Origin of the sequence: Niveispirillum lacus (assembly GCF_002251795.1) — a bacterium.
Taxonomy (GTDB): Bacteria; Pseudomonadota; Alphaproteobacteria; order Azospirillales; family Azospirillaceae; genus Niveispirillum; species Niveispirillum lacus.
The window spans coordinates 115,344-173,014 of sequence record NZ_NOXU01000023.1; the positions used below are offsets into that span (position 1 = coordinate 115,344).

Below are 57,671 nucleotides of genomic sequence, written 5' to 3' on the forward strand. Positions count from 1 at the left end.
TGTTTCCTCCGCTTACGCCAAACGTTTTCGGCAGTTTTTCGTTCCGATATTTTGTTAGCGTTATCATGTGGAAACCGAGCTGCGCTGTCCAGGGTTTTGACAAGGCTGTCAGGTCCCTGCCACAACCGGACCGGCACAGGGTCAATCGTAGCGGTACAGCGTCACCTTCTGCACACCATAGGCGTTGGGCGGCAGGCGCACATGCCGGCCCTGATGGGTCTGGTCACCATTCATCAGGCGTCCGGGCACCCATCGTCCCTTTTCGAACCGCCCTTCCCAGGCACTGTCGATCCCGGCCACGGCGGGGCCGGGCGTGGCGGTGTCAAAGGTGACGGTGATGCCGGACCCGGCGATATAGAATTCTTCACGACCGGTCTGGATGATGATGCCGCCATGGCTGCGGGTATTCTGTTCGGCCTTGGGCGTCCAGGGATCGACATAGCTGACCGTGAATTTATAATCGCCCAGCACCACGGTTTCCGGCGCCTCCAGCACCGTGTTGTCAAACAGGATATTGGGGCGGAACCCCGCCATCCGCCCGGTGCCGCGGGCCGACAGGATCAGGGGGCTGATCTGGCGCAGCAGACCATAAAGCCCCGCCAATTGTTCCTTCTGTGCGCCCGTGATGCTTTCAATGGCAAAGGGGCTGAAGCCGATGGCCTGCAACGCGCCAAAAGAATGAAAGGCATCGCCCGCCGTTTCCGGCCGCCCGGCATTATTGGCCTCCGGTATGAACAGCACATTGTCGGGCCGCACAAAGCGGCTGGTCAGTTCCCGGAAATTCGGGAAATAGAGATCGGGCGACAGCATGTCGATCGACGGCGCCCCCACTTTCCATACATCAAGCAGATGCGGTACCGGCCCGCCGCTGGGATACTCCCCCGGCTCCCGGCCCGGCCGGTTCAGGGCGGCGTTGACAAACATGGGCAGCGTGTATTGTGCCTTGCCCGCCGCCGTCACCGCCTCGGCATATTGGGCAAAATGCCAGGCGGTGAAGACTTCCTGTCCCCAGGTGCTGGTGCCAAACACCTCGGCCCAGGTGCCGGACATCCGGGCCCCGTTCACCTCCCACAAGCGCCGCAGTTCCGGTTCCAGCCGGTCGCGGTGGGCCGCCAGATGCTGCATCAACCGGTCCGGCACCGGCCCGGCATAGGCGGCATTGGCAAGGGGTGAATGATCGCGGGCCAGCGGCAGCATGCCGATCTCATTTTCCACCTGCACCATGATCACCGTGTGCTGGTCACCATCCAGCTTTTTCAGATGCGCCATCATGGCGGCAAAGGCCTTGGCGTCGGCATCGCGGTTGGCCGGGCTGAACGGCGACAGGATTTCCACCCCCCGGCCCGACGGCAGGGCCACCCGCGGAAACCGCTGCTGATCCCGCTTCACCCAGGACGGTACATAAGAGGACATGGAGTTTTTCCACGCCCCGAACCACAGCAGCACCAGCCGTTGGTTGGCCGCCCGCGCATCGCGGATCAAACCGTCCAGGATGGCAAAGTCAAACCGGCCCTCCACCGGCTCCACCATCTCCCAGGAGACCGGGGCCAGCACGGTGTTCATGTTCAATTCATTGAACAATTTCCAATGGGGGCGCAGATAATCCAGGCTGGACGCCGTGGAATTGCCCAGTTCCCCGCCAATGATCAAAAAGGGCTGATCATCGACAATCAATTGCTGCGTCGTGCCCTGCGGCACCAGATGCGGCAGGGATTTGGCCGCCGCCGAAACAGGCGCGGTCAGATGCAGAGATGTGACCGCTAACAATGGCGCCAACAGGGTTTTGAACCGCACTGCCATGGCATTTCCTCATTCTGCTGCTTATTTTGATTAGTAATACTATTTGCCCCATTCATCGGGACTGTCAAACAAAAGAAGCGGCCCGCCGAAACGGGCCGCAAGGAGGGTCGGCGTCGGGGAGACAGGCCGACCCGTCACAAGGCAACCTTAGAACCGCCCGCGCAGCCCGACCATAAAGGTCCGACCGGGAGTGTAGGAGGAAAAGGTTGCATTCTCGAACTGGAAATAGCTGCGCTGCTTGGCGTTGGTCAGGTTCGTCACGTCGAACGTGATCTGCGGCAGGCCCTTGTAACCGGTCAGCTCATCCAGGTCATAGCTGGAGGCAAAATCCCACTGCCGGTAATCGTCACTGAACAGGGCAGCGGCGGCGATGCCATTCTGGTTCGCCCCGCTGGATTGCGAGCCCTTGGTGAAGGTCTGGGAGATGCGGGCCGAGATACCGTGCTGTTCATAATAGGCGGTGAAGTTATAGGTATATTCCGCCACACCGATGGCCACGGCGGGGGCCGCACCCTTGCCCTTCTGGTCGATGATGGTGGCATTGGCGATGAAGCCCAGGCCGGGGACATAATCTTCCAGCAGGAAGTCCAGCGGCTGCACCCAGTTCAGCTCCAGACCATTGACGGTCAGCCGGCCTTCGGCATTGACCTGCTGGGTCAGTACCACGGTGGCCGCACTGGCCCCGCCACGGGCATTGATGGCGGCCTGCTGGGTCGGTGTCAGGCTGTCAAACGTCACGCCATAGGCCGCCAGGGCGCTGAACGGCACGGTGTTGGAGCCATTGACGGTGAAGCCGGTGATCGCCTTGCGGAACACGGCCACCCCGACATAACCCTCACGCCCCGTGTAATATTCAAAGCCGAGGTCGATATTGTCGGCGATATAGGGGGCCAGGGCGGAATTGCCCACCGACCCGATATCGGCGGACGGGTTGGAGAAGTTGAGACCCGGCAACTGGGCATTGGGATCGGGCCGTGTCATGGTCCGGGACAGCGATGCCCGGACCACGGCATCATCCGCCACGCTGTAAGCGGCCGATGCCGATGGCAGCCAATTGTCATACTGGTTCTTGATATAGACAAAGTTGGTGACGTTGGGATAGCGCCCGCCATCCGCCGGGGCGGCACCCGTGGCCGGTGTGTTGCGCGGGTCGGGCAGGCTGACGCGGCCGCCCACCTTCTGGTCCGTCTGGACCCAGCGCAGGCCGACATTAAAGCGCAGATCGCGGCCACCAACCTGTTGATTGCCATTCACCTGGGCATAGGCACCCAAGGTTTCTTCCCCGATGAAGCCGCCGGACGCGCCGGTGTTGGATGATCCGGCCTCGGGCGACGCATCGTGGAACTGCGCATATTTGCTGTCGACCCGGAACTTGTCCCAATCGGCGATGACATACCCGTTGGAACTGGGACGCAGATAATTGACCACGCTGCTGTTGGGGATCAGAGACCCGGCATAGGTGACAGGGCCGGTCCTGCCCGCCGTAAAGCCGGTGCCATAGCCCGGATAGGTAGGATAGCCCGCAGGTGCCGCCCCCGGCTGGTTCAGCCCGGCGCAGGGCGGCTGGGTGTTCGGGGAGGGCACGAACACCGACGGGTTGTTGCCGCAGACGGCATTCTGCCAGGCCTGGGTATTGTCATAGGCGCGGATACGCCGGGTCACATCATCCCAGGCGCCGCCAACCTTCAGGTTCAATTGATCATCACCCCAGGTGATATTGCCCCGCGCGCCCATGGTTTCGGTCCAGCGGCGTTCATCCTGCATATTGACGCGGCCACCGGGCCAACCAAACTTGGTCGGGTCGTTCAGGTCGATATTGGGGGTGATGCTGGGGATCCCCCCCTCATTCTTATAGGTGACGGTCACGCCGGAACTGGCAGGCGTGATCACCAGGAAGGTCGGCGATTCACGATGGAACACCGACTTGGTGTAATTGGCCTGGACATCGACCTTCAGATTGTCGGTGATCTGGTAATCCAAGCCGGGATTGACGCCGTAGAAATCCAGATCTTCAATGAACGGGCGATGTTCCATGAAGAATTGGGCATTGGCAAAGGTACCCTCTGTTACCACACAGCCCGCCGAACAATCGGTGCGGTCGACCTTCATATTGATGGGAATGGCGGCGCCATTACGGCCAACCCAATTCATATCAATATACTGAAGATTGTTTTCCTTCCGGCCATACATGCCATCCAGATAGAAATGCAGATCGTCGGTGGCCTGCAGCTCAAACGAGGCGATGGCGTTATAGCGGTCGCGGGTGCCGAAAATCTCCGCCGGGCGGCCCAGGCGCGGGATGATGGCATTGTCCAGTTGCTGGATCGTCAGGCCGGGGTTCAGCGCCAGCAGGGCGGCGCGGTCCAGCGTCGCGCCCGTGGTCAGGCCATTACCGGCATTGGCCGGCACGGTGCCAGGGATGGTCCAGTTGCCGCCACCCGTGGTGTTACAGCCAGTCGTGGCACCGCATTGTGCCGCCGTCAGGTTGGCATTGGTCCAGCCCACGGTTTCAAAGCCGGGGGTGCTGACCTGATTGCGCACAGCGGCCACGCCGAACAGGGCCCCGAAATCACCCCAGGTGTTGCTGGCCAGGACCGACCCGCGACCGCCCCATTTGTCGGTATTGCTGTTCTTCGTCGTCTGCGCGGAATAGCTGACGCGGGCACCGCTGCTGTCAAAGGGGCGGGCGCTGCGCATATCGACCGTACCGGCGGCCCCCCCCTCCACCATGTCCGATGTCGGGCTTTTCGACACGGTCAGCTTGGTAAACAGCTCGGTCGGGAAAATGTCCAGATCGACCTCGCGGTTGGTGTTCTGCGAGCCGGTGCGGCCCGTTGAGGCCACGGCCACCGGGGCCCCGTTCAACAGCACGCGGGTGAAATTGGTGCCCAGGCCCCGGATGGCGACATTGATCCCCTCGCCCGACACTTCACGGCTGATGGTGACGCCGGGGACACGGTTGAAGCTTTCAGCGATGTTGGTGTCGGGGAACTTGCCAATATCCTCGGCAAAGATGCTGTCCTGAAAGCCCGTCGCGGCCCGCTTGGCATTGGTGGAATTGGCCAGGCTGGACCGAAAGCCGGTCACCACAATCTCTTCCAGCGTGTCACCGGCACCGCCACCGGTGACGGTCTGCGCATGGGCCGGCAGAAAGGCACCCGCCGTCAGGCAGGTGGCCATCAACAGCAGGGCTTTGTTGGATAGAACGGCAAAACGCGATGGGCGTGAACGCATGATACTTCCCTCCCTCAGGGTTGGCCGCTCCTTGGCGGCATTGGTTGACAGAGAGGCGCGGCATCATCCGGTTGATACCGCTACCATTTCCGGTCACAGCCGCACCCGCTGGGGGTGATGGCGTGCAACCGGTAAAACCGGACGGGTTACGGCCCGTCGCTGGTCTGGATTGCCGCCGGCGCCAGCCGGGGTGACAAGAGATGCAAGAACAGCAGCGCCAGCGGATAGGCCCCCGCCGCGACCAGCAGGATCGGCGTGTAGCTGCCGGTACTGTCCAAAATCCAGCCGGTGAATTTCGACATCAGCATGCCGCCCACGGCCCCGGCCATGCCGCCAATGCCCACAACCGAAGCCACGGCAGCGCGGGGGAAAAGATCGGATGGCAGGGTCAGCAGATTGGCGGAAAAACCCTGATGCCCGGCCGTGGCCAGCCCCAGGATCAGCACTGCCACCCACAGGTCGGCGGCGGCGGTGGCAAACACCACCGGCAGGACACAGGCCGCACAGGCCAGCATGGCCAGCTTGCGCGACCGGTTCAGGGACGTGCCGCCCCGTATCAGGCGCGATGACAGCCAGCCGCCGGCCACCGACCCGACATCCGACAGGATATAGATGGCCACCAGCGGCGGCCCGAACCCTTTCAGGTCGAGCCCATAGGTGCGGTGCAGGAAGTCGGGCAGCCAGAACAGGAACAGCCACCAGACCGGATCGGTCAGGAACTTGGCCAGGGCATAGGCCCAGGTTTCCCGCCGCGCCATCAATTGGCCCCAACCGATCCGGCCCGTCACCGGCGGTTCCGCATCGGACCGGATATGGGCCAGTTCTTCCGCCGTGACGGTCGGGTGGGTCTCCGGCGTGCGGTAAAAGGCCAGCCAGGCCGCCAGCCAGGCAAAGGATAGCACGCCCGTGACCACAAACGCCGCCTGCCATCCCCAGGCCAGGGTGATGACCGGGACGATCAAGGGGGTGATGATGGCGCCGATATTGGCCCCGGCATTAAACACACCCACCGCCAGCGCCCGTTCTTTCTTGGGGAACCAGTCGGCAACGGCCTTCAGACCCGCCGGAAAATTGCCGGCCTCACCAGCGCCGAGGAACAGCCGTGCCAGCATGAACTGGGTCAAGGTGGAGGCCGCCGCATGGGCGATATGGGCGAGGTTCCACACCGTGAACGCCAGCGCATAGCCCCAGCGGGCGCCGATAATGTCGATGAAGCGGCCAAACAGCAGGTAACAGACCGCATAGGCCGCCTGAAACACAAAAACGATGTCGGCGTAATCGGTCTCCGTCCAGCCAAACTCCACCGACAGGGTCGGCTTCAACAGGCCCAGCATCTGCCGGTCGACATAATTGATCACCGTGGCCGTGAACAGCAGCGCCACAACGATCCAACGTCGGCCAAGGCGGGAAGGGGCGGGCATCGCAGACGGGTTCCTTCAGGCAAAGACGGGGTGTTCACCGGCGCCGGGCGCGCGCGGTGGGGAAAACGGATACGGCTCTCAGAAGCCCCAAATCCTCGGCTGATGTTCGTCATCCCGGCGAAAGCCGGGCGGACAGAAGATAAACGAAGGGGGCGGTCCTAACTCACCAGTTCCACATGCTGCCATCCCGCAGTCTTGCGACCGGCAGATAGGCTTGCGTGTAGGGGTATTTCTTCGCCAGTTCCTCGTCGATATCCACCCCATGGCCGGGGGCTTCGCCGGGATGCAGATAGCCATCCTTGAAGCTGTAGGCATGGGGGAACACCGCGTCGGTTTCCGCGTTGTGCATCATGTATTCCTGAACACCGAAATTCGGCACCCAGCTATCAAAGTGCAGGGCCGCCCCCATGCAGACCGGCGACAGGTCGGTGGCGCCATGACAGCCGGTACGCACCTGATACAGTTCCGCCAGGGCTGCGATGCGGCGCAGATGGGTGATGCCGCCGGCATGCACAAGGGTGGCGCGGATATAGTCGATCAACTGGTTCTGGATCAGTTCGCGGCAATCATGGATGGAATTGAACACTTCCCCCACGGCCAGCGGCGTCACGGTATGCTGGCGGATCAGGCGGAACGCCTCCTGATTTTCCGCCGGTGTCGGGTCCTCCATCCAGAACAGGCGATAGGGTTCCAGCGACTTGCCCAGACGCGCCGCCTCAATCGGGGTCAGGCGGTGATGCACATCATGCAGCAGGTGCAGGTCCCAGCCGAACCGGTCGCGCACCGCCTCGAACAGTTTGGGGGCATAGTCCAGATAGGGTTCGGTGGCCCACAGCGTCTCCTCCGGCACCGGGGCGCGGATCGCCGGCTCATAGGCTTCACCCGACTGGACACCATAGACCTTGTCCAGACCGGGGACGCCGGTCTGCACCCGGATGGCCTTGAACCCCAGCGCCTGATAATGGGCCACACGGTCCAGCGCTTCGGGAATGTCGCGGCCATTGGCATGGGCATAGACCATGACACCGTCACGGCTTTTCCCGCCCAGAAGCTGGTACAGCGGCATGTTCGCCGCCTTGGCCTTGATATCCCACAGCGCCATGTCCACGGCGGCGATGGCCGACATGGTGACCGGTCCCCGACGCCAATAGGCACCCTTGTACAGATACTGCCAGATATCCTCGATCCGGTGCGGGTCGCGGCCGATCAGGCAGGGAATGACATGATCGGTCAGATAGGATTCCACCGCCAGTTCGCGCCCGTTCAGGGTCGCGTCACCGATGCCATAGACACCTTCATCCGTGACGATCTTCAGCGTCACGAAGTTGCGTCCCGGCGAGGTGACGATGCAATAGGCGTTGGTTATGCGCATCAGCGGCGGCTCCCCCGGCCCCCCACCCTCAGGGCGGGTCCGGAATGTCATGGTTAAACAGGGCGGGAAACCGTTTCTCCAGCTCGGGCAGCGAAGACAGGATTTCCCGCAGATGCAGGCTCATCGCGGCCTGCGCCGCAGCGGCATCATGGGCGGCGATGGCATCCACGATGGATGTATGTTGTGTCACCAGCCGCGGCAGCGGCGTGGCATCGGGCATGGACAGATACCGCGCCCGGTCCATCTGGGCCTTGGTTTCTTCCACCACCCGCCAGGCATAATCACAGCCCACCGACAGGGCGATGGATCGGTGGAATGCCTCGTCCAGTTCCATAAAGCGGCCATGGTCACGCGCGTCGATGGCGTGGGCCTGCTGCTTCAGGTTGGCGCGGAATTCCTCGATCTGGGCCGCCGTGGCTTCGGCCGCCGCGCGGGCAACCACCGCCACCTCTACCGCCTCGCGCACGAACCGGGCGTCGAACACCTGGCGGACCGAGATTTTGACAATAAAGGACCCGCGCTGCGGCTTGATCTGCAACAGACCGGCATCCGCCAGCTTGATGAAGGCCTCGCGCACCGGCTGCCGGCTGACGCCAAGCTGGTCGGCAATATCCTGTTCCGACAGGGCCTGTCCCGGCAGGAACACCATGCGGACAATGGCACGGCGCAATTCCCGGAAGACGCGGCGCGCCACCGGCTCATTGCTGTCCATATCAATCGGCCGTAGGCCGGGCCTTTCCTGGTCCCGTTCCACCCGTTTCACTCCCTGACATTTATCCCGACCCCCGGTCCCTGTATCCAGGCGGGGTATCGGCGGCAATCATAACAACACCGTTGCCGTTACCATTCATGTATACTACCATACCAGTTAGGGTCAAGCAGGAATGTTAGCGGTAAAATCAATCAAACACCGCGCCCTGCCCCGGCGGTCAGGCTGGCTCGCCGGGTGTTTGTGTATCGAAAGTCGGGATTTTTGATACACAAGCTGTCTTGCCTATCGTTTTCGATAGAGAAGATTGTTTGTCTATCATATTCTATCATTTTTGATAGACAAGCCGCGCGACCTGTCGGTCAGTCTGCGATTGAGCAGACGGATGGCGCGGCATGGATGGACCGGATGACTGGAATGAAGACCCCGAACGGATATGATCTGGGTGAAGCGGTTCAGTATCATTACGGCAAGTTTCCACCGGTGATCGGCGACTATGCGCGGATCGTGAAGCCACTGACGCGCGCAACAGCAGCACTGGCGCGGTATGACCAGATGCTCAAAAGCCTGCATAACAATGATATCCTGCTGGCACCGTTACGGAGCCAGGAAGCCGTCATCTCGTCACGCATGGAAGGGACAGTCAGTACGCTGGACGAGGTCCTGCGCATCGAAGCTGAATTTGACGAGGCGGCGGACGAAGCCCATGGCAATGCGCGAAGTGAAGCGGTCGAGGTCTATCTCTACAGCCGTGCCATGGCCTTGGCGCAAAAAAGCATCCAGGAAGGCGCGCCGATCTCCAACTGGCTGATCCGGTCGGCACATCGGGTGTTGCTGGGCTTCGGTCGGGGGGCCCATCAATCGCCGGGAGAATTCAAGACGGAACAGAATTATCTGGCTGACCGGTTGCACAGACAGATCCTGTTCGTACCGATCAGCCCGGAATTCCTCAATGATGGAATGGAGGCATTGTTCCGGTATATGGCCGATGACGATCAGGAAATCCTGATCCGAACCGCGCTTGCCCATCTGGAATTTGAAGCCCTGCACCCGTTCAAGGATGGTAATGGGCGTATCGGCCGCATGCTGATTCCCTTGATGCTCTGGAAGGCCGGAACCATCAGCGAGCCTTATTTCTACGTCAGCGACTATTTCGAACGGAACAAGGACGAATATATCGACCGGATGCGGGCAGCATCGGCATCGGGCGCCTGGGATGACTGGGTGCTGTTCTTTCTTTCTGCCCTTGAGGCCCAGGCACGGCAAAATCTCGAAACGGCGGAGAAGATCGCCAGCCTTTACGAGGAGATGAAGGAACGGTTCCGGGACATCCTGTACTCCAAATGGACCATCAGCGCCCTGGACTTCATCTTCACCCGTCCCGTGTTTCGCAACAGCAGTTTCACCAGCCGGTCTGGAATACCGGGTCCGACCGCACACAAATTTACCCGCAGCCTCGTCGACGCCGGCCTGCTGAGAACGCTGGAGGCTGCTTCAGGCCGCCGTCCCGCCCTCTACGCCTTCGAACCGCTTCTGGAACTGGTCCGGTCATAGGTCGCAACAAGGCCGTTGCCGTTTCTCAGCATCCATACTACCATACCAGTTAAGGTCAAGCGCCCTCTTATGGATTTTTGATAGCGCTACCAAAGTCTCTTGAAAGGCGGGCGCGGTTCCCTCACCCTCCCAAACGCTGGTGCGTTCGGGCCCCTCCCTCTCCCACTATGTGGGCGAGGGGCGGAGCGGCGCTGTTGAATAGAATACCATCGCGTGTCTGCCAGGCGGGAGGATGGGGGCGCCACCCCGGAGAACAGAGAAAACGACCGGTTCCGCTCATGAAAGGGCCGGCGGCAGGGAGGAAAAATGCGCGTATTTGTACGCCTGCTGGCGGGGCTGCTGCTGGCCGCCGGCCTGCTGGGGTCCGCCCATGCGGAAGACGGCTATGATCTGTGGCTGCGGTTCCGGCCGCTGACGGGTGCCGCGCTTGCCCAGACGGAAACCCGCCTGGGCAGTATTGCGGCGGCGGATACCAAGGATATTGCCGTGGCGGAGCTGTCGCGGGGTCTGTCGGGCCTGTTGGGCAAACCGGTCCCGGTCCTGCCCGATGGCAAGGTGGTGCTGGGTACCGCCGACGATCCCGCCATCCAGGCCCTGGGCCTGGACCTGCGCGGGCTTGGCCCCGACGGTTATGTCATCCGCAGCGTCGGTGACCGTACCATCGTGGCCGGCGGGTCACGCACGGGTCTGCTTTATGGTGTGTTCCACCTGCTGCGTCTGGCGCAGGAAACGGCCCCCCTGACCGCACTGAACCTGCGGGAAGTGCCAAAGATCGACCGTCGCATCCTGAACCATTGGGACAATCTGGACCGTTATGTCGAACGCGGCTATGCGGGCCAGTCCATCTGGGACTGGCACAAGCTGCCGGACTGGCAGGACCCGCGTTACACCGACTATGCCCGCGCCAATGCCTCGATCGGCATCAATGGCACTGTCCTGAACAATGTGAATGCCAATGCCACCATCCTGACCCGGCCCTATCTGGAAAAGGTGGCGGCCCTGGCAGCGGTGTTTCGGCCCTATGGCATCCGTGTCTATCTGACCGCCCGGTTCTCCGCGCCGAAAGAAATCGGCGGCCTGCCCCATGCCGATCCGGCCGACCCGGCTGTGGCCGCCTGGTGGAAGGCCAAGGCGGATGAGATTTACAGCATCATCCCCGATTTCGGCGGTTTCCTGGTCAAGGCCAATTCGGAAGGCCAGCCGGGCCCGCAGGATTATGGCCGCACCCATGCCGACGGGGCCAATATGCTGGCCGATGCCCTGGCGCCCCATGGCGGCATCGTCATGTGGCGGGCCTTTGTCTATAGCCATGAGACCCCCGACGACCGCGCCAAACAGGCCTATACGGAGTTTGTGCCCCTGGACGGAAAGTTCCGCGACAATGTCCTGGTGCAGGTGAAGAACGGCGCCATTGATTTCCAGCCGCGCGAACCGTTCCATCCGTTGTTTGGCGCCATGCCAAAGACGCCACTGGTGATGGAATTCCAGATCACCAAGGAATATCTGGGCTTTGCGACCCATCTCGTCTATCTGGCGCCCATGTGGAAAGAGGTGCTGGACGCCGACACTTTCCGCCCGAAACAGGGATCAACGGTCGCCAAGGTGGTGGATGGCAGCCTGGATGGGCACAGGCTGTCGGCCATGGCCGGTGTGGCCAATATCGGTGTCGACCGCACCTGGTCCGGCTCCCATTTCGATCAGGCCAACTGGTATGCCTATGGCAGGCTGGCCTGGAACCATGGGCTGTCGTCAGAGGTCATCGCACGCGAATGGGCCGCCGCCACCTTTGGCGCTGACCCGGCCCTGGTGAACCCGATCCTGTCCATGATGCTGCCCTCGCATCAGGCGGTGGTCGATTATATGACGCCCCTGGGCCTGCACCATCTGATGGGCCGCGGACATCATTACGGCCCGGCCCCCTGGCTTGAAGGCGGCCCGCGCGCCGACTGGACCTCGGTCTATTACCATCGCGCCACCCGGACCGGCATCGGCTTTGACCGCACCCGCCGGGGCAGCGGCGCCGTCGATCAATATGCCCCAATCTGGGCCGACCGGTTCGACAAGGTGAAGACCACGCCGCCGGAATTCCTACTCTGGTTCCACCATGTCGGCTGGCAGGAAAAACTGGCCACCGGCCGCACGCTCTGGGCCGAACTGCTGCACCGCTATGGCCAGGGTATTGAGACGGTGGCCGGCATGCGCCGCACCTGGGACGGGTTGAAGGGCAAGGTCGATGATGCCCGCTGGCAGCAGACCGCCACCTTCCTGTCGATCCAGCACAAAGAAGCCCAATGGTGGCGCGATGCCAGTGTGGCCTATTGGCAATCGATCCATGGCCTGCCCCTGCCGCCGGGCGAACAGCCGCCACCGCAGCCGCTTTCCTACTACCAGTCCCTATCATTCCCATTCGCGCCGGGAGATGGCAAATGAGCATTGTTCGGCCAAAAAATTCCTGCCTCCCCCGCGAAAGCGGACATCCAGGGGGGGGCCTCACACAGCGTCGTCTCCACGGCCCCTGGGTCCCCGCTTACGCAGGGAAGGCCGCTTATATCGCCGCCACGACCGTCGCGCTGCTCTCCCCCCTGCCCGTCCTGGCCGCCGATACGCCGCTGCTGCACCCGATGTTCCAGGATCATGGCGTGTTGCAGCGGGACCGGCCCATCCCCGTCTGGGGCACGGCCAAGCCCGGCGAACCCGTCACGGTCAGCCTGGGCACCGCTCAGGCCACCGCCAAGGCCGGCAAGGACGGTCGCTGGCAGGCCACCTTGCCGGCACAGACGGCCGGTGGTCCCTTCACGCTCACGGCCAAAAGCCCCAGCGCCGAACAGACGGCAAGCGATGTGCTGGTCGGTGATGTCTATCTCTGTTCCGGCCAGTCCAACATGGAGATGCAGGTCCGCCGTTCGCTCGACTCCTGGGTGGAGATGGGAACCCGCGCCAACCAGCCACAGATACGCTACCTGAATGTGCAGCGTGACACCGCCACCCGCGCCCGGCCGCATTTCGGCAAGCCGGTTTCCTGGCAGGTGACCTCCCCCCAGACTGTCGGCGACATGTCGGCGGTCTGCTATTTCTTCGGGCGCGAGATGCGCAAGCTGGACGAGGTGCCCGTCGGCCTGATCAATACTGCCTGGGGTGGGTCCAGCATTGAAAGCTGGATGCCGGTGGAGGAGCTGCGCAAGCAGCCGGACTACAAGGATGCTCTGTCCTTCCTGGCCACCTATGACCGCAACCCGGCCGACGGGGTGCGCGCCTTTGTCGAAGGCTGGCAACGCTGGTGGACCCAGGCCGGGCAGAAGGCGATCTGGCAGGATGCCTATGGCACCGGTGAGGGCTGGCGCGATGCACCCGCCACCTTCCGCCCCTGGGAAACCTGGGGCATGCCCGACATGGCGGCCTATAACAATATCGTCTGGATGCGCGCCAGTATCCATCTGACGGCAGAGCAGGCGGCGCAGGGTGTGGCCCTGCATCTGGGCCCCGCCGATGATCTGGATGTCACCTGGGTGAACGGCACCCCGGTGGGCAGCCAATATGGCCCCGGCGACCCGCGCCGGTACACCCTGCCGCCCGGCACCCTGAAAGCTGGTGCCAACACCATTACCGTGGCGATCCTGGATGCCTATGGCGATGGCGGCCTGTATGGCACGGCAGAGGCGCAGGCCATCGAACTGACCGGCGGCGGCAAACTGCCCCTGCCCACGCCCTGGCAGTTCAAACCCACCCCGGTCGATACGTCGGTCGTGCCGCAGGCGCCCTGGGGCACGGTCAATGGCCTGTCGACGATCCATAATGCCATGCTGGCCCCCATCGGCCCCTATGGTCTGCGCGCCGCCCTCTGGTACCAGGGGGAAAGCAATGCCGGGCGGCCGGTCCAGTATCAATCGCTGCTGACCGGTCTGATGGCCGGCTGGCGGCGGCAATTCGGGCCGGACCTGCCCTTCCTGGTGGTACAACTGCCGGAATGGGGCTATCCGCAGGATAAGCCGATGGAAAGCGGCTGGGCCGCCTTGCGCGAAAGCCAGCGCGCGGCCGTGGCCGCCGATCCCAAGGCGGGGCTGGCCGTGGCCCTGGGCGTGGGTGACTGGTACGACATCCACCCCGCCAATAAGCAGGTCGTGGCCAAGCGGCTGGTGCGGGCGGCGCGCAAGGTGGTGCGGGGCGAGGATGTCGCCCCCTCCGGCGCCGTGCCGGCCAGTGTCACCCGCAGCGGCGACACTGTGTCCATCCGGTTCACCGACATTGATGGCGCCCTGAAGGCCCTGTCCTATCACCGCCCGCTGGGGTTTGAACTGTGCGGCGAAGGGCCGGGCACTTGCCGCTATGTCGATGCCACCTTGGCGGGCGACACCGTCACCCTGCCGGTTGGCGGCGGCCCGGCGGTGCGGGTGCGCTATTGCTGGGCCGACAGCCCCATCTGCAACCTTCAGGACAGCGCGCGGCAGCCGCCCGGCCCGTTCGAAGCGGTCGTGCGGTGATCGCGAACACCCGCATTGACAACCAGATCAATGTACCTCAATGATAGCGCTACCATCGCTCCGACAGAGGGCGAGGTTAGAGCAAAGACACCGGGAGGAAAATTCAGTGACGACACCAAAGCTGTCACGCCGACTGTTCGGCGCCAGCCTGCTGGCGCTTACCTCCGCTGCGGCCGTGCCCGCCGGCATCGCCTTTGCGCGCGGCAAGGAACCCTACCGCAACCCCGCCCTGCCCATCGACCAGCGGGTCGAAGACCTTCTTTCGCGCATGACGCTGGAAGAGAAGGTGGCCCAGATGATCGGCATCTGGCAGGACAAGAAGCTGGTCAACAACGACAAGGGCGGCTTCGACGCCAAACGTGCTGCCCAGGCCTTCCCCAACGGCTTGGGTCAGATTTCCCGTCCGGGTGACCGGGTGGGTGCGGTGGACAAGGATGGCGCGCCCATCGCCGCCGGGGCCAAGGCCAATATCATCAACCGTGAGGGGCTGGAGGCCGCCACCTATGCCAACGATGCCCAGAAATGGGCGGTTGAGCAGACGCGCCTTGGCATCCCGCTGATTTTCCATGAAGAGGCCCTGCACGGCTTTGTGGGGCGCGGCGCCACCAGTTTCCCGCAATCCATCGCGCTGGCCAGTTCCTGGGACACCGCCATGGTCGAGCGGATTTTTGCCATCGCCGCGCGGGAGGCCCGCCTGCGCGGGGTGCATCTGGCGCTGGCCCCGGTGGTTGATATTGTCCGCGACCCCCGCTGGGGCCGGACGGAGGAAACCTATGGCGAGGACCCGTGGCTGGTCTCTGAAATGGGGCTGGCCGCAATGCGCGGTTTCCAGGGCACGACCCTGCCGCTGGCCAAGGATAAGGTCCTGGTCACGCTGAAACACATGACGGGCCATGGCCAGCCGGAAAGCGGCACCAATGTCGGCCCTGCCCAAATCTCCGAACGCACCTTGCGCGAAAATTTCCTGGTGCCATTTGAACGCGCGGTCAAGAACCTGCCCATCCGCGCCATCATGCCCTCCTATAACGAGGTGGATGGCGTCCCCAGCCATGGCAATAAGTGGCTGCTGGACACGGTCCTGCGCCAGGAATGGGGCTATCAGGGCGCATTGGTCAGCGATTATTTCGCCATTCGCGAAATGAAGACCGTCCACCAGATGACATCGGGTCTGGCCGATGGGGCCGTCCGGGCGTTGAATGCCGGGGTGGATGTGGAATTGCCCGATGGCGAAGCCTATCCGCTGCTGCCCGGTCTGGTGCGCGAAGGCAAGGTTTCCGAAGCCCAGATCGACACGGCCGTGCGCCGCATCCTGCGCATGAAGTTTGAGGCGGGCCTGTTTGAGGCCCCCTATGTCGATGCCAAGGTGGCGGATAAACTGACCGCCACCCCGGATGCCATCGCGCTGGCGCGTGAGGCGGCGGCCCGGTCGATGATCCTGCTGAAGAATGCCAACAACGCCCTGCCGCTGAACCCCAATGCCACGGGCACACTGCTGGTCGTCGGCACCCATGCCAGGGACACGCCGATCGGTGGCTATTCGGAAGTGCCGCGCAAGGTGGTGTCGGTGGTCGAAGGTCTGACCGCCGCCGCCGGCAAGAGCCTGAAGGTGGAGTATGCCGAAGGCGTGCGCCTGACCCGGCAGCGTGTCTGGGAAGAAGACAAGGTTGAGCCGATCCCCGACGCCGAGAATGATGTTCTGATCGCCGAGGCCGTGGCCAAGGCCGCCAAGGCCGATACGATCTTGATGGTGCTGGGCGAAAACGAACAGTTGAGCCGGGAGGCCTGGGCCAAGAACCATCTGGGCGACCGCGCCAGCCTGGAGCTTTATGGAAGGCAGTCGGACCTGGCCGAGGCCATGTTCAAGACCGGCAAGAAGGTCATTATCCTGCTGCTGAATGGCCGCCCGCTGTCGGTGAACCGGCTGGTGGAAAAGGCCGACGCCCTGATTGAGGGCTGGTATCTGGGCCAGGAGACCGGCAATGGCGTGGCCGACGTGGTGTTCGGCAAGGTCTCGCCGGGCGGCAAACTGCCCATCACCATTCCGCGGTCGGTGGGCCAACTGCCGGTTTTCTACAATGCCAAACCTTCGGCCCGGCGCGGCTACCTGTTTGATGATATCACGCCCTTGTTCCCGTTCGGCTTCGGCCTGACCTATTCAACCTTCGAAATGGACGCCCCGACCCTGTCGCGTGGCCAGATCGGGGTGGCGGACAGCGTCGATATCTCGGTAACCCTGCGCAATACCGGGGCGCGCACGGCCGATCAGGTGGTGCAGATCTATCTGCGCGATGAAGAAGCCTCGGTCACCCGGCCGCTGATGGAATTGAAGCGTTTCCAGCGCGTGACCCTGGCGGCGGGCGCCAGCAGCACCGTGCGCTTCACCCTGACCCCCGAAGACCTGTCGATCTGGAACATCGACATGAAACGGGTGGTGGAACCGGGTGTCTTTACCATCAGTGCTGGATTCGACTCTGTGGCGTTGAAATCCGTCCAACTGACCGTGGTTTAAGCAGCGTTTTGCGTAGGTCAGGGCGCAGCGATGATCCGCCCTGACAGCAGAAATCTCCCCTTTTCTGCCGGGGTTCAGGCTTTGCCTGTCACCTGACCTACACAGTTTTCTGTTACCGCTATCAATTCCATTGCGTAATCGCTAAACTCTGTTGCCCATCCAGGGAGTTATTCCGACCATGTCCGCCAGCCCCGCCCCCGCCCTGCTGACCGATTTCCTGCCTACCGACTGGCGCGATGCGCATTTGTTGGGCCGGATGGATTTCGGACAGGGGCCGTCGCCGGTGCTGATCAAGGGCGGGCGGCTGTATGACCTGTCCGAACAGGCGCCCACCGTGGCCGACCTGCTGAACGGTCTGCCCGACGGTGCCTTGCCCGATGGCGGCAAGGATCTGGGCGATATCGCGGCCCTGAAGCTGGCCCTTGCCTGGGGGGAACCCCTGCCCGGCGGGCCTGCCCTGCTGGCGCCCATTGACCTGCACTGCATCAAGGCGGCGGGCGTCACCTTCGCCGTTTCCGCCCTGGAACGGGTGATCGAGGAGCGGGCGCGCGGCGATTATGCCAAGGCCAATGAAATCCGCAGCGATCTCTCGGCCCGCATCGGCACCGACCTGCGTGCGGTCAAGCCCGGCTCGCCGGAAGCGGCGTCGCTGAAACAGGCGCTGATCGCCGATGGCCTGTGGTCGCAATATCTGGAAGTCGCCATCGGCCCGGATGCGGAGATTTTTACCAAGGGCCCGACCCTGTCATCGGTCGGCTGTGGCGCGCATATCGGGGTACGGTCGGACAGCGACTGGAACAATCCGGAACCGGAACTGGCGCTGGCCGTGGATGGCAAGGGCCGGGTGCATGGCGCCACCCTGGGCAATGACGTCAATCTGCGCGATTTTGAGGGCCGGTCGGCGCTGCTTTTGTCCAAGGCCAAGGATAACAACGCCTCCTGTGCGCTCGGCCCCTTCATCCGCCTGTTCGACGCCACGTTCACCCTTGAGGATGTGCGCAATGCCGAGGTGACGGTGAATGTCACGGGTGAGGATGGCTTCACCCTCAACGGCAAGTCCAACATGGCCCTGATCAGCCGCGATCCCTTGGATCTGGTGGGCCAGACCCTTTCCAAGAACCATCAGTATCCCGACGGTTTCGTGCTGTTCATGGGCACCCTGTTTGCGCCCATCGACGATCGTGACGCGCCGGGCAAGGGCTTCACCCACAAAAAAGGCGACATTGTCACGATCGCCAGCCCCCGTCTTGGCAGTTTGTCCAACAAGGTCGTCGGTTGCCATGAGGCACCGGAATGGAACTTCGGCATCGGCGATCTGATGCGCAACCTGGCCCGTCGGGGCCTGCTGCGCGCCTGACCATCGGTCCCCTTCCCCAAACTGTCAATGCAACGTTCCACCCTGGATTACCCATCATGACCCATGCAATTTACCCCTCCTTGCGCGGAAAACGGGTGCTGATCACCGGCGGCGGTTCCGGCATCGGCGCCGGCCTGGTGGAAGGTTTTGTCCGACAGGGGGCGCGCGTCCATTTTGTCGACGTGGCCGTCCAGGACAGCGAGGAACTGGTGGCCAGCCTGTCGGGCGCCGACGTGCCGCCGCGTTTCACCCGCTGCGACCTGACCGATCTGGACGCTGTCAAATCCACCATCGACAGGATCATCGCGGCCGAAGGCGGCCTGGATGTCCTGGTCAACAATGCCGCCAATGATGACCGCCACAAGGTCGGGGAAGTGACCCCCGACTATTGGGACAACCGCATGGCGGTGAACCTGCGCCACCTGTTTTTCGCGGCCCAGGCCGTGACCCCGGCGATGAAGGCCAATGGCGGCGGGGCGATCATCAATCTGGGCTCCATCTCCTGGCATCTGGCCCTGCCGGAGATTGCGCTGTACCAGACGGCCAAGGCCGCGATTGAGGGTATGACCCGCGCCCTGGCCCGCGATCTGGGCGAGGATAATATCCGCGTCACCTGTGTGGTGCCCGGCGGGGTGAAGACCCCGCGCCAGATGCGGCTCTGGCATAATCCGGAGGAAGAGGCGCGCATGCTGGGGCTGCAATGCCTGAAACAGCGTGTTGAACCGCGCGATATCGCGGCAATGGTGTTATTCCTGGCATCCGATGATGCGCGCCTGTGTACCGCGCATAATTACTTTGTCGATGCGGGGTGGCGATGACCGATCTTTCCTCCATCAAGCCTGAACCCATCTGGGAATTGGGCGGTGTTCTTCTGGAAGGCGCCTGCTGGGAGGCGGCAGCGTCCGTCTTCTGGTTTGTCGATATCAAAAAGAAACTGATCCACCGGCTGGACCCGGCCACGGGCAAACGCGACAGTTGGACCGCACCCGACCAGCCCGGTTTTGTCCTGCCCCGCGCGTCGGGCGGGCTGGTGGTGGGCATGCCCTTCGGCCTGTATCATTTCGATCCGGCGGCGGGCAGTTTCACCAAGCTGGTGTCGGTCGAGGCTGACCGCGCGGGCAACCGCCTGAATGATGGTTTCACCGATGCCACGGGCCGCGTCTGGTTCGGCAGCATGAGCGACGGTGAATGCGCCGACAGTGGCGCCTTTTATCACTGGACCGGCGGGGAACCGGTGCGGGTGCTGGACGGTATCTGCATCACCAATGGCCCGGCGACCAGCCCGGATGGCACGGTGCTGTACCATACTGACACTCTGGGCCAGACCATCTATGCCGCCGATATCGGCGCTGATGGCAGCCTGAGCAACCGCCGTGTCTTTGCCAGGATCGGCAAGGATGAAGGCTATCCCGACGGGATGGCGGTGGATGCAGAAGGCTGTGTCTGGGTCGGGCTGTTCTTCGGCTGGGGTATTCGCCGCTACGCGCCCGACGGCACCCTGCTGGGCTTTGTGCGTTTCCCGGTTTCCAATGTCACCAAGCTGGCCTTTGGCGGCCCGGACCTGAAGACGGTCTATGTCACCACGGCCAGCCTGGGCCTGTCGGACGAGCAGAAGGCGGCCCAGCCGCTGGCCGGCGGTCTTTTCACCTTCAAAAGCCCCGTGGCCGGTCTTCCGCCCGCAAAGGTGCGCGCATGAGCAGCGATCACAACGCCCCCCGCCGGTTCCGGTCACGCGAATGGTTCGATGCGCCGGGCCGCGCCGACATGACAGCGCTGTATCTTGAGCGTTTCATGAATTACGGCCTGACGCCCAAGGAACTGCGGTCGGGCAAACCGATCATCGGCATCGCGCAGACGGGCAGCGACCTCAGCCCTTGCAACCGCATCCATGTGGAGCTGGCCAAGCGCACCCGCGACGGCATCCGCGATGCGGGTGGCATCCCGTTTGAATTTCCCGTGCATCCGATTTTTGAAAATTGCCGCCGTCCCACGGCAGCGCTGGACCGCAATCTGGCCTATCTGGGTCTGGTGGAGGTGCTGCACGGTTACCCGATCGACGCGGTCGTGCTGACCACGGGCTGTGACAAGACCACACCATCGGGCGTGATGGCGGCCAGTACCGTCGACATCCCGGCCATTGTCCTGTCTGGCGGGCCGATGCTGGATGGCTGGTTTGAAGGCGATCTGGTGGGCTCGGGCACCGTCATCTGGCGCGGGCGCCGCCGTCTGGCCGCCGGTGAGATCACCGAGGAGGAATTCCTGGATCTGGCCGCGGCATCGGCCCCGTCGGCGGGTCATTGCAACACCATGGGCACGGCCAGCACCATGAACGCCATCGCCGAGGTGCTGGGCCTGTCCCTGCCCGGCTGTGCCGCCATCCCGGCCCCGTACCGCGAACGCGGTCAGATGGCCTATGAGACGGGGCGGCGGATTGTGGAAATGGCCTATGAGGATCTGCGCCCGTCCAAGATCCTGACGCGCCAGTCCTTCATCAACGCTATCGTCGCCAATGCCGCCATCGGCGGATCGACCAATGCCCAGCCGCATATCGTGGCCATGGCCCGCCATGCCGGGATCGAGATCAGCCATGATGACTGGCGCCAGTACGGGTACGACGTGCCCCTGCTGGTGAACCTGCAGCCCGCCGGCAAATATCTGGGTGAACGGTTCCACCGCGCCGGTGGTGTGCCGGCTGTTCTGTGCGAACTGGCGGGGGCGGGCAAGATCGACACGACCTGCCTGACCGTGTCGGGCAAAAGCATTGCCGACAATATCCAGGGCCGGGAAACCAATGACCGCGAGGTCATCTTTGCCTATGACAAACCGCTGATGACGCGGGCGGGTTTCCTGGTGCTGAAGGGCAATCTGTTCGATTTCGCCATCATGAAAACGTCGGTGATTTCCGATGATTTCCGCCAGCGTTACCTGTCGCGTCCCGGCCATGAAGGCATTTATGAGGGCCGCGCCATCGTTTTTGACGGTCCGGATGATTATCACGCGCGCATCAATGACGAGGCGCTGGGGATTGATGAGAAATGCATCCTGGTGGTGCGCGGCGCCGGCCCGCTGGGTTTCCCCGGTTCGGCGGAGGTGGTGAACATGCAGCCGCCCGATGCCCTGCTGAAGCGCGGCATCAAAAGCCTGCCCACCATCGGCGACGGACGACAGTCGGGCACATCCGACAGCCCGTCCATCCTGAATGCCAGCCCGGAATCGGCGGCGGGCGGCGGTCTGGCCTGGCTGCGCACGGGCGATATCATCCGGCTCGATATCAACAAGGGCACCTGCGACATGGTTGTGGATGAAGGCGAACTGGCGCGCCGGCGGGCGGAAGACCCGCCCCCGCCCATCCCCGCCTCCAAGACACCCTGGCAGGAGCTTTACCGCGATCATGTGGGCCAACTGGACAGCGGCGGCTGTCTGGAAATGGCGCTCAAGTACCGTGGCGTGGCCGATGAAACGCCGCGCCATAACCACTAAAGCGCAGTGTTGAAGTTGGTGTTTTTCGGGGGGATGGTCCTGGTTCGCCGGGGCCGAACAACAACAAGGAGACAGTGATGAGCGGTTCCCAGGAGGAACAGGTCAATATGGGCTATGTCGCCGCCATTGTGGCGGTGGCAACCATTGGCGGCTTCATGTTCGGCTATGACAGCGGCGTCATCAACGGCACCGTGGAGGGTCTGAAAAAGGCCTTCAATTCCGACAGTATTGATACCGGCTTCAATGTCGCGTCGATCCTGCTGGGCTGTGCCGCTGGCGCGTTCAGTGCCGCGCGCCTGGCCGACATTATGGGCCGCCGCAACGTGATGATGATTGCGGCTGTCCTGTTCATCATTTCGGCCATCATGACGGGTGCGGCGGAAAGCTCGTCGGTCTTTGTGATCGGCCGCCTGATCGGTGGTCTGGGCGTGGGTGCCGCCTCGGTTCTGTCGCCGGCCTATATCTCCGAAGTGACCCCGGCCTCCATCCGTGGTCGCCTGTCCTCGGTACAGCAGATCATGATCATCTCCGGCCTGACCGGGGCCTTTCTGGGCAATTACCTGATCGCCCATTTTGCCGGCGGTTCGACGGAACCGTTCTGGCTGGGCTATGAAGCCTGGCGCTGGATGTTCTGGGTCCAGATCATCCCCGCCGGCCTGTTTTTCCTGGCCCTGCTGATCATTCCGGAAAGCCCGCGCTATCTGGTGGTGAAGGGGCGTGAGGATGAAGCACGCGCGGTCCTGACCCGCCTGTTCGGGCCGATGGCTGCGGCCGCCAAGGTCATCGAAATCCGCCAAAGCCTGGCGCAGGATCAGCACAAGCCGAAACTGTCCGACCTTCTGGACAAGGCCACGGGCAAGGTCCGTCCCATCGTCTGGGTCGGTATCGGTCTGGCCGTGTTCCAGCAATTGGTCGGCATCAATGTCGTGTTCTATTACGGCGCCGTGCTGTGGCAGGCAGTGGGCTTCTCCGAGGCTGACGCGCTGCGCATCAACATCCTGTCGGGTGCGCTGTCCATCCTGGGCTGCCTGGCCTCGATGGCGCTGGTCGACAAGCTGGGGCGCAAGCCGCTGCTGGCCATCGGATCGGCGGGCATGGCCGTCACCCTGGGCATCATGGTGGCCTGCTTTGCATCCGGCTCCATCATCGACGGCAAGCTGCATTTGTCGGACAATGTCGGCCTGATCGCGCTGATCGCCGCCAATGCCTATGCCGTGCTGTTCAACTTCTCCTGGGGCCCGGTCATGTGGGTCATGCTGGGCGAGATGTTCCCCAACCAGATCCGCGGTTCCGGTCTGGCCGTGTCGGGCTTTGCCCAATGGACGGCCAATTTCGGTATCACCATGACCTTCCCCATCCTGCTGACCACCATCGGCCTGACGGGGGCCTACGGTTTCTACGCTTTCTTCGCGCTGATCTCCTTCTTCTTCGTGCGTTCCATGGTGCATGAAACCAAGGGGCGCGAGCTGGAAAAGATGGAAGGCTGAGGTGTTTGGGGGTGAAGCGGACAGGGCCGCATCCCTGTCCGCTTCACGAATTGGTTGCACAGCGCGTGCAGCGGGTCGATAAAGGGGCGGGTGAAGTCCAGGGGGTATCATGGAAAGACAAAGGCGGCGCGGGACCCAGGCGGTGACCATCCGTGAGGTGGCGGCCCGTGCCGGTGTGTCATCCATGACGGTGTCGCGTGTCATCAACAAGGATGAAAAGGTCAACGAGAATACCCGTGCCCTGGTCGAAGCGGCGATCAAGGACCTGAACTATACGCCCAACCCCGCCGCCCGCCGTCTGGCGGGCTCAGAGGTGCTGCGCATCGGCCTGCTTTATTCCAACCCGTCCAGCGCCTATCTGTCGGAATTCCTGGTTGGCGCGCTGGATGAAAGCAGCCGCGAGGGCCATCAGTTGGTGGTCGAAAAATGCGCCGGGACGGCCAAGGCCACCGCGTCGGTGACCAAGCTGCTGGCCGGGGGGGTCAATGCCTTCATCCTGCCGCCGCCATTGTGCGAATCCAAACCCATCCTGACCATGCTGGAAGAGGCGAATGTGCTGGCGGTGGCCGTGGCGACCGGTCGGCCCAACCCGCATCTGCCCACCATCCGCATCGACAATTACGCCGCCTCCCGGCAGATGACGGAACATCTGATCGGGCTCGGCCATCGGCGTCTGGGCTTCATCAAGGGCAACAAGAACCAGTCGGCGTCCGACATGCGCTATCATGGTTTTATGGATGCCTGTACCGAGGCGGGCCTGAACCCGGCCGATATTCTGGTCGAACAGGGGCAGTATGATTACGCTTCCGGTCTGGAAGCCGCCGAACTGCTGCTGAATGCCAGCCCCCGCCCCACGGCGATCTTTGCCGCCAATGATGACATGGCCGCCGCCACCATTTCCGTCGCCCACCGGCTGCATCTGGATGTGCCATCCGACCTGTCGGTGGCCGGTTTTGACGATACGCTGATCGCCACCACCGTCTGGCCGCCGCTGACCACCATCCGCCAGCCCATCGCCGCCATGGGCAAGGCCGCCGTCGCCGTGCTGGCCACGGCCATGCGCAACAAATGGCAGCCCGGCCGCGCCAGCGACGGCCCCGAACAGCGTTTGCTGGCCTATAAGCTGGTCAAACGCGAAAGCACCATTCCACTGGCATAGATCGGGCATTTCCTCGCCCTTTGATTGATATTGCCGGGTCCTGCCCCCTGGGTCATAGTACCCTCTCTGATCAAAGAGAGAGAGGGATGGGGATGATACAGCATCGGCGCGGATGGCAGGGTCGGCTTTGCCTGCTGGGAACGGGGTTGCTGCTGGTGGCCGGCGGGGCGGTGGCGGCGCAGACGGAAGCAGCACGACCATTGCAGGCCCCCGCCCTGTTGCAGCCGGCGGCGCAAACGCCGCGCGACCCGGCCGCCCCGCAGGGGTACAATCTTCTGTCCGCCGGGGCGCTGACCCAGGCCATTCAGCAGGGTCGGGAAATTCATTATATCCTGCCCATCCATTATACCGACGGCACCATCTACAACCCCGCCACCGGCAAGGACGACAAGGTGCGGCTGCGGTCCTATGGTGACCGGTTCCTGGCCCCGACCATCCTGATGCAGCCGGGCCAGACGGTGCGGATCAGCCTGTCCAACCAGTTGCCGGCGGAGCCGACCTGCGGCATTGATCCCGACACGGGCAAACCCTATCCCATCAACCAGCCGCATTGTTTCAACAACACCAACCTGCATAGCCACGGGCTGTGGGTGTCGCCGACGGGCAACAGCGACAATGTCCTGCTGAATATCGAACCGGGGGTGAGTTTCCAGTATGAATATAATGTGCCGGAGGATCATCCCGCCGGCACCTTCTGGTATCACCCGCACAAGCATGGATCGACGGCCATGCAGGTGGGCAGCGGCATGGCTGGCGCCCTGGTGATCAAGGGCAACCGGCCGCCCACCGCCCTGTCGAACGGGGACCTGGACACCTTGCTGCAGCCGGTTCTGGCCAATGCCGATGATGCCAGCCAGGTGATGCTGATCCAGCAGATCCCCTATGCCTGCTTTGACGATAACGGCCAGATCGAAAAGGACAAGACCGGGCGCTGGATCTGCAAGGACGGGCAGATCGGTCAGGTGAAGGATTTCGATGCCCAGTTCGATTTCCGCGCCTGGGGGCAGAGCGGGCGATACACCATGTTCAATGGCACCGTCCGCCCGCAGATGGCGGCCCGGCCCGGACAGCTTTACCGCTGGCGTCTGATCCATGCGGGGGTGGAGGAAACCATCAACCTGCGCATCCGCAAGGTCGGCAATGTCGCGCGGGTGGCCACCCGGCTGACCTCGGCCAAGGAACAGGAGCGGGAGGTCCAGCGCGCCTGCACCGGCGCCGATGTCACCCAGTATGAGGTGGCGACCGACGGCCTGACCCGTCCGGCCATCTATGCCAAGACCGTGAACAACCTGCAGCCCGGTTACCGCAGCGACATCCTGTTTGTCCTGCCCGAGGCGGGGCGCTACTGCGTCTATGATGACAGCAACGGCAAGGACCAGGTGGCGGGCGAGGATAATGCCAAGATCATCGGCTTCATCGACGCCGTGGGCCCGGAAAAGGTGCCCGACACCACGGTCTTTGTGCAGAACAAGCTGCTGGAAGGGGCCGCAACCCTGCCGGCCGCCGTGCGCGAGACCGTGTCCGCCGACCTCAAGGATGGGCTGAAACTGACCAAATATGTCCCCCACCCCACGATCACCGATGCGGAGATCGCCAAGTGGAAACAGCCCGACGTGAAGATCGAATTCAACCTGATCGGCAGCACCGCCACCAGCCCCGCGCAATTCCTGATCAATGGTCAGGCCTATGATCCGGCCGTGGTGAACCAGACCCTGATCCTGGGGACCGCCCAGCAATGGGTGCTGAGTTCGCTGAATGTCAGCCACCCGTTCCATATCCATGTGAACCCGTTCCAGATTGTCTCCATCATCGACAAGACCACCGGCAAGGAGGTCAGCGACGGCATCTATGCCGGCATGAAAGGCACCTGGAAAGACACGCTGATGACCGACACCAGCGTCGAAATCACCCTGCGCACCCGCTATAACCGCTATATCGGCGAATTTGTCCTGCATTGCCACATCCTGGACCATGAGGACCAGGGCATGATGCAGAACGTGCAGATCGTCCTGCCCGATGCCGAAGGCAAAGCGATGCCGGCTGGGCATCATTAAGGGAATGGGGCTGTCGGCAGGCACCGCTGCCGACAGCCCCTTTGCGCCCTTTGCGGTCGGGGAAACGCAGGGGTGAGAACGGGCGCGTTGCGCGCCGTTGTGGTCGTTCGGCCCCGCCGGCGCAGCGCCGGTAAGCGGCCGTCCGATATGGCTGGCTTAGCAGCTAGGAAGGCCGGAAGGCGGTCTTTCGTCGCGACGTGCACTATGTCGGCCATGCAGCAGCAGACACCGTCCCGGAGGAAAAACGCTTGATCTGCTGTACCGCTTCATCAACATTGAGATTAGATTGCTGGACACTTTGAAAATGTGGGAGGCCAGCGCCCCTCAGGTCTATAGAATGACTTTTGTCAGAAACTGCAACTCAAAATGGGCGATATCCTCAATTTAATCAGAACCGAGCGATGCAGCAAGCATAAAAAACAAAGCGGAGGGCATGAAAGAAGTGCAGGAGGTCGCCCATCATTTGCAGAAGACGGCACACTCAACGGAAGGCGTTGAGCGTGATGCTTTCGCCCGATCTGCATATAATCGCTATTACTATGCCTGTTATCTCGAAATTAGAGCGGTATTTAGAGAAATGTCGCCGGACTGGGAAAGGTCTGCGCACAAGAGTTTTCCAGAAATCTTGACATCGTCCATTTCTAAGAATCTAAAATCTAGAAGAAAGGCGGCAAGCCGAGTCGAAGATACTGAACTAGTAAGGCGGATTGACCAAGCAGTTCGAGCATGTAAAGAATTAGCGAAGATTATCGAGAAAGCAAATGGAGCGAGAATTGTAGCTGATTACAACCCGGAAATCGAGGTTGGTTTCAATGGAAATGCCAGATTCTCTCTAAATGGCATTGAAATCACAGAGGCGCATCAATGGTATGGCCAAGTTAGAGTGCTAGCGAGCCAGATACTATCAGTATGGAGGCAGATCAATGCTTAGCGAGAAAGAATTATATAATCTTCTGGTCGAGTATGGGCTTGATATGGCGGGACCGCTTGTATCGCAGCCCGCTAAAGATAATAGCTATATTGCATTTATAAAAATTAAGGTTGACAAGAAAGGGCAAAAATCACCCGGATCGAGGGCCCTGAGCCAAGTTGCGAATCTTGTTGCCGAGAGGGGGTATATTTTATCATTTGTTACCGTTGACGAAGACGGGAATGATTTTGATGGCAGCCTTAAGTCTATTTTGTTTGCGAAATTTGGCGATAGCATCCGAAATAGCTTTGCATCATTTACAAACCAGCAAACCGAGGTCTGGATCGAGCCCAAGGCGCATTTGTCGCCGCAAGAGAAAAGCCGTATCCAATTTGCCATATCGGAGTTTTCTGCTCTTATTGGGTTTGAATTAGTTGGTGTAAGTTTTACAGACTCCGAGAATACACCTACGCCGACTGCTATCCTTAGTGTTCTTAGGACCAAGGCGCCTTGCAGCGCAGAGGCGCTGAGGACGTTTCTAAAAGAACGAGGGCTGACGGTGCCAAATGTGGTTTGGCTAAATCACGCACTCGACAGGATGCGCAAAGCGGAGCTGGTGGTCAGGAGCAAGAATGGTGATTTCTTTGTCTCGTTTAGTGGACTGTCTCGACTAGGGACTGCCAAGAGCCGCCAGAGCCCCGACATCTTGCGCGCGCTTGACTTCGCTAAACGGCGGGCGTAATCATGGCATGTGGGAGTCTCAGGCGCGAGTGTGTATCACGCTCAACTGCCAAGATCTACGACAGAAGGGCCCCGGCCATGTCGCCGCTGCTCCTTCGAACCACCGCCGACATGGCCGGTGCTCATGAAAGCGAGCTTTGCTAAATGAGGCTCCCACACAACCTTATCGAACGCCTGACACTTGTTGCGGGCAGCCCTGACGAGTTGTGCTCAGCGTTGGGCGATGCTGCTGGAGGTGAGGAAGTTGCAGAGATCGGGCGACTGAGCGCGGCGGGATTGCCTCCCATTACGTCACTTAACGCTCTATCAGTGATGACCGGATATAATCCAGGCTTCGTTTGGGCTTTGGCGAACCGCACGGCACGCTACTATAGGGTATTTGAGATACCGAAGGGGCGGGGTACTCGTCAAATCGAAGCGCCAAGAGTAGCGCTGAAACTGATTCAAAAGTGGCTCTGTCATCATTTTTCTGCGAAGTGGCAGCCACTAGACGCAGTTCACGGTTTCGTTCCAGGGCGCTCGCATTTGACTGCTGCATCGGTCCACTTGCGGGCGGAATGGATACTTTCGATTGATTTGGAAAACTTCTTCCCATCGACACCCATTGATCAGATTCGAGGTAGCCTTCGGAAGCTGGGGTATCAGGACGGCGATGGGCTAGAACTGATTGCAAACCTCTTGTCGTTTCGGGGAAGGCTCTCTCAAGGGGCTCCCACGAGCCCTGTTATCTCAAACATTGCCCTCTCTGATATTGACGGAATTTTGTCTGATATCGCAAGGAACTTCAGGATTAGGTTTACTAGATATGCAGACGATATCACCTTTTCGGGAATATCTGGCGTTCAGCTTCCCGATGAATTGCTGGCAAGCGTTCGAGAGCAATTCGTCGGAACTCCGTGGCGAATATCAGAAAGAAAAATCCACATCGCAAAGTCTCCTGCACGCCTAAAGGTGCATGGCCTTTTGGTTCACGGAGACGAACTCAGACTCACAAAAGGGTATCGCAACCGTTTGCGTGCTTATCGACACTTAATGCAGCTAGGTCGAATTGACGCCAGTGATTTGGGGAAGGTGACTGGTCATATGAACTATGCCAGTCAAATCGAGCGACTTAAATCGTAAAACAGAGAACGCGGCCCTCAGTCCGGTCGAAGGGTAATTTTGGGCGGGAACCGTCGGAGGATACAGCATAAGCTAACCTCAGCTTTGGCCGGTCGGATTCCGAAACAGGTCATTCAGCAATCGGCCCCTTCTCCGACCCTGCACCCGAACCGAAATCGGTCGGCCAAACCATGAAAATCGAACTACCGGTCACTGAAGCCCTGATGTATCGCGAGAGCGACAGGATTGTGATCGTTCCGGCACCAACGGGCGGTCTGGGCGTGTTTAAGCTGGCGCATGCCATCTGCTGACTTTTCCGGCGCAAACAGCTATGATGGGCACCATCAACGCCATTCCTATATCCCCACCCCCGCCGCCCGTTGCGCTGGGGTGGGGGCATTCGGGGTGGGGCACGCGCCGGCTCTGAAACGCCCCGCGTTTTTATGTTTCACACTGTTGCACGGGGGCGCGGCATTCGGAGTGGTGGCATCACCGACTCCGAATAAGCCCACCCCGACAGCCCAACAAAAAAGGCGGGGTCGCCCCCGCCTTTTCCGTCACACGCCGTCACCAACCAGACCAGGCTTACGCCAGCCCGGCGTCGGGCCGCGTCTTGCGCAGGACGATGACGCTGACCGACACCATCATGAAGGCCGGCAGCAAGCCGCTGCGATGATCCCTGTCTTCGTTCATTATTTTCGACCCCTGAGGTCTGTGAATTATCCACGCCTTTTATGCCTTGGAGGCATCCAGGGCAAGCCGAGATGGTTTCACTTGAAACGATTACTGTTCCGATGTTTCGGTTGACCGGCTTCATTGCAATTGACACCGGTTTCCATTAGGGTTTGACGGTTAATAAAGGCCGCAACAGACGGCCAAACCAGTATCCTGTCAGACTCAGGGGAAAACGATGGGAAGTGAAACGACCGCGACTGCCGGCCTTCGGGTCGGCATGGTCCGCTGGATCGTGGTGGGCTTGCTCTTCACCGCCATGGTCATCAACTATGTCGATCGCGGCATGCTCGGGTTTTTGAAATCCGACCTGTCCAAAGAATTCGGCTGGTCGGAAACCGACTATGCCGACATTGTGCTGTGTTTTCAGGCGGCCTATGCCGTGTCCTACGTGGCCTTCGGGCGCGTTATGGACAAGATCGGCGTGCGCTGGGGTTATGCCCTGGCTTTCACCATCTGGACCATCGGCCATATCTGCCACTCGGCGGCGCGTTCGCTGGTCGGGTTCATGATTGCCCGCGCCATCCTGGGTGTGGGCGAAGGCGGCAGCTTTCCCGGCAGCATCAAGGCCGTGGCCGAATGGTTCCCGCGCAAGGAACGCGCCTATGCCACGGGCCTGTTCAATGCCGGCAGCAATATCGGGGCGATTGTCACGCCGCTGGTGGTGCCCTGGCTGACGCTGACCTATGGCTGGCAGATGGCCTTCATCATCACCGGTGTGGCCAGCCTGCTCTGGCTGCCGCTCTGGATCATCGTCTATCGCCGCCCGCGGGAAAGCAAACTGCTGAGCCCGGCGGAATTGGCGCATATTGAAAGCGATCCGCCCGACACGACGGAAAAGATCGGCTGGCTGCGTCTGCTGCGGGTCAAGGAGACCTGGGCCTATGCGGTGGGCAAGTTCCTGATTGATCCGATCTGGTGGATGTTCTTGTTCTGGCTGCCTGATTTCCTGGGCAAGCGGCATGGGCTGGATCTGAAAAGTTTCGGGCCGCCGCTGATCGTCATCTATCTCCTGTCGGATGTGGGGTCGGTGGCCGGTGGCTGGCTGTCATCCAAAATGATCCACCGGGGTGCAAGTGTGAACCGGGCGCGCAAACTGACCATGTTGATCTGCGCGCTCTGTGCCACCCCGGTGGCCTTTGCCGCCTTTGCCGATCAATTGTGGGTCGCGGTCCTGATCATCGGTCTGGCCACGGCGGCGCATCAGGGTTTTTCGGCCAATCTCTACACCCTGCCATCCGACGTGTTCCCCCGCTCTGCCGTGGGGTCGGTGGTGGGTATCGGTGGCATGCTGGGCGCCATTGGCGGCATGGTCATGGCCAAATATGCCGGCTACATCCTGGACAAGCTGGGCACCTACACGCCGATCTTTGTGGTCGCCGCCTCGGCCTATCTGCTGGCACTGGGTGTCGTCCATCTGTTGTCGCCACGTCTGGCGGCGGTGGAGATCAAGGATTGATGCAAGTCCCTCTGCGATAGAAGAGGGGTCATGTTTCCTGTAGCATAGGGCGGCGGATGCCGCCGCCCGGCGCTTGAGGGAACAAAAAATCTCCCTTTATCGGTCAAGGTCAAGGGAGATCGGTATTAGTGCTGTCCGAGGTCCTGGAAACAGTCAGGACCAGACGGAAGTTTGCAACTAATAGAGCAATGTGTGTCGAGATGAATGGTGGCAGCAAGCATAAGCAGCGCTTTGATCGGTGGGTACGACGTCAGAACAAGTCTACTCGTTTCCTCGCAGAGCTGGTTGAAGAACGCTTGTTGCCGCCTCTTTCCCAGGAAGGGTTCGTCAGAGTAAACGCAGATCTGACGGACCCTTCCTGGAAAGTTGACCCGTATCAGTTAACGATGGAGAGGGTTAGAGGAGAGGAGTATGATTTTATTATCATAATTTTTCTGAACTCTGGAGCTCCCCGCTTCCAGGTATTCTTTGGAACAAGGGGCACTTTGCCGCCACATAATTGGCTGAAGAGTGGCTATTTGGTTAGTAGATCAAAGGAGTTCATTCATTTTTGGGGGAAGCCGTGGTGGCGTCCATATTTTACCTGGACAGAAAATTCGGCAACCAAAACCGTGTCCAAGGTTGAGTCAATGCTGACACAGGTGTTGGATTTTCTGAGAACCGGAGAGGCCGGGATGAACATTAGCAAGAGAGAGATGTAGACCGTTATTTCCATATGTTCAGCTTTTGGGTTAATTGACTGATTGCGATATACAAGGAGGCGGGCAAATGACCGACCATCCTGCAGGATCCATCCGGCTTTTGAGGCTTGTGGCCGATGACCTTGCCCGCCGCGGTCGGCTGGCGGAAGCGGCACAGGCCGGGGCGTCGGCGGTGGCACCGGAATGCGATGGCCGTATCGACCGCGCGTTAGCCCGGCTGGGCTTGGTAGCTGATGCCGCTCTGGCTGAGAGCTATGCCTAGGTTTTGGCGATCCCGCTCTGGCGTCCGGATGTGCTTCCCGATCCTGTGCCGTTGCTGGACACACCGAGCCCGGCTTGGCTTCGCGCCATGGGCCTGTTGCCGCTTGAACGCACGCCAGAGGGCGGCATTATCGCCGCGATGGCCGATCCGCTGGATACGGAAACACTGCGCGGCCTGGAATTCGTCACCGAAGGCGGCCCGGTCCATCCCCACGCGCAGCACTGGAAGCAGCCATCGAGAGGAACCAATAAGGCACATTGCCATCCTTGCCTGCGCCGCTCTCATGTCCGGGTGTACAGACCTCTCGGCAGTGCGGGATATTGAAGCGCTCCGGTGCTGTCGGCAGCTCCACCGACTGAGCGGATAGAGCCTCCACGTGATCGAATGACGGGAGAGCGGGGTGAATAAGGTTGAAAAGGGGCCGATGCCACGCCATGGCATCGGCCCTTTTTCATGGCCGCAGCCCCGTATAACGGGCACGCGGGCGGATCAGGACGCTGGACCGCGCCTGTTCCAGATAATGCGCCATCCATCCGGCACTGCGGCCCAGGGTGAACAGGGCAATCGGCGCATGGGGTGGCAGCGACAGGCGGTCGGCCAGCAGCACCAGGGCATAATCCAGGCTGGCCGCCGTGCCCGCCAGATCCACTGCCGCCCGTGCCAGGGCCATGGCGCGGCGGAACCGGGGTTCTGTGCCCCACAACATGCCCATCCGCTTCATCAACCACGCCGCCCGCACATCACCATCGGGGTAGAGGCGGTGGCCAAAGCCCGGCAACTCATCCCCGCGCGCCAGCAGGGCGGACAGGGCAGCCACGGGGTCGGGCGCGTCTAGCAGGCCCGGCAGCACAGCGGCCACCCGCGCCGTCGCCCCGCCATGGCGCGGACCCCGCAGCGCGCCGATCCCGGCCGACAGCGCGGCATAGGGGTTGGCCCCCGTCGACGCCACACAGCGCACAGTAAAGGCTGACGCGTTCAGCTCATGATCGGCAGACAGCACCAGCGTGGCGCGGATCAGCTCCACCCCCGGCCCCGTCACCCCCCAGGCCCGGCACAAAACCTGATGCAGCGGCAGGGATGACGGCTCCACCCCCGCCAGCACCGCCGCCATCAGGCGCGCAATCCGGGCCCCGGTTCGCGCCAACCCGGCGGGCGTGCGGTTGACCGCGCGCGCATCCGCCGCCGCCGCCAGCGGCAACAGCGCCAACAGCCGGTCCAGCGGGTCCAGATCGGGCGACACCCCGTCCAGCCGGGGCAGGGGCGGGGGCGCATCGGCGAACGGGTCCTCTGTCACATCCCATAACAGGCCCGCCACCGCCTCCAGCGTCGCGCCCGCCGCCAGGTCGGTCGCGTCCCGACCCCGGTAATACAGCGCCCCGCCGGTGATCAGGGTGACGGCGCTTTCCAGCACCGGCGCACCCCAATCCAGGGCCTTGTCCCCCGCCGCCGCCGCATCGGGCCGGTCACGCCGCGCCACCAGGGCGCGCACATCCTCGGCCCGGTACAGGCGGGTCCGCCCGCCCGCTGTCGCCTCCGACCGGATCAGGCCCCGGCTGACATAGGCATAAAGCGTGGCCAGGCTGACCCCCAGTTCGGCAGCGGCTTCCTTGGCAGACAGGGTCAGGGGGGTGGACATGATTGATACATTGATTAATTGATTCAATATTGACTGTATATCAGTCCGGTTCCAGCCTTGCCAGCGATGAAACCCGAATGGAAAGGAACCGGACATGTCGGCCGGATTGGATGGGATTATCGCTGCTGACACGGTATTGAGCCATGTTGACGGCGCGGCGGGGCGGCTGGTGCTGCGCGGGCTGGATGTCGAACGGGCGGCGCAGAGCCTGGATTTTGAAGGGATGACGGCCCTGCTCTGGCAGGGGTTTCACCCGCTGGGCGGGCGGCCCGACGACCTGCGCGCCGCCATCGGTCAGGCGCGGGGCCGGGTGGCGGCCCGCCTGCCCGCCCTGCTGCCCGCCATCAGCGGGTTGAGCGCGGTGGAGGCGCTGCGCCTGCTGCTGGCATCCCTGCCCGATGGCGATGCGGCGGGCGATGCGGTGATGGTGGTGGCCGCCATGCCCGTGTTCATCGCCGCCCTGGACCGCCGGGCGCGCGGTCTGGCGCCGGTGGCACCGGACGTCGGGGCCGGGCACGCGGCAGATTTCCTGCGCATGATGACGGGGGTGGATCCCGACCCGGCCCTGGCCCGCGCCCTGGACACCTATCTGGTGACGGTCAGCGACCATGGGCTGAACGCTTCCACCTTCGCGGCCCGTATCGTTGCCTCCACCCGCGCTGGCATGGTCAGCAGCATTGTCGCCGGCCTGTGCGCCCTGAAGGGCCCGCTGCATGGCGGGGCGCCGGGACCGGTGCTGGACATGCTGGACGCGGTGGGCGATGCGGCGGCGGCCCCGGCCTGGATCGCCGCTGAACTGGCGGCAGGGCGGCGGTTGATGGGCTTTGGCCACCGGATCTACCGCGTGCGTGACCCACGGGCAGAGGTGTTGAAACGGGCTGTGCGGTCCCTGTCCAGCCCGCGCATCCTCCTGGCCGAACAGGTGGAACAGGCGGCCTTGACGGCGCTGTCCCGGCATCGGCCCGACCGGCCGCTGGAGACCAATGTGGAATTCTACACGGCCCTGCTGCTGGATGCGGTGGGTCTGCGCCGCGACCTGTTCACCCCCGTCTTCGCCATGGGCCGCGTGGCCGGCTGGACCGCCCATGTCATGGAACAGGAAGCCACCGGCCGCCTGATGCGCCCGGCATCCCGCTATGTCGGACCGTTGGCGGCGTGATTGGTGGGGGGTGCTGGGGGTCACCCCTCCAGCAGCTTCCACACCCCATCCACGGCGGCGACCGGCTTGTCGCCCACCGACAGGATGCCGCGCGCATAGATGACGCTGCGGCCTGACCGCAGAATCTCGCCGCGCGCCACCACAAAATCGCCCGTGCGGCAGGCCCCCAGGAACTGCAAATTCATCTGAATGGTGGCACAGGGGCGGCGGTCGACACTGTCCCAGACGATCAGGCCGACACCATGATCGGCCAGGGTGGCGATCAGCCCGCCATGGATGGTGCCGCGTTCATTGCGGTGCTTGCCCTCGCACAGGATGCCATAGGCCCGATACCGCCCCTCCTGCCGCCACCAGAAGGGCCCGACCAGCCCGGCATAATCGGCCCAGTCTTCCGGCTGCCACCCGGCGGCCCGCAAAGTCTCGTGCGTTTCCATCCCACCCTCTGTGTGTCTCTTGTCCGACTTTATTATACATAGACGTTGTCATCCGTATAAATAAATCGTATCCAGAAGCCCTGAACAGGGCGAAAGGCCCGGATGCAGGACCAAGGGGAGGGTGAGATGGAGTTACAGGGCCGCGCCGTGGTGATCACCGGCGGTGCATCGGGTCTGGGGGCCGCAACGGCAGAAGCCTTTGCGGCGGCGGGGGCGCGGGTGGCGCTGCTGGATATCAACCGTGATGCGGCGGCGGTCATGGCCGAACGGATCGGCGGCTTGCCGGTGCAGGCCGATGTGACCAGCGGCGACAGCCTGGCCGGCGCCCTGGCCATCGCGGCGGCGGCGCATGGCCCGGCCCGCATCGCCATCAATTGTGCGGGTATCGCGCCACCGGCCAAGGTGCTGGGCCGCAACGGCCCGCATGATCTGGACCTGTTTGCCCGTGTCATTCAGGTGAACCTGATCGGCAGCTTCAATCTGCTGCGGCTGGCCGCCGCCGGCATGGCCGGGCTGGACCCGGTGACGGCGGATGGTGAACGCGGGGTGATCATCAACACCGCCTCGGTCGCCGCCTTTGACGGGCAGATCGGGCAGGCGGCCTATGCCGCGTCCAAGGGGGGCGTGCATTCCATGACCCTGCCGATCGCACGCGAACTGGCGCGCAGCGGCATCCGTGTCGTCACCATCGCGCCGGGCATTTTCCTGACGCCCATGATGCTGGGCCTGCCGCAGGAAGCGCAGGACAGTCTGGGTCAGCAGGTGCCCTTCCCGTCCCGCCTGGGCCGGCCCGACGAATATGCCGCACTCGCCCGCCATATCGTCGAAAACGCCATGCTGAACGGGGAGACCATCCGCCTGGACGGTGCCCTGCGTATGCCGCCGAAGTGAGGAACAGGTCATGACAGAAGCGGCATCCCCGCCCGTGATGGTGGAGCGGGACGGGGCGGTGGCCCTGGTCCACCTTAATCTGCCGGCCAAACGCAATGCGCTGACCGCCGCGTTGGTGACCGCCCTGACCAGCGCCCTGGACGGGCTGGCCAGTGACCGGTCGGTGCGCGCCGTCATCCTGACCGGCGCTGGCGGTGCCTTCTGTGCGGGTGGTGACCTGGGCGGTATGGACGCATCCGATCCGCTGGCGGCCACCGCCATGCTGCGCGCCTGTCAGGGCATTGTGCGCCGCATCGCCACCCTGCCGCAGCCGGTGGTGGCGGCGGTGGAGGGGGCGGCCTTCGGGGCCGGTTTTTCCATCGCGCTGGCCTGCGACCTTGTGGTGGTGGCCCCGTCCAGCCGTTTCTGCGCCGCCTTCGGCAAGGTCGGCTTGATGCCGGATCTGGGTCTGCTCTGGTCGCTGCCGCAGCGTGTATCGCTGGGCCGGGCCCGCGAATTGCTGATGCTGTGCGACGTGCTGGGCGGCGAAGCGGCCGTGGCCGAACGCATTGCCGATGTGCTGGCCCCGGATGGACAGGTGCTTTCCACCGCGCTCTCCCGTGCCCAGCGTCTGGCCGAAGCGGCACCGGGGGCGGTCGCCGCCATCAAACGGGTGCTGGCCGCAGCCCCGCAAAGCCTGGAGGATGTGTTGCGGGCGGAGGAGGTGGGCCAGGCCCTGCTGATCACCACGGCCGACCATGGCGCCGCCCGCACCGCCTTTTTTGAAAAACGCGCAGCATTGTTTGAGGGGCGGTAGACCGGCCCCTCACATCCCCCGGAACAGATGCAGCCAGGCCCGGCTGACGGGAATGGTTTCGGCCCGGTTCCTCAGATGGATGAGGCCCGTCTCATTCTCCCCGCGCACCATATGGCTGACGGCACGCAGGGCGACGATGGCGCTGCGATGAACCTGGGTGAAGTGCGCGGGGTCCAACTGCTCGGCCAACTCCCGGATGGGGGTGCGGATCACCGCTTCCTGCGGGGTGCCCCCCTCCCCGCGCCAGCCGACATGGGTGTATTTGTCGCCGGCCAGCAGGAAATCCACATCCTCCACCGCGATCAGCCGGACCATGGGCCCGACCGACGCGCGCAGCCAGGTCAGGCGCGGGGCAACGGCAACGGCCCCGCGTAACTGGGCCGCCAACCGTGCCAGCAGATCATCGGGCACCGCCGCCGGCTGGGCCGCACGCAGGCGTTCCTGCACGCGCGCCACGGTATCGGCCAGCCGTTCGGCCGTCACCGGCTTCACCAGATAATCCAGCGCCCCTTGCGCAAAGGCTTCCACCGCATACTGATCATAGGCGGTGACAAAGACCAGATGCGCCCGCCGTCCGATGGCGCGCGCCGCCTCCACCCCCGACAGACCGGGCATATGCACATCCAGAAAGCAGATATCCGGCCGGTGCTGTTCAAACAGGGTCACCGCCTGTCGGCCATTGCGGGCTGCGGCCACCACGGTCAGGTCTGGCCAGACACTGGCCAATTGTCGGATCAGCGTGTCGCGCAGCAGGGGTTCATCTTCCGCGACCAGGGCCTTGGGACCGTTCATGCCGCTGTCTCCGCCACGGGCCAGGCCATCATCGCCACGACGCCCCCCTCCGCCCCCTGGGTCAGCGACAGGCTGGCCATCGCCCCGAAGGACAGGGCCAGCCGCTGGCGCAAGGTGGACAGGCCGGTGCCCAGGCCCCCGGTGCCGGCGGACCCCAGGCCCAACCCGCTGTCGCGGACCGTGACGCGCAACAGACCGCCCTCGATCCTGGAGGTAATCTCGATGCGCCCCCCCTCCTCCGCCGGATCAATGCCATGGCGCACGGCATTTTCCACCAGGGTCAGGACCGCCATCGGCGGGCAGGGCATTGTGTCAGTGCCGGGGGCAAGGTCAATGCAGAAGGACAGGCGGTCGGGCATACGCATGGCCATGATATCCAGATAGGCCCGGACCAGCCCCATCTCGTCCGCCAGGGTGCCCATCGCTGCGTTCAGGCGCGGTACGGCGGCCCGCAGATAGGCGATCAGACTGTCCAGCACGGGCAGGGCCTGGGGCGATCCCGTCTCCACCAGGGCCCGGACATTGGCCAGGGTATTGAACAGGAAATGCGGCTGCACCTGCGCCTGCATCAGGGCAAGGCGTGCATCCGTGGCCCGGCGTTCCAGTTCACTGCGCTCCAGGGCAAAGGACAGGGCCTGATGCCGGGCCATGGCTTCGCGCTGCCGCACCAGGGCGCCAAGCGCCACCCACGGCCCGATCAGCACACCCAGCATGATCATGATGAACAGCGCCTGTAATCGCGCCTTGTCCTCGAACAGGGGCACCCCGCCCGGCGGCGGGGTCAGGATATACAGGACAATCATGGTTGGCGGGACGGTCAGGGCGACGGCGAGGACCTGTACCACCCAGCGCGCAATCCAGCGCGGCAGACGCCGTGGAAACTGTTCCCAGAAACCAAAGGCCAGCACACCCATCAGGCAGACAACAAACATCCGCAGCAGCAGGATCCAGACATGGTTCTCCCAGGCCGGCAGCAGCAGCAGGGAGAAGATGCCAGCCAGAACCGCCGCCGCCCGCAGCCGCCGCCAATGGAGGATGGCCAGCAGCCTGTGCCCGATATTGCCGGCCGTCGCGTCCATCCCCCTGTCCTTCCCGCCGCCCCGCATCACAGCCGCGGCAGCCACATGCCCATGGCAGCACCAAAGATACCACCGGCGGTCAGCAGCGCCAGCACTGTCAACAGCCCGGCCACACCCAGCCGCAGCACCGAACCACCCCGGTCCATGGCCTGAAAATAGAGCTGGAGAACCGCCAGCGGCAGCAGATATTGCGCGAAGGACAGCGTCTCCGGCAGGGGGCCGGTAAAGGTTTTGGGATCAAAGCCCACCGGTGCCTGGAAGATCAGCATCCACAGCATGAACATGACCCGGAAGAACCAGACCCCGCTGACCGCCAGGAACAGGCGCAGCGCCCAGCGGCGATGGGCATCGAACTGCCGCCGCCGCGCCAGCATCCAGGCCATGCCGGCACAGATCAGAATGACCACGCCGTTCAGGCAGGTCCCCACATGCATGAGAGTGCTGCCGACCGTCCCGCGCAGCAGGATCAACCCGATCCCGCCCAGCGAAAGGATAGTGGCGGCGACCATGTAAGTGCGGCCCGTCCAGCGGTGAAAGGCAGGCCGGTGGCGGCGTAGCGCGGGCCAGAGCTGCAAGGCCCCGCCGACAATGATCACCACCGCGAACAGCATATGCAGGGCATAAAGCGAATTGCCCAGGACGTCACCCGGAACCAGCCCCTCTACGGGGCGACCCCGCACGCCCTGACCCGTCAGCCATTCCCGCCCATGGCTGGCCGCGACATACACCGCAAAGATCATTTGCCCGCCGATCGCCACCAGCAGCCAGAGCAGACCCGCCCGCCCCAGCCAGCGTTTGGCCATGGCGGGGTCGGGGCGGGCGGTTTCAGGGATTGTCGCGGCCAGGGACATCGGGTTCCTCCATCAAGGTGATGGGTGATCCTGACGCTTGCGGGCGGTCGATGGGGCAGGGCTGCGACGGATGACGGATAGGGGCGATGAATGGCGGTGGCGGGCAAGGGTCTCTGCGCTGTCTTGCCTTTCCTCCCCATTGTCGTCATCCCGACTTCCGTCGGCATGACGATAGAGCGTGCCCGAAGAGGTCCCGCCCTTACCCCTCATCCAGCCAGGCCGTCAGCCAGACCAGGGGCGCGTTCCAGTTGATGGTCACCTCATTCACCGTGAACAGGTCGATATCATCCTTCCAGCAGGTCTGGGGCGCACAGGGTCCGATACGTTTGCGCGCCTCATCGCCCAGGCTGTCGCCGCCATTGGGTCCGCCCGACACCACGCCCGGCGGCGGTGGCGGCAATTTGGGGTCCAGCACATGGGCCCAGAACCGGTGATGCGGGCGCTGCATCGCCCGTGCGCCATAGCCGCTGACATAGGAAATATCCAACGGGTTGCGGCCCAGCAGGTAATCGGCCACATCCACCACCCGGTCCCGGTAGGCCCCCTGCCCCGACAGGTCATGGGCATAGGCCAGGATCAGGGCCCGGTTCATCAGCCCGGAATTCGATCCCCAGCCATAGGCCTTGGGCCCCATGGGCTGGGCATAGCCGCTGTCCGCCGCTTCCCCCGCATAGAGATCGGCGGTCCTCAGGATGGCGGCCCGGATCCGGGCGCTGTCGGCTTCGGCCAGGGCATCGGGGTGCAGGGCCAGCGACAGGGCGCCCAGGGAACTTGTCTGGGCCCAGGAAGGTTCGGCAAGGGTGTCACGCCCGAAAAAGGAGGACCCGGTGACCGCCTGGGTGAACACGGCATGGCGCGTGGTGATCAGCAGTTCGGCATGGGCCCAGAAAAACTCATCGGCGACATCCTTGTCGCCATAACCGCCACTGCCATCAAAATTGCTGGTGGCCAGGGCGTCGGGCACCCGCACCGCCGCCTTCCAGGCCCGCACCGCTGCCACCAGACACCGTTCGGCAAAGGCCGGGTCGATGGTTTTCCAGATGCGGGCCGCCTGGGCCGCCGTCGCCGCCAGATTGAGGGTCGCCGCTGTGCTGGGCGGGTAGAGGAACCGGCGTTCCTTGTCCATGTGCGGTGGCAGCGGCAGGCCGGTCCAGCGTTCATCCGCCACCTTGTGATGTGCCATGCCGGAAATGTCGACATCTTGGGTGAAGTTCAGCCGTTTCGACCCGTCCTGCGGCCCCAGTGGCAGCGGCATGCGGCTGCCGTCAGGCACCTGCATGGTCAGCATGAACTCCATCTGCCAGCGCGCTTCGTCCAGCAGATCATTGACGCCATTGCCCGCTTCCGGAATGGCGGCGGTCCCGTCGGGGAAGGCCGGGGCCTTGCCCTTGAGCGTCTGCCGTTCCGCCAGGTTCAGCAGCGTCCACAGCGCGATACCGCCATTGACCACATATTTGCCATGGTCACCGGCATCGTACCAACCGCCGGTGACATTCAGACTGTGGCCGCAGGCGGTCCAGTCATTGCCGCCTTCATCCTTGCCGCCGTAACAGGGGGCGATCTCCTTCTCATGGCCCGCCGGCCGGGCCCAGGCGGCCCCGACAAACCGCGCCTCGATGGGAATGCCGGCGCGGTTATGATAAAAATAGGCCAGCGCATCACGCTTCAACCGGCCATAGGGGCCGGTGCCGATGGCAAAGGCCCGGCTGACCGCGCCCCCCGCCGCCAGGGTGAACCCCTCGCCGGTCATGGTCACGGCCGACAGGTCGATCCGGTGCAGATGCTGACCCGATGCGGCATCGTCACCAGTGACGATGGTCTTGCCGCTGGCCACCACCTGCCCGCCCGCGTCGCGCAGGCTCCAGTCCAGTGGCTGGGTCGCCGACGCCGGCAGAATGGCCAGCTTGGCCGCATTGGCCAGCAGGCCCATCTGGTTGACGCGGATGGGACTGACCGCCGCCTCCTTTGCCATCACGGGCGTGGCGATGCACAGAAAACCGGCAAAAAGCAGCGGCAGGCGCATGGATGTCGGCTCCGACACAGGGATCATCTATGGTGGGCCGATACATATAGCGGAGTGTTTAGCGCTAACAGTAGCGGATAATGCGCAATTTTTGATCTTTCATTGCCGCCCGCCCCGTCACCCGAACCGCGACAGGTCGAACGGGGCCGGCCCTGCCCCCTGCCCCATGGCCAGATCGGCGACAAGGCTGGCCGTGACCGGTCCCAGCGTCAGGCCCAGATGCTGATGCCCGAAGGCATAAAGCAGGCCCGGTGCGTGGGCCGACCGGCCGATGGCGGGCAGGTAATCGGGCAGGGTCGGGCGGCACCCCATCCATGGCGTTCCCGGCAGATCAAAGGGCAGACCCAGATCGCGGATGCGCTGGCGCAGCCTTTCCCATTTGGCGGGATCGGCCGGACTGTCGGGGTGGCTGAATTCCACAAAGCTGGAGGCGCGCAGATAATCGCGGAACCGCGTCACGATCAGGGCCCGGTCTTCAAACACCAGTGGCGGCAGATCGGCGGGCCAGTCGCCGGCAGGGGTCTGCAGGTGATACCCCCGCTCCGCGATCATCGGCACCCGATGGCCGATCCCTTCCATCAGGTCCTTGCTGGCCACACCGGCGGCCACCACCACCTGTTCGGGGTTCAGATCGGCCCCGCCGGCCACCCGCACCCGCACCCGGCCCTCGCCCGGTGCCAAACGCACGGCACGCCCGCGCAGCAGCACGCCGCCGCGTTCCAGGAACCGACCCCGCATGGCATCAAACAGCAGATCATGGCCGGCAATATGCCCACTGCCCCGCAAGCGCACGGCCCCCGCCGGCGTCCGGCCCAACAGCCGGGTCAGGGCCTCCCCCTCCCCCGGTTCCAGCGTGTGGACCGTGGCCGTCCCATGGTCGCCCGCCTGTATCCGGGCCAGGCCGCGTGCGGCGCTGGCGGCCGTATCCCAGATCACATAATGCCCGTCCCGGATCAGCAGCGCGGGCCGCCCCAGCCCCGCCACCAGCGTTTGCCAGGCCGGCATCGCGCCCGCCATCAGGCCGGACAGGGCCATCTTGCCCGCCTGGAACCGCCGGGGCCGCGACGCCAGGGCCAGACGGATGCCAAAGGGCAGCCAGTGGCGCAGATCACGCCAGCGCAGCGACAGCGCGTCATCGGCCGCCAGCAACCGACCCGGCACCGCACGCAGCGTCGCGGGGCTGGCCAGCGGTTCCACCTGTTCCACCGCAATATGCCCAGCATTGCCCCAAGACGCGGGCTTGGCCGTCGCCCCCTCATCCAGCAGCGTCACCGTCCGACCGCGATCCTGCAGCGCCAGGGCCGTACAGAAGCCCAGCACCCCGCCGCCGACCACCAGGACCCCTTTCATCATCCGCTCCCCTTTCACCGGCGCCACATATACGGTATACGATCGTCAAGGCAAAGTGGGATCAACCCGCCGTGCCAGACTGGCGCCCGGCTTTGGGGGCAGTGAGGGGCTATAACCGCCGCCTGTTCCCCATTATGCTTTTCGCCCACCAAGGGGCGGCACTGGACATGCCGCCCCCCTTATCGGGAGTGATAGGAAATGAGCATCGGGGGTTCCACGGCGGCGGCGGAACTGGCCGCCCTGACGGCGATTGATCACCGGGCCGCGCGCCCGCCCGCCATTCCCCCCGCCGACCACCAGGCCCGCATCGACCAGGCCATGCGCCTGACAGCACAGATGCCCGCCGGTGCCCTGCTGATCGGGGCGGGGGCCAGCCTGCGTTATTTCACCGGTGTGGCCTGGGGGGCGACGGAACGGCTGGTGGCCCTGCTGCTGCGCCGGGGCCGCCGCCCCGCCCTGGTCTGCCCGGCATTTGAGCTGGGGTCGCTGAAAGAGGCCATGGCCATTGATGCGGAAATCCTGCTGTGGGAGGAGGATGAAAATCCGGCGGAACTGCTGGCCAGCGCCCTGGCCGGGTTTGAAACCCTGGCCTTGGACCCTTCCGCCCCGTTCGGGCTTTATGCCCGCCTGCGCGAAGCCGCCCCCATCCTGAAAGTGGCCGATGCCAGCCCCATCATTGATGGCTGTCGCGGGCGCAAATCGGCGGCGGAACTGGCCCTGCTCTCCTTTGCCAAGGCCAAGACGCTGGACATCCACCGCCGGGCGGCGGCCATCCTGCACCCCGGTATCCGCGCCTCAGAGGTGAAGCGCTTCATCGACCAGGCCCACCGCACCATCGGCGCCGACAATGGTTCCACCTTCTGCGCGGTACAGTTTGGCCGTGCCACCGCCTTCCCGCACGGGCTTCCCGGTGACCAGGAACTGGCCGAGGGCGATATTGTCCTGATCGACACCGGCTGTCAGATCGAAGGTTACCATTCCGACATCACCCGCACCTATGTCTATGGCGAACCGACGGCCGAACATCGCCGCATCTGGGCGATTGAGAAGGAAGCGCAGCAAGCCGCCTTCGACGCCGCCCGCCCCGGCCGCACCTGCGAAAGCGTGGATGACGCCGCCCGCCTGATCCTGGAACGTTACGGCCTCGGCCCCGACTATAAACTCCCCGGCCTGCCCCACCGCACCGGCCACGGCATCGGCCTGCAGATCCACGAAGGCCCCTACCTTGTGCGCGGTGACAGAACCGTGCTGGCACCCGGCATGTGCTTTTCCAACGAACCGATGATCGTCATCCCCGATGCCTTCGGCGTGCGGCTGGAAGATCACATGTACATCACCGAGGACGGGGCCGCATGGTTCACCCAGCCGTCACCGTCGATCGACAAGCCGTTTGGGTAAGGGGGCGCCGGGGGGTGTGCAACGTTGCACAGCAAGGCCCTTCCCCGCCCATCATCCCTTGCTCTAGACGTCATCCCGGCGCAGGCCGGGACCCAGGTTTACACGTCCAACCTCTCCACCCGTACCGTAGCCCCGTTGGCCCCTGGGTCCCGGCATGCGCCGGGATGACGGGGGTGGCCAGCGCCTCTCACCACCACCTGAATTGATTGTCCATGTCCTTTTGAGTTAACCTGTGACGCGCAGAAGGCAGCGGACCTTCTGGCGGAGATCGGGGCGGCATGGACGGGTGTAAGCCAGTGCATCGTCTTCCGTTACTACGCTCTTTGACCGGTCAAGTCCGCCACCGTGATGTGCGGTCTTCATTGCTCGGCGGTCCAGACGTCTGAACTTTGGGGCCATCCTGTTGGTTTAAATGGCTCACTGTCGGACGGACAATGAACGATAGCAACGACCAGAACCGCGATAAAAAAGTGCTAACCTTGGGTGGTCGCCCTACCCTTGGACTGGGAGGGGCCAACAAGCCAGGGCAGTCAAACCCGGCACAGCTTTCATCCGGCGGTGCCGGGGCGGTGACCGGCGGCGTTCGCCAGAGCTTTTCGCATGGTCGGGGAAACCCAACGGCTACCGCAATTGCGCGCATAACAAGAGAATCTAGAAAGAAAACAGGTAAGCTTGATCTTCGTGATCTACCATTGGATAAATTGCCGGCGGAAATCGAAAAACTTTCAAACTTAAAAATACTTTTGTGTGACAATACAAAAATCAGCGACATATCTATTATAAAAAACCTTACAAAACTTAGTATTATTAGCCTTAGCAACACTAAGGTTACCGACATTTCTCCTATTTTTAGCCTATCTCTTAGTAGCATAATTTGCTTTGAATGTCCTATCGAAACCTCACTACAAGTTTTACTTGAAAATCAACCCGCACTGCAACATCTTGTCCTCGGTGGTGCTCCCCTGCCGGGCATTCCGCCTGGCGTCCTATCAGAGAAATGGAATGACAATTGCCTAGACCGTCTGCGCGCCCATTTCGCCGATCTTGAGAAAGGTGGTGAGGCCAATGACGCCCATATCAAATTGTTGATCCTGGGCAATGGCCGCGTCGGCAAGACGCAGATAACGCGCCGCCTGTGTCAAAGTGATTTCACCTTCAATCAAGAATGGGACAGCACCCACGGTATCCGCATTGGTCAGGCCACCCTGCCTGCCATTGAGGATATACCTGTCACCCTATCCGTCTGGGATTTCGGGGGACAGGATATTTACCATGGAACGCATGCCCTGTTCCTGAACAGCCCCGCCATCCTGGCCTTGGTCTGGGATAAAGACGCGGAGCAGCGGCGTCGTCATGGTAGCCCGGATCAATGGTTCCGGGATTATCCCCTGCCGTATTGGCTGGCCCTGGCGCGACAGCAGGGCGATGTGAACAGCCCGATCATCGCCGTGCAAAGCAAGTGCGACACGGTTCGGGCAGAGGCAGCCCCCACCATCCAGGACCCGGACTCGGTCAGCAACCTGCCCTTTGCATGGCGTCCGCTGTCGCTATCGGCAAAATCCGGTTATGGCTGGTCCGGTTTTACAGAACGGCTTCAGGCGGCGGTTGCGTGGATGCGGGACCCCGACCATGTGGGCATGCCCAAGATTGGTGCGGGGCGCAAGCGGGTCCGCGAAGAGCTTCTGACCTTGCGCAAGACCCAGCACCTTTTGTCCATGGGTGAGTTCGAGGCGTTGTGCCAGAATGATGGCGGCATTTCATCACCCGATGCTCTGCTGAGCTGGTTGCACGCCGATGGCACGGTCTATTACCGCAAGGACCTGTTCAACGATCAGATCGTGTTGGATCAGCAATGGGCATTGGATGCCATCTATGCCGTTTTTGACCGTCAACGGGGTGCGCTGAAGGCCGTACGCGAAATGCGCGGTCGGTTCACCCGCGAGGCGCTGGCCCGTCTGGTCTGGCAGGAATACAGCCAGGATGAACAGGACCTGTTCCTCAGCATGATGGTGTCCTGCGGCATCTGCTTCAAACACCGGATGGTGCGCGAGATTGGACGGGACGTGCAGGAGTATATCGCCCCCGACCTGCTGCCAGACCGTGCCATGGTGGCCGATGATTTCAACCGCCATTGGAAGGACGGGGACGAAGGTGAACAGGCCACCCTGTCCTTCCCCATTTTGCATGGCGGTTTAATCCGCACCATTCTGTCCGATATTGGTGGCGGAAAGGGCAGCGAACACGCCCTTTACTGGAACCGGGGCATCCTGGCGCGCGACGGGCATTCCAACGGCCATTTCATCATCGAACAGCCCGAGGACGAGGCAGAGGCAGAGCCAGAGCCGGAGATGGGCGCACCTAACGGATGGCGGGGTGATATCCGCATCCGTACACAGGGCGATGATGCGGCGGGCCTGTTGTCACGCCTGTTGACGCTGGTTCATTCCACCATTGATCGTATCGGCCTGAAAGGCTCGGAACTGGACAGTTCTGTGCCCTGGTCACCGCGCGGGGACCACCGCGAAGACGATAAAATCCCGTTGTCACTGGTGGCCATGCGCCCCTGGAACCGGAACTGGTTTGTGTCCTATGCCTGGGATAATCAGGTTTTCTTTGTCGATTGCCTGTGCGACGCTGCTCAAGCGAACGGTATCAACATCTTGCGAGACAAGAACGAGATCAAGCTGGGCGACAGTATCCATGGCTTCATGAACAAGCTGAAAGATGGAGAGCGGGTGTTTGTGGTGCTGAGCGATAAATATCTGCGCTCTGCCAATTGCATGTATGAGCTGGCCGAGATCTGGGACCGCAGCCAGAAGGACCCGGATCAGTTCCTCCCGCGCATCTGCCTTTGGACCATGCCCGACGCCAAAATCTGGACTGCTACAGATCGCGCCACTTATGCTGTCCATTGGCGGGAGCAGTTCAACAAGCTGAATGCTGTGGTCCAGGAGCATGGGGAGGATATTCTGGGGCCATCGGACCGCACGGCGCTGCGCAACATGCGGCGTTTTTCCACCGATGTCGGTGAAATCCTGGCGACCTTCGCTGACCGTATCCAGCCCCGCACCTGGGCCGATATCTTGAAGAAGGGCTTCGCCGACTAACCCCCTGTGCAACGTTGCACACCGCCCTTCCCTTGCCGCCACCACCCACGCCGCAAAAGTTGACACCCCACCGTCAACCTTGTTGACAACGCCCCCTGCCCTGCTCCTTACTGCCCCCGGTGGCAGCAAGAGGAAGACCCCATGTCCGGCGATGCGTTGAAGGCGTTTCGCAAGCGTAAGGAGCTGACGCAGGAAGCCTGTGCGCGGCATCTGAATGAGGCTCTCGGCCGGTCTTATGACAAGGCGCGGATCAGCCGGTGGGAAAGCGGGAAGGAGCCGGTGCCCGATGCCGTTCTACGCCTGATCGGGGTGGGGGCAAAGCCGGGGCAGGCGCGGGTGATTGCCTGTTCCAACCAGAAGGGCGGGGTGGGCAAATCGGCCACGGCGGTCAATCTGGCGGCGTGTTTTGCCCGGCTGGGATACCGCGTGCTGCTGGTCGATGCCGACCCGCAGGCCAGCGCCACCGCCATGGTCGGCTGTGACATCATCGAACTGGAGGAAAAGGGGGCCACCCTGCATGCGGTTCTGGTCGATGACCGGCCGGTGGCGGACACGATCATCCGGCTGAAGACCTTCGACGTGCTGCCATCCGGCGTGGCGCTGGCGGAATTTGACAGTGCTGCCGGTCTGGTGGGGCGCGAGACCCGGTTAAAGGCGGCCCTGGCCGAGGTGACGGGGGAGTATGACTGGGTCCTGATTGACACGCCGCCCAACCTGGGCAGCATGACGATCAACGCGCTCAACGCCGCCGATCATGTGCTGATCCCGGTGGCCACGCGGCCCGTGGATCTGCTGGGCATTCCCTTGCTGTTGAAGACCATCGGGCGGGTGCGCCGCTTCACCAACCATGATCTGACGGTGCTGGGCGTGCTGCCCACCATGTATACCGACCGGCAGACGGTGGACCGCGAGGTGCTGGCCGATCTGCGCGAACGGTTCACGGGGCAGAGCGACCTGGGCCGCGTTTTCGCGCCGATCAAGATGAGCACGGGCATCAATCAGGCCGCCTATAACAATGTCATCGCGGTGGAGGCCCTGCCCGCCGATCACCCGGTTCAGGCCTATCTGCAATTGGCCAAGGAGATTGCCTCGTGAAGCTGCAAAAGGGTAAATCCGCCTTTGGCCGGGCCATGGATGATGTGGCGGCGCGCGGCGACGGCTCCCTGATCTCCCGCGAATTTCCGCGCCTGATCGAGGTGGAGCACGCAAAGGTGCAGCCCCGCGCCGATCAGCCGCGCCGGCATTTTGACGAAGATGCCCTGCGCCAACTGGCCGACAGTATCGACAAGCAGGGCCTGTTACAGCCCATCCTGGTCCGCGCCCTGCCCGACCGGCGCGGCGAGTATGAGATTGTGGCGGGCGAACGGCGCTGGCGTGCCCATGGGCTTCTGGGCCGCGCCACCATCCACGCCATCGTGACGACGGGGCAGACGGATGAGATTGCCCTGGTTGAAAACCTGCAGCGTGTGGACCTGTCCCCGCTGGAGGAAGCGGCGGGCATCCAGGCCCTGATCGACCGCCATGCCTATACCCAGGAGGCCGCCGCCAGCGCGCTCGGGTGGAGCCGCACCCAGGTCAACCGCGTGCTGAAGCTGCTGACCCTGCCGGAGGCGGTGCGGGCCGAATGTGCAACGTTGCACCTGTCGCGCAACGCCATGGTCGAACTGGCCCTGGCGGCAGGGGAGGGGGAGCGTGAGCATCTCCTGTCGCTCTTGCGCCGGGGCGCCTCGGTCAAGGCCCTGCGTGAGGCCCGGGCCGCCGGCACGGCGGGGGCAGGGCAGGGGAGTGCTGCGCCGGCCACCCCACCGGCACCCGACCCGATCGCGGACACCGGCGCCGCCCCGACACCCAAGGCCCTGTCCAGCGCCGTGGCGCAACTGCAACCCCTGCTCACCCGCTTCGCCGCCTCCCCCCAACCGCTGACCAAAACACAGCGGGCACAACTGCACCGCCTGCGCGACGAGATTGACCGCGTGTTGGCGGGGTAGGGGGGAAGGCCGCATACACCCAACTTCAATCGCCAATTGTTTTGCCAGCCGCAACCTCCCGCCTGTACAATGCCGAACAGGTAGGCGCGGGGGGGGGCTGGCTTGGGCGGTGTGGTGACAGTGCGCAGTGCGGCCACAGTGGCCTGTTCGGTGCTGGCGGTTGGCTGTGTGGGGGCGTTTCTGGCCCCGGTGCTGGCCCCAGTTGCGGCAGGTGCGGCGGCGGCTGGTGCGGTGTCTGCGCTCACGGAGGTGGCCGAGAGCCTTGGCGGCAACATCGCGGCCAATTGGATCGACAAGCACGGGCCGGATGCGCTGCGGTCGCTGTTGTCCGGGCCGCTGTCGCTGCCCCGGCATGATGATATGGTGCGTGTGGCCGATAGCGCTCTGTCCGCCGCAATCGGCCATTTTTTGGCGGAAATAGCGCCAGAGGCAAAGGGCGATGCCGGGGTGGATTTCACCAACAGCCTGAAGCGGTTACAGGAACAGGCCAAATCCCACACCACCCGCCTGCCCGCCGCCGAGGCAGATGCGGCCATCACCCAGGCCCTGACCCACCTGTCCAGCCATGGCGCGGCACAGGCGCTGTCCCTGCTGTTGGCCGATGCCATCGCGCCCGACATGCGCCGGGGTGGGGAGCGGGAATATGCCGCAGAATGGCACGCGCTGGCCCGCCGGCTGCAAACACGCCTGCCCGACCTGCTGTCCGCCTATCTGGCCGAGGCGTTGAAAAGCGACGAACGGTTTTTCCGCGCCGTCACCGTGACCCTGCATGCCGCACAGGTGCAAACCGGCCAGGATGTGCTGACGGCGTTGCAGGCGCTGGATCAAAAGCTCTCGGATTTGCGGGCGGACCTGACGGCGCGGTTGCCGCAGGATCACGGCATTGACCTGACGGGTTTTATCAAGGATGTGAAGGAAAGTTTGGCGGCGTTTCAATCCGCCATACAGGCTGAGTTTAACAACGACCGAGCACCACCGCTGACTTGGTACGAACCGGGCAAACAGGAAGGCCATGATCTCAGCCTGCTATACTACGACCGCAAGGCCCCGTTTGTCGGGCGGGATGCGCCCCTGGCGGCGTTGAACCATTTCATTGATGATCCCGCCCCCCTACTCTGGACCACTATCACCGGTGGCGCCGGGGTAGGGAAAAGCCGTCTGGTGCTGGAGGCATTGTCGCTGCGCCGCCTGACGGGCGGAGTGGAGGCGGGGTTCATGCAGCCATCCAATGGCTGGATGACAGCCAAGAGGTACGAGAACTGGCGCGCACCGGTGCCCACGGTGCTGATCGTCGACTATGCTGGGGTTTCGCCGGAACTGGTCCGCGATCTGATCCATAATCTGGCTTGCCGGGTCGGTGCCAGGACCTTGGCGGCGCCCGTGCGCCTCCTGCTGCTGGACACCCATCCCAACCGGGGTGATTTCGCGCTGTCGGCCCGGATCAAGGACAGTACGACGGGGGGCAAGCAGGCAGCGAGGGTGGAGTGGCAGGGCGATGCCCGCACGGTCCTGGACTTGTCCCCCCTGACACAGGAAGACCTGTTCACCGTCAGCGCCCTGTACCGCGGCGCAGCCCTGACGGTGGCGGAGATGGAACGGGTCATGGCGGCGGTAAAGGCCGACCCAGAACTGGCCCGCCCGCTATTCGCAGCCCTGATGGGTCTGGCCCTGCGTCATGGCACCGACACGCCCCTGACACTGGCCGGCGTGACCAGCCATTTTCTGGATCGTCAGGAACAGCATTGGGCTAAAAGGGACCCGATCACTAAACGGGAACGCATCACCCCGCTGGACCGCACCCTGCTGGCGCTGGCCACCCTGGGCGGATCGGTACCGCTGGCAGATGTGCTGAAAGATCCGCTGATTGCCGATTTGGTCGACAAACCAAACCGGCTAACCCTGCGGCAAAACTGGGCGTCAATGACAGGGAAGCCGCTGCCGGACACTCACCTGACCAAGCTGGAACCAGACTATGTTGGCGGCCTTTACCTGCTGCGCCATCTAAGACAGATAGCGCCCGGTAGCCCGCGCGAAGTGGACGAGGTGTCGGCGGAGCGGGACCGGCTGATCACCCTGGCCTGGAAATATGGCGACCCGCGCGAAACCCTGACCAATCTCACCCGCAACTTTGCAGGGGAGTGGGAATGGGTGAGGTTGGTCACTAGGCTGATAGTTTACCGGCCGGCCGGTGTTAAAGGAATTTGTTGGTCGCTGATAGCACCGGAAATTGTTTTTGAATTAAGCCAACGGAATGCGAATAGACAAGCTAATCTCCTGCTCAAAGCTATGGAGCAACACAACAGCCCTCTTGACAGGATACAGCTTATAAGCGCTTATTGCGCTAGAGATATCGGTTTTAATTTCGACTTTAAAACTATTAGTAATTTAATGCCAAATTGCGATGAGAGAATAAGTCAAATAAAGATTCTTTTGAAGGAAAAAATAAAAAATATAGATGCTATATCAACTCTCACATATGGAATATTCTTTGATTTATTTTCTGAGAATGATAATGATATTTGTAGATGCTTTATAAAAGACGCCCTAACTATTGTTAGGTGTATTTCAGAAGAATTTCCAAACAACATTAACATTACGACAGAACTAGCGTCCGGGTTGTGTATTAGTATTTTAGAGAATCAGGAAAACATTTTGGTTGTAGATAATATACTAGACGAATTACGGTCACTTGTAATTTTAAACAATAATAGTGTGGATATGGTAATAAGACTTGCGGTCGGTATAGCAAGCGCTACTTCCAATTATGGAAATGATTTGGATCGATCGACTAAACTACTAAGCGAGCTGCGTTCGCTCGCCAGGAACGAAGTCACCGTCGCCCCTATATTTGCTGATATCTTGCTTTATCACATGAATTGGAATGATTGGCACCCGTTTTTTGCGCAAATAGAAGAATTGTTAGATATATATCCTGACAATGATCTAATTATCGACAAGTACGCCACGGCAATTGAGTTAATTACAATTATACATGAAGCAAAACATAAAGACCAGTCTTACTTACATTTTATCTCGAATTTATACGGTCTGTACTTATCTAGAGGGTATTCTGTTTGGCTTTCCAGGATGTTGCAAAAAAATTTTTTATGAATACTGATGACATTTACTTTTAGCACCATTAATATATTCAATCTTAGTCTCTGATCAGCCATTGTCTTCACTCCTCACCCCACCGCCATCGAGATATACTTGACCTCCAGATATTCATCCAACCCGATGCTGCTGCCCTCGCGGCCCAGGCCGGATTGTTTGACGCCGCCGAACGGTGCCACTTCGGTGGAGATCAGGCCTTCATTGACGCCGACCATGCCGCTTTCCAACCCCTCGGCCACGCGCCAGATACGGCCCAGGTCGCGGCTGTAGAAATAGGCGGCCAGGCCGAATTCGGTATCGTTGGCCAGGCGCAGGACCTCTTCCTCGCCCTGGAAACGCTGAATGGCGGCGACGGGGCCGAAGATTTCTTCATGTGCGATGCGCATGTCGCCCGTCACCCCGGTCAGGATGGTGGGTTCATAAAAACAACCGCCAAGCGCGTGGCGCTTGCCGCCGGTGACCAGCGTGGCACCCTTGGCCAGCGCATCGGCCACCAGTTCCTCCACCTTCTCCACCGCCGCCCGGTTGATCAGCGGGCCCTGGTTCACCCCGGCCTCGACCCCATGGCCGACCCGCAGCTTGTCCACCGCCGCGCGCAGTTCGGCGACGAACGCATCATGGATGCCGTCTTCAACAAACAGCCGGTTGGCGCAGACACAGGTCTGGCCGGAATTGCGGTATTTGGATGCCATGGCCCCGGCCACGGCGGGGCCCATCTCCGCATCGTTGAACACGATAAAAGGCGCATTGCCGCCCAGTTCCAGGGACAGGCGCTTCACCGTGGGCGCACTCTGCGCCATCAGCAACCGGCCCACGCGGGTCGATCCGGTGAAGCTGATCTTGCGCACGATGGGCGACGCGGTCAGCGCCCCGCCGATTTCCACGGGATCGCCGGTAACGATATTGATGACGCCCGCCGGAATGCCGGCCCGTTCGGCCAGCACGGCCAGCGCAAAGGCCGATAGCGGCGTGGCCTCCGCCGGTTTCAGCACCACCGTACAGCCGGCCGCCAGGGCCGGGCCCAGCTTGCGGGTGATCATGGCGTTGGGAAAGTTCCAGGGGGTGATGGCGCCGACCACGCCCACCGGCTGCTTGATGGTGATCAGGCGCGATCCCGGTTTGGGGCTGGGGATCACGTCGCCATAGGCGCGGCGCGCCTCCTCGGCAAACCAGGTGATGAAACTGGCGCCATAGGTGATTTCACCCCGCGATTCCGCCAGCGACTTGCCCTGTTCCAGGGTCAGCAGCAGCGCCAGATCATCGGCCGCATCCAGCATCAGGTCGCGCCAACGCAGCAGCAGGGTGGCCCGGTCCTGCGCCGTGCGCGCACGCCAGCCGGGCAGGGCGGCGCTGGCGGCATCAATGGCGCGCGCCGTTTCCGCCGCTCCCATCATCGGCACATGGGCCAGCACGGCACCGGTGGCCGGATTCGTCACGGCAAACCGTTCGCCGCTGTCGGCCTCCTGCCACACACCCGCGATCACACCCCGGTCGCGCAGCAGGTCGGTATCGCAAAGACCCAGCTTGTTCTGCGTTTCGGCACCCATTCTCACACCTTTGCCATCATGGTTCGGCGGGGTTGGCCCCCGCCTGTCGTCCGGACAAGGTGGGCACACCGCACGGCCCGCCCAAGCCCGCCGCGATCATGGCCGAAATGTCCGGCGCGCGGAACGGCAAGCTTGTGTGCAGACAATGGCCTGTTCACCTATCGGTCAGCCACCGGCAGGGGCGGGGGCACGAGATTGGTCATCTGGAAATGACACGGTCTGCCCATGGCCGCTGTGATCGTCATAAAAGTCAGCTATACATTACCACCGTCAGGAGAATACGTGGAGTGGTCACGTATAAAAGACGTCTTTACCAACAGTGGATCGATTGGTACTGTCTGAATGAAAAAAGCCGCTGTTCAAGGGGCATTGCCCGCATCAGGTAACCTATACCTGACCAAGCCGGAGGCGACGGTGCGACAGGCACAGGTTCTGTTCAAGGGGGTGCGGGCGGGCCTGCTGCTGGAAACGGCGGCGGGGGGCAGCCAGTTTGTCTATGACCCCGACTGGACACAGGATATCGGCTGCTGCCTGCCCGTGTCATCGGGTGCCCATTCCTGGCCCGCCGGCCTGCACCCGTTTTTTCAGCATCTGGGGGCAGAAGGCTGGCTACGCGAGAAACAGGCGCGGCAGGGGCAGGTGGCCGATCAGGATGATCTGGGTCTGCTGCTGCATTATGGCGCGGATTGCATCGGGGCAGTGTCGGTTGTGCCAATGGGCGCGGTGGAGCCAAGCCCGCCGCCATCCTGGCCGGACGAAATCGGGCTGCCCGCCGGTCGCACCGTCAGCGGGGTGCAGCGCAAGCTACTGGCCTTTGAACAGCAGGGACAGTTTCACCCCGCCACCAGCAGCAGCCCAGCCACCCATATCGCCAAGTTCAATGCCGCCACCAATAGCGATTTTGTGCGCAATGAATTCCGGTCCCTGTCGCTTGCGGCCGAGGTGCTGGACCCCGGAAAGGTGACAGAATTTGGCCTCGGATCCGTGGAGGGGTTTGACAAACCCTGCCTGCTGATCACCCGGTTTGACCGCACGGCCACCGGGGAACGGCGGCGGATGGAGGATTTCGCCCAGATCCTGGCCCGCCCGCGCGGCAATGACCATCAGGGCAAATATGATGGGTCCTATGAGGAGGTAGCGGCGGCCATCCAGCGCCATTCCGCCCGCCCGCGTGTCGATCTGGACCTGTTTTTCCGGCAATTGGTTTTCTCCGTGCTGATCGGTAATGCCGATCTGCACCTGAAGAATTTTTCCCTGCTGGAAGGGGCAGACGGCCTGCGCCTGTCACCTGCCTATGACCTGATGAACACGCTGCTCTTCGGCGGCACCTATGACCGGCGCATGGCCCTGACCCTGTGCGGGGGGCGTCAGGCCCTGGATCAGGTGGATGCCGGCCTGCTGCTGCGCTTTGCCGCCGCCATCGGCCTGCCCGAACGTGCCGCCCGCCGCGCCCTGACCGACCTTGCCACCCGCACCGCCGCCAGCCGGCATCTGATCCCGCCGGGCGCGGAGGACGCGGACGGGTTTGTCCACCGCTATGCCGAGATCGTCCACGCCGCCTGTACCCGGATACGCCCATGATCACGCCCATCGACTGGCCGCGACTGGTCGCCGAAGCCATCCGCCGCCGCAAGGCAGAGGGCCTGACACAGCTGGCTCATGCCGATCTGGCGGGCGTCAGCAAGCCGGTGATCATCGCCTTTGACAAGGGCGAGACAACCCTGTCGCTGGGCAGGGCACTGGCCATTCTCGATGTGGTGGGGCTGGTTAACCGGGCGACACCCCACCAATCCTTTGTCACCGCCGCGCAAGCAAGGTGGCAGGAACTGACGGCAACCCTACCGCCCGATGATCCTGCCAGATTTCCGCTGGGGCGGTATGAGATGGATTATGAGATCGAGGGGGTAACCCAACCGCCAACGGCGGCGGCGTTGTTAAGCAGCCTTAGCGATATCATGCCTAGCGTGAAAGATTTTGTTGGTATTCGGCCATTCTGGGTCCCCACCCGTATCGACTGGCAGCCCAAGGAGAGAGATGGGTTGATCGAATGGTGGCACGGTAATGCGAACTATTATGTAGCAGATCAAACTGTAGACGGATCATCATTTTGGCGAGTTTCGCCGGGTGGCCGTGCCTTTTTAACGCGCGGATTACGGGAGGATGGGCCCGATATCCGCCAGAGAGGCGTATATTTCGATTTAACTTGGCACATCGGATGGGCAACTGCCGGGCTGCTGCACACCAGCAATCTGGCCACACTCTTGAGCGCGGTTGAAAAGACCATCCATTACCATACCCGTTACTATGGCCTGTCCGGCCGCCGGCTGGTGTCCTTTGCCGATCCGGGTGACCATCGTTTCGCCGGTATAGGGCAAAGCCTGTCCGATCGGGCCGAACTGTCCATCACCACGACCGCCGCCGAAATCCACAGCAACCTTCCCGCCCTGGTCCACCGGTTCCTGACCCCGCTTTACCAGCGGTTTGACGGTTTCACGCTGGACCAGGCCTTTGTCGCGGCCGAGGTGGCGCGGCTGGTGGAGAGGGCCTGACCACCGCTTCACCTCACAGCCGTACCCGCAGGCCGACCAGCCATTGCCGTTCCGGGCCGATATTGGTCAGCCCGTCACTGCGCCGGCCGGTTTCCACCCGTTCGCCGGTCACATTCTCCGCCGTGGCAAAGGCTTCCAGATGGCTGTTCAGCGCCCAGGCCGCATAGAGGTCACCGACGGCATAGCGGTCCAGCCTGCCCAGATTGCGGCTATCCTCGAACTGCCGACCGGCCGCGCGCACCTGCACCCGCAGGGTCAGGGGGGCCAGCGGGGTCCAGGTGGCGTCCAGCGTGCCGGAATGGCGCGGCGACTGGCCCAACTGCTTGCCCTTCAGGGCCGTGATGCTGCCGGGATCACTGATCTCGCTGTCGCTGTAAAGATAGGCGGCCCCCAGGCGCAGCGTATCGGTCACCTGCCAGGACAGGTCGGCCTCCAGC

The 57,671-nt window shown here is 62.7% G+C and carries 43 protein-coding genes (2 of these 43 cut by a window edge); 28 read left to right on the forward strand and 15 right to left on the reverse strand.

Going from position 1 to position 57,671, the window contains the following annotated elements; translation table 11 throughout:
- The 6 genes from CHU95_RS05405 to CHU95_RS05430 all read right to left on the reverse strand — a co-directional run.
- Position 1 carries a 1-nt sliver of a glycoside hydrolase family 43 protein gene (locus CHU95_RS05405; protein WP_094454497.1) on the reverse strand. It extends 1,688 nt beyond the left edge of the window, so only 1 of the gene's 1,689 nt is visible here; only part of the start codon is in view: it crosses the left edge, with 1 base visible at position 1; its stop codon lies off the left edge, out of view.
- Between the two features lie 140 nt (positions 2 to 141).
- Positions 142 to 1,800: a GH35 family beta-galactosidase gene (locus CHU95_RS05410; protein ID WP_094454499.1), complete on the reverse strand. Its 1,659-nt coding sequence runs from the start codon at positions 1,798 to 1,800 to the stop codon at positions 142 to 144.
- Positions 1,801 to 1,947: 147 nt separating this feature from the next.
- The gene (locus CHU95_RS05415) at positions 1,948 to 5,034 is read right to left on the reverse strand and encodes a TonB-dependent receptor (protein WP_094454501.1); all 3,087 of its coding nucleotides are present in this window, start codon (positions 5,032 to 5,034) and stop codon (positions 1,948 to 1,950) included.
- Positions 5,035 to 5,180: 146 nt separating this feature from the next.
- Positions 5,181 to 6,455 (reverse strand): MFS transporter, encoded by a 1,275-nt coding sequence (locus CHU95_RS05420; RefSeq protein ID WP_094454503.1) that lies wholly within the window; start codon positions 6,453 to 6,455, stop codon positions 5,181 to 5,183.
- 163 nt (positions 6,456 to 6,618) lie between these two features.
- A complete protein-coding gene (manD, locus tag CHU95_RS05425; RefSeq protein ID WP_094454623.1) occupies positions 6,619 to 7,827 on the reverse strand; it encodes a D-mannonate dehydratase ManD in 1,209 nt (402 codons plus the stop codon).
- 28 nt (positions 7,828 to 7,855) lie between these two features.
- Positions 7,856 to 8,581 (reverse strand): GntR family transcriptional regulator, encoded by a 726-nt coding sequence (locus tag CHU95_RS05430; RefSeq protein WP_245837892.1) that lies wholly within the window; start codon positions 8,579 to 8,581, stop codon positions 7,856 to 7,858.
- Positions 8,582 to 8,953: 372 nt separating this feature from the next.
- Between CHU95_RS05430 and CHU95_RS05435 the strand changes: the two genes are divergently transcribed.
- The 18 genes from CHU95_RS05435 to CHU95_RS05515 all read left to right on the forward strand — a co-directional run bounded on the left by CHU95_RS05435 (position 8,954) and on the right by CHU95_RS05515 (position 32,844).
- The gene (locus CHU95_RS05435; RefSeq protein ID WP_094454505.1) at positions 8,954 to 10,090 is read left to right on the forward strand and encodes a Fic family protein; all 1,137 of its coding nucleotides are present in this window, start codon (positions 8,954 to 8,956) and stop codon (positions 10,088 to 10,090) included.
- Positions 10,091 to 10,396: 306 nt separating this feature from the next.
- Positions 10,397 to 12,520, forward strand: a complete 2,124-nt coding sequence (locus CHU95_RS05440; protein WP_094454507.1) for an alpha-glucuronidase family glycosyl hydrolase — start codon at positions 10,397 to 10,399, stop codon at positions 12,518 to 12,520.
- A complete protein-coding gene (locus CHU95_RS05445; protein ID WP_094454509.1) occupies positions 12,517 to 14,568 on the forward strand; it encodes a sialate O-acetylesterase in 2,052 nt (683 codons plus the stop codon). Before CHU95_RS05440 ends, CHU95_RS05445 begins: the two co-directional genes overlap by 4 nt.
- Positions 14,569 to 14,674: 106 nt before the next feature.
- Positions 14,675 to 17,077: a glycoside hydrolase family 3 N-terminal domain-containing protein gene (locus CHU95_RS05450; RefSeq protein WP_207762387.1), complete on the forward strand. Its 2,403-nt coding sequence runs from the start codon at positions 14,675 to 14,677 to the stop codon at positions 17,075 to 17,077.
- Between the two features lie 178 nt (positions 17,078 to 17,255).
- The gene (locus tag CHU95_RS05455; protein ID WP_094454513.1) at positions 17,256 to 18,434 is read left to right on the forward strand and encodes a fumarylacetoacetate hydrolase family protein; all 1,179 of its coding nucleotides are present in this window, start codon (positions 17,256 to 17,258) and stop codon (positions 18,432 to 18,434) included.
- Positions 18,435 to 18,490: 56 nt separating this feature from the next.
- Entirely contained in the window at positions 18,491 to 19,252 is a 762-nt protein-coding gene (gene xylB, locus CHU95_RS05460) for a D-xylose 1-dehydrogenase (protein ID WP_094454515.1), read from the forward strand.
- Entirely contained in the window at positions 19,249 to 20,130 is an 882-nt protein-coding gene (locus CHU95_RS05465) for an SMP-30/gluconolactonase/LRE family protein (RefSeq protein WP_094454517.1), read from the forward strand. Before xylB ends, CHU95_RS05465 begins: the two co-directional genes overlap by 4 nt.
- Positions 20,127 to 21,914 carry an IlvD/Edd family dehydratase gene (locus CHU95_RS05470; RefSeq protein ID WP_094454519.1) on the forward strand — a complete coding sequence of 596 codons (1,788 nt, stop codon included), beginning with the start codon at positions 20,127 to 20,129 and terminating at the stop codon, positions 21,912 to 21,914. The genes CHU95_RS05465 and CHU95_RS05470 overlap by 4 nt, the downstream gene beginning before the upstream one ends.
- A 77-nt stretch (positions 21,915 to 21,991) precedes the next feature.
- A complete protein-coding gene (locus CHU95_RS05475; protein WP_094454521.1) occupies positions 21,992 to 23,401 on the forward strand; it encodes a sugar porter family MFS transporter in 1,410 nt (469 codons plus the stop codon).
- A 109-nt stretch (positions 23,402 to 23,510) separates the two neighbouring features.
- Positions 23,511 to 24,560, forward strand: coding sequence for a LacI family DNA-binding transcriptional regulator (locus CHU95_RS05480; RefSeq protein ID WP_094454523.1), 1,050 nt, complete (start codon positions 23,511 to 23,513; stop codon positions 24,558 to 24,560).
- Between the two features lie 92 nt (positions 24,561 to 24,652).
- Entirely contained in the window at positions 24,653 to 26,614 is a 1,962-nt protein-coding gene (locus CHU95_RS05485) for a multicopper oxidase family protein (protein WP_165772026.1), read from the forward strand.
- 433 nt (positions 26,615 to 27,047) lie between these two features.
- Positions 27,048 to 27,545 (forward strand): hypothetical protein, encoded by a 498-nt coding sequence (locus CHU95_RS22045; RefSeq protein ID WP_133065439.1) that lies wholly within the window; start codon positions 27,048 to 27,050, stop codon positions 27,543 to 27,545.
- Complete coding sequence (locus CHU95_RS05490) at positions 27,538 to 28,266, forward strand: hypothetical protein (protein ID WP_094454527.1); 729 nt, start codon at positions 27,538 to 27,540, stop codon at positions 28,264 to 28,266. Before CHU95_RS22045 ends, CHU95_RS05490 begins: the two co-directional genes overlap by 8 nt.
- A 215-nt stretch (positions 28,267 to 28,481) precedes the next feature.
- The gene (locus CHU95_RS05495) at positions 28,482 to 29,387 is read left to right on the forward strand and encodes a reverse transcriptase family protein (RefSeq protein ID WP_165772027.1); all 906 of its coding nucleotides are present in this window, start codon (positions 28,482 to 28,484) and stop codon (positions 29,385 to 29,387) included.
- 889 nt (positions 29,388 to 30,276) lie between these two features.
- Positions 30,277 to 31,557 carry an MFS transporter gene (locus CHU95_RS05500; protein WP_094454531.1) on the forward strand — a complete coding sequence of 427 codons (1,281 nt, stop codon included), beginning with the start codon at positions 30,277 to 30,279 and terminating at the stop codon, positions 31,555 to 31,557.
- 200 nt (positions 31,558 to 31,757) lie between these two features.
- Positions 31,758 to 32,258, forward strand: a complete 501-nt coding sequence (locus tag CHU95_RS05505) for a hypothetical protein (protein WP_133065440.1) — start codon at positions 31,758 to 31,760, stop codon at positions 32,256 to 32,258.
- Between the two features lie 67 nt (positions 32,259 to 32,325).
- A complete protein-coding gene (locus CHU95_RS05510; RefSeq protein ID WP_094454535.1) occupies positions 32,326 to 32,520 on the forward strand; it encodes a hypothetical protein in 195 nt (64 codons plus the stop codon).
- A gap of 3 nt (positions 32,521 to 32,523) precedes the next feature.
- Complete coding sequence (locus tag CHU95_RS05515; protein WP_094454537.1) at positions 32,524 to 32,844, forward strand: GspE/PulE/PilB domain-containing protein; 321 nt, start codon at positions 32,524 to 32,526, stop codon at positions 32,842 to 32,844.
- Positions 32,845 to 32,971: 127 nt separating this feature from the next.
- Here the strand turns inward: CHU95_RS05515 and CHU95_RS05520 are convergent, their stop codons facing one another.
- Positions 32,972 to 34,156: a citrate/2-methylcitrate synthase gene (locus CHU95_RS05520; protein WP_094454539.1), complete on the reverse strand. Its 1,185-nt coding sequence runs from the start codon at positions 34,154 to 34,156 to the stop codon at positions 32,972 to 32,974.
- Positions 34,157 to 34,250: 94 nt separating this feature from the next.
- On the opposite strand from CHU95_RS05520, the gene CHU95_RS05525 reads away from it, so the two are divergent.
- On the forward strand, positions 34,251 to 35,315 hold the full coding sequence (locus CHU95_RS05525) for a citrate synthase/methylcitrate synthase (protein ID WP_094454541.1): 1,065 nt from the start codon (positions 34,251 to 34,253) through the stop codon (positions 35,313 to 35,315).
- Between the two features lie 20 nt (positions 35,316 to 35,335).
- Here the strand turns inward: CHU95_RS05525 and CHU95_RS05530 are convergent, their stop codons facing one another.
- The gene (locus CHU95_RS05530; RefSeq protein WP_094454543.1) at positions 35,336 to 35,749 is read right to left on the reverse strand and encodes a PaaI family thioesterase; all 414 of its coding nucleotides are present in this window, start codon (positions 35,747 to 35,749) and stop codon (positions 35,336 to 35,338) included.
- Positions 35,750 to 35,875: 126 nt separating this feature from the next.
- On the opposite strand from CHU95_RS05530, the gene CHU95_RS05535 reads away from it, so the two are divergent.
- Together CHU95_RS05535 and CHU95_RS05540 are read left to right on the forward strand one after the other, a co-directional pair.
- A complete protein-coding gene (locus CHU95_RS05535; protein ID WP_094454627.1) occupies positions 35,876 to 36,640 on the forward strand; it encodes an SDR family NAD(P)-dependent oxidoreductase in 765 nt (254 codons plus the stop codon).
- 10 nt (positions 36,641 to 36,650) lie between these two features.
- On the forward strand, positions 36,651 to 37,436 hold the full coding sequence (locus tag CHU95_RS05540) for an enoyl-CoA hydratase/isomerase family protein (RefSeq protein WP_207762388.1): 786 nt from the start codon (positions 36,651 to 36,653) through the stop codon (positions 37,434 to 37,436).
- Positions 37,437 to 37,445: 9 nt separating this feature from the next.
- Here the strand turns inward: CHU95_RS05540 and CHU95_RS05545 are convergent, their stop codons facing one another.
- From CHU95_RS05545 to CHU95_RS05565, 5 genes are all read right to left on the reverse strand, one after another.
- Positions 37,446 to 38,228 carry a LytR/AlgR family response regulator transcription factor gene (locus CHU95_RS05545; RefSeq protein ID WP_094454545.1) on the reverse strand — a complete coding sequence of 261 codons (783 nt, stop codon included), beginning with the start codon at positions 38,226 to 38,228 and terminating at the stop codon, positions 37,446 to 37,448.
- Positions 38,225 to 39,307: a sensor histidine kinase gene (locus CHU95_RS05550; protein WP_094454547.1), complete on the reverse strand. Its 1,083-nt coding sequence runs from the start codon at positions 39,305 to 39,307 to the stop codon at positions 38,225 to 38,227. Before CHU95_RS05550 ends, CHU95_RS05545 begins: the two co-directional genes overlap by 4 nt.
- 26 nt (positions 39,308 to 39,333) lie before the next feature.
- Complete coding sequence (locus tag CHU95_RS05555) at positions 39,334 to 40,158, reverse strand: DUF2306 domain-containing protein (RefSeq protein WP_094454549.1); 825 nt, start codon at positions 40,156 to 40,158, stop codon at positions 39,334 to 39,336.
- Positions 40,159 to 40,357: 199 nt separating this feature from the next.
- Positions 40,358 to 42,181 carry a glycoside hydrolase family 9 protein gene (locus tag CHU95_RS05560; RefSeq protein ID WP_207762389.1) on the reverse strand — a complete coding sequence of 608 codons (1,824 nt, stop codon included), beginning with the start codon at positions 42,179 to 42,181 and terminating at the stop codon, positions 40,358 to 40,360.
- Between the two features lie 117 nt (positions 42,182 to 42,298).
- Positions 42,299 to 43,534 (reverse strand): NAD(P)/FAD-dependent oxidoreductase, encoded by a 1,236-nt coding sequence (locus CHU95_RS05565; protein ID WP_207762390.1) that lies wholly within the window; start codon positions 43,532 to 43,534, stop codon positions 42,299 to 42,301.
- 195 nt (positions 43,535 to 43,729) lie between these two features.
- Between CHU95_RS05565 and CHU95_RS05570 the strand changes: the two genes are divergently transcribed.
- From CHU95_RS05570 to CHU95_RS05590, 5 genes are all read left to right on the forward strand, one after another.
- Positions 43,730 to 44,929, forward strand: a complete 1,200-nt coding sequence (locus tag CHU95_RS05570; protein WP_094454551.1) for a M24 family metallopeptidase — start codon at positions 43,730 to 43,732, stop codon at positions 44,927 to 44,929.
- 1,082 nt (positions 44,930 to 46,011) lie between these two features.
- A complete protein-coding gene (locus CHU95_RS05575; protein ID WP_165772028.1) occupies positions 46,012 to 48,036 on the forward strand; it encodes a COR domain-containing protein in 2,025 nt (674 codons plus the stop codon).
- Between the two features lie 141 nt (positions 48,037 to 48,177).
- Complete coding sequence (locus CHU95_RS05580) at positions 48,178 to 49,131, forward strand: AAA family ATPase (RefSeq protein WP_094454555.1); 954 nt, start codon at positions 48,178 to 48,180, stop codon at positions 49,129 to 49,131.
- Positions 49,128 to 50,024 carry a ParB/RepB/Spo0J family partition protein gene (locus tag CHU95_RS05585; RefSeq protein ID WP_094454557.1) on the forward strand — a complete coding sequence of 299 codons (897 nt, stop codon included), beginning with the start codon at positions 49,128 to 49,130 and terminating at the stop codon, positions 50,022 to 50,024. Before CHU95_RS05580 ends, CHU95_RS05585 begins: the two co-directional genes overlap by 4 nt.
- 102 nt (positions 50,025 to 50,126) lie before the next feature.
- Entirely contained in the window at positions 50,127 to 53,135 is a 3,009-nt protein-coding gene (locus CHU95_RS05590; protein WP_094454559.1) for an ATP-binding protein, read from the forward strand.
- 74 nt (positions 53,136 to 53,209) lie between these two features.
- Here CHU95_RS05590 and CHU95_RS05595 read toward each other — a convergent pair whose 3' ends face one another.
- Positions 53,210 to 54,685, reverse strand: a complete 1,476-nt coding sequence (locus tag CHU95_RS05595; RefSeq protein ID WP_094454561.1) for an NAD-dependent succinate-semialdehyde dehydrogenase — start codon at positions 54,683 to 54,685, stop codon at positions 53,210 to 53,212.
- 342 nt (positions 54,686 to 55,027) lie between these two features.
- Between CHU95_RS05595 and CHU95_RS05600 the strand changes: the two genes are divergently transcribed.
- A complete protein-coding gene (locus tag CHU95_RS05600) occupies positions 55,028 to 56,266 on the forward strand; it encodes a type II toxin-antitoxin system HipA family toxin (RefSeq protein ID WP_094454563.1) in 1,239 nt (412 codons plus the stop codon).
- A complete protein-coding gene (locus CHU95_RS05605) occupies positions 56,263 to 57,234 on the forward strand; it encodes a helix-turn-helix domain-containing protein (protein WP_094454565.1) in 972 nt (323 codons plus the stop codon). Before CHU95_RS05600 ends, CHU95_RS05605 begins: the two co-directional genes overlap by 4 nt.
- A gap of 13 nt (positions 57,235 to 57,247) precedes the next feature.
- Here CHU95_RS05605 and CHU95_RS05610 read toward each other — a convergent pair whose 3' ends face one another.
- A protein-coding gene (locus CHU95_RS05610) for a TonB-dependent receptor (RefSeq protein WP_101749363.1) crosses the window boundary here: on the reverse strand, positions 57,248 to 57,671 show its end. It continues 1,667 nt past the right edge of the window; the window shows 424 of its 2,091 coding nt (coding positions 1,668–2,091); its start codon lies beyond the right edge, outside the window; its stop codon occupies positions 57,248 to 57,250.

Bases quoted from the DNA above. Each gene is read 5' to 3' on its own strand.
- CHU95_RS05530 (WP_094454543.1), bottom strand. From the start codon at position 35,749: ATGGAAACGCACGAGACTTTGCGGGCCGCCGGGTGGCAGCCGGAAGAC.
- CHU95_RS05465 (WP_094454517.1), top strand. From the start codon at position 19,249: ATGACCGATCTTTCCTCCATCAAGCCTGAACCCATCTGGGAATTGGGC.
- CHU95_RS05475 (WP_094454521.1), top strand. From the start codon at position 21,992: ATGAGCGGTTCCCAGGAGGAACAGGTCAATATGGGCTATGTCGCCGCC.
- CHU95_RS05470 (WP_094454519.1), top strand. From the start codon at position 20,127: ATGAGCAGCGATCACAACGCCCCCCGCCGGTTCCGGTCACGCGAATGG.
- CHU95_RS05570 (WP_094454551.1), top strand. From the start codon at position 43,730: ATGAGCATCGGGGGTTCCACGGCGGCGGCGGAACTGGCCGCCCTGACG.
- CHU95_RS05525 (WP_094454541.1), top strand. From the start codon at position 34,251: ATGTCGGCCGGATTGGATGGGATTATCGCTGCTGACACGGTATTGAGC.
- CHU95_RS05550 (WP_094454547.1), bottom strand. From the start codon at position 39,307: ATGGACGCGACGGCCGGCAATATCGGGCACAGGCTGCTGGCCATCCTC.
- CHU95_RS05455 (WP_094454513.1), top strand. From the start codon at position 17,256: ATGTCCGCCAGCCCCGCCCCCGCCCTGCTGACCGATTTCCTGCCTACC.
- CHU95_RS05480 (WP_094454523.1), top strand. From the start codon at position 23,511: ATGGAAAGACAAAGGCGGCGCGGGACCCAGGCGGTGACCATCCGTGAG.
- CHU95_RS05500 (WP_094454531.1), top strand. From the start codon at position 30,277: ATGGGAAGTGAAACGACCGCGACTGCCGGCCTTCGGGTCGGCATGGTC.
- CHU95_RS05545 (WP_094454545.1), bottom strand. From the start codon at position 38,228: ATGAACGGTCCCAAGGCCCTGGTCGCGGAAGATGAACCCCTGCTGCGC.
- CHU95_RS05600 (WP_094454563.1), top strand. From the start codon at position 55,028: ATGAAAAAAGCCGCTGTTCAAGGGGCATTGCCCGCATCAGGTAACCTA.
- CHU95_RS05410 (WP_094454499.1), bottom strand. From the start codon at position 1,800: ATGGCAGTGCGGTTCAAAACCCTGTTGGCGCCATTGTTAGCGGTCACA.
- CHU95_RS05555 (WP_094454549.1), bottom strand. From the start codon at position 40,158: ATGTCCCTGGCCGCGACAATCCCTGAAACCGCCCGCCCCGACCCCGCC.
- CHU95_RS05565 (WP_207762390.1), bottom strand. From the start codon at position 43,534: ATGATGAAAGGGGTCCTGGTGGTCGGCGGCGGGGTGCTGGGCTTCTGT.
- CHU95_RS05535 (WP_094454627.1), top strand. From the start codon at position 35,876: ATGGAGTTACAGGGCCGCGCCGTGGTGATCACCGGCGGTGCATCGGGT.
- CHU95_RS22045 (WP_133065439.1), top strand. From the start codon at position 27,048: ATGAAAGAAGTGCAGGAGGTCGCCCATCATTTGCAGAAGACGGCACAC.
- manD (WP_094454623.1), bottom strand. From the start codon at position 7,827: ATGCGCATAACCAACGCCTATTGCATCGTCACCTCGCCGGGACGCAAC.
- xylB (WP_094454515.1), top strand. From the start codon at position 18,491: ATGACCCATGCAATTTACCCCTCCTTGCGCGGAAAACGGGTGCTGATC.
- CHU95_RS05490 (WP_094454527.1), top strand. From the start codon at position 27,538: ATGCTTAGCGAGAAAGAATTATATAATCTTCTGGTCGAGTATGGGCTT.
- CHU95_RS05540 (WP_207762388.1), top strand. From the start codon at position 36,651: ATGACAGAAGCGGCATCCCCGCCCGTGATGGTGGAGCGGGACGGGGCG.
- CHU95_RS05560 (WP_207762389.1), bottom strand. From the start codon at position 42,181: ATGCGCCTGCCGCTGCTTTTTGCCGGTTTTCTGTGCATCGCCACGCCC.
- CHU95_RS05580 (WP_094454555.1), top strand. From the start codon at position 48,178: ATGTCCGGCGATGCGTTGAAGGCGTTTCGCAAGCGTAAGGAGCTGACG.
- CHU95_RS05595 (WP_094454561.1), bottom strand. From the start codon at position 54,685: ATGGGTGCCGAAACGCAGAACAAGCTGGGTCTTTGCGATACCGACCTG.
- CHU95_RS05435 (WP_094454505.1), top strand. From the start codon at position 8,954: ATGAAGACCCCGAACGGATATGATCTGGGTGAAGCGGTTCAGTATCAT.
- CHU95_RS05520 (WP_094454539.1), bottom strand. From the start codon at position 34,156: ATGTCCACCCCCCTGACCCTGTCTGCCAAGGAAGCCGCTGCCGAACTG.
- CHU95_RS05445 (WP_094454509.1), top strand. From the start codon at position 12,517: ATGAGCATTGTTCGGCCAAAAAATTCCTGCCTCCCCCGCGAAAGCGGA.
- CHU95_RS05505 (WP_133065440.1), top strand. From the start codon at position 31,758: ATGAATGGTGGCAGCAAGCATAAGCAGCGCTTTGATCGGTGGGTACGA.
- CHU95_RS05415 (WP_094454501.1), bottom strand. From the start codon at position 5,034: ATGCGTTCACGCCCATCGCGTTTTGCCGTTCTATCCAACAAAGCCCTG.
- CHU95_RS05440 (WP_094454507.1), top strand. From the start codon at position 10,397: ATGCGCGTATTTGTACGCCTGCTGGCGGGGCTGCTGCTGGCCGCCGGC.
- CHU95_RS05605 (WP_094454565.1), top strand. From the start codon at position 56,263: ATGATCACGCCCATCGACTGGCCGCGACTGGTCGCCGAAGCCATCCGC.
- CHU95_RS05510 (WP_094454535.1), top strand. From the start codon at position 32,326: ATGACCGACCATCCTGCAGGATCCATCCGGCTTTTGAGGCTTGTGGCC.
- CHU95_RS05420 (WP_094454503.1), bottom strand. From the start codon at position 6,455: ATGCCCGCCCCTTCCCGCCTTGGCCGACGTTGGATCGTTGTGGCGCTG.
- CHU95_RS05485 (WP_165772026.1), top strand. From the start codon at position 24,653: ATGATACAGCATCGGCGCGGATGGCAGGGTCGGCTTTGCCTGCTGGGA.